The organism is Pseudomonas sp. o96-267 (genome assembly GCF_003935465.1).
GTDB classification, from domain to species: domain Bacteria; phylum Pseudomonadota; class Gammaproteobacteria; order Pseudomonadales; family Pseudomonadaceae; genus Aquipseudomonas; species Aquipseudomonas sediminis.
The window spans coordinates 55,712-111,009 of the sequence record NZ_RHQP01000007.1; the positions used below are offsets into that span (position 1 = coordinate 55,712).

Sequence of the window (55,298 nt, forward strand, 5' to 3'; positions counted from 1 at the left end):
GGATGAAGCGCACGCTGTCGAGGCCGTAGTTCACTGCCATCTTCAGGCCCTGCGGCATGATCATGATCTTTTCCATCAGCATCGGCACCAGCGACAGCGACAGGAAACCGTGGGCGATGGTGGTGCCGAAGGGGGTGAGCTTGGCCTTTTCCGGGTCGACGTGGATGAACTGGTGGTCGCCGGTGCACTCGGCGAACTGGTTGATGCGCTGCTGGTCGATGGTCAGCCACTCGGACTTGCCGAGTTCCTTGCCAACATAGTCCTTGAGCTCTGTTACGGGTACTAACGGCATAGTTCCTCCTTGAGGACGCGGGTGTTTTTCTTGTGTGCGTGAAACCGTTGCGGCCTAGATCATCATGGGGGCGGCATCGGGTCAAGCCTGCCCTGGCGTGATGAATGACGCTGCATAGGCCCGCTCGACGAAGCAATACAGAGGCCAGCGAGATGGCATCACGCCTATAATGGCCGACATGCCTTAATAGATGCCCGGAATCCCCTCCAGTAGGTCGCTGAAAAACTACCTACGTTGCCATTGCTGCGTTAAAAACAGGCTCGGAATGCTCATTTACAACTCGTAAACTGCGCTTCCTCGCCTGTTTTTGTCTTGCACTGGCCGCCTCGCCTACGTTTTTCAGCGGCCTACTCGTAAGCGGCGCTCACGGCCATCGCTCGTTTTTTGGAGACTTCAAACATGCTGCTTCGCGGCCTTTCCTGGCTGGTGCTGTGCCAGTTACTGGGTACCGTTCTCAACGTTCTGCTGCTGCCGATGTTGCCTGGCCCGATCATCGGCATGTTGTTGTTGTTCGTCTTTCTCATGCTGCGTGGCGAGGTGGGGGAGCCGCTCAGCGTTGCGTCCAGCAGCCTGCTCAAATACCTGCCACTGATACTGGTGCCGCCGGCAGTGGGCGTGATGGCTTATGCCAGCGATATCGCCGCCGATTTCTGGGCTGTGGTCGGCGCGCTGGTACTGTCGTTGCTGGTGTCGCTGGCGTTCGCTGGCTGGCTGATGCAGAAATTGATCGAGCGTCAGCAGCGCCAGGAGGACGTATGAGTCCGGATTGGCAGGGCGCCTGGCAGGCGCTGACCCATCACCCGCTGTTCGGCATCGGCATCACCCTGGGCGCCTACCAACTGGCCATGGCCGCCTACGAGCGAACCCGCTGGGTATTCCTGCAACCGGTACTGGTGTCGATGCTCACGGTGATCGGCATTCTGCTGCTGTGCGGCCTGAGTTTTGCCGAGTACCGCAACAGCGTCGCGGCGCTGACTCTGCTGCTCGGCCCGGCCACGGTGGCTCTGGCCGTGCCGCTGTACCTCAACCTGCGGCGGATTCGCCAGCTGTTCTGGCCGATCATCCTGACGTTGCTGATTGCCGGCACCTTCGCCACTGTACTCGGCGCGGGGCTGGCCTGGCTGTTCGGCGCCGAGCGCATCATGCTGATGAGCATGGCGCCGAAATCGGTAACTTCGCCGATCGCCATGCTGGTGGCCGATCAGATTGGCGGCATCGCGGCACTGGCGGCGGTGTTCGTGATGATCACCGGGGTCATCGGCGCCATCGTCGGACCGTCCATTCTGCGTCTGTGCCGGGTTCATCATCCGGCGGCGCAGGGTATGGCGCTGGGCATCACCGCGCATGCCGTGGGTACGGCGCGCGCCCTGCAGGAGAGCGACGAGTGCGGCGCCTTCGCCGCGCTGGCGATGAGCCTGATGGGGGTGATCACCGCCGTGCTGTTGCCGCTGGCGATTGTCATGCTCCTGTGAGAGCCTGCCTGACCATCCCTGATGCTCCGGCAGTCTTGCGTAGATAACAGGCCGTAAACCATGAAGCTCCCGCTGTTCCCGCTCAACACCGTTCTGTTTCCCGGTTGTGTGCTCGACCTGCAGATATTCGAGGCACGCTACCTGGACATGATCAGCCGCTGCATGAAACAGGGCACGGGGTTCGGCGTGGTGTGCATCGTCGAGGGCGAAGAAGTGGGAGAAGCCGCCAGCCGTTTCGCCGCTATTGGCTGCGAGGCGTTGGTACGCGACTTTCAGCAGCGTACCAATGGTCTGCTGGGTATTCGCGTCGAGGGCGGTCGGCGTTTTCATGTCGAGCGCGCCCAGGTTCTGCCGGACCAACTGGCCGTCGCCGACGTGCAGTGGCTGGAGGAGCAACCCAACAGCCCGCTGCAGGCCGAGCATGCTGATCTGGCCGCCCTGCACGCGGCCCTGGCCGAGCATCCGCTGGTGGCTGGCCTGGATATGACCGGCGTGGTCGCCGGTCAGCAGCAACTGGCCAATCAGCTGGCCTATCTATTGCCGCTGGAGCCGGCGCAGAAACTGCAGCTACTTCAGCTCGATGATCCTGCCCTGCGCCTGGAGCAACTGCACGCCATGCTCGAGGTGCTCCAGGGCGATGTCTGAGGCGACGCCTTAGGGTTTGTACGAAAAGTCGTCGAGCGAAGGTCAGGCGAGGCAAAAGCGGGTGAGGAACGGTCGGAGTCGCGGTCGAGTTTACGAGCTGTAAATGAGCATTCCGAACCCGTTTTTAACGAAGCATCACCGAGCGCAGGCACTTTTCGTACAGAGCCTAATAGGAATAGCGCAGTAGTGCGGTGGACAACTGCCAGGTCGCCATGGCGCCCAGCACCGATAGGCAGGCGGGTAAGATGATCCACCACAGGCGCGCCGGCAGCGGCGGCAGCGCTTCCTGGCGCTGACACAGGGCCAGGCTCAGGCCGCATACCGCTGAGGCCAACAGAGCGCCGGCGATAATGTCGCTGGGCCAGTGCACCCCCAGATAGACCCGCGACAAGGCGATCGCCAAGGCAGGCAGGCACGCCACTACCAGCCAGGCCAGGCGCAGGCGTGCCGATTGACCACGGCCGGCCAGCACCCCCAGCACCAGGAAAAAGGCAAAGGCTGCCGAGCTATGACCGCTGGGGAAACTGTACGTCGTTAGCGGTTCGCTCAGCACATCGGGGCGGGCCCGGGCAAACCCATGCTTGAGCGTGGTGTTGCCTAGCGCCGTGACCAGCAGGGTCGAGCCGGCGAAGAGCAGGTGACGCCATTGCCGCGCCAGGAACAGCAAGGCGCACAGCACTGCAGCCGCGGCAAACTGGATATGGAAGTCGCCCAGCCGGGTCAGGGTGCCGATCCATTGATCCAGGTGCGGCTGGCGCTGTTCCTGGACCAAAGACATCAGGCCCTGATCCAGCGCATCGAGGTGCGGCCAGCCGATGATGATGGCCAACAGCAGTAACAGGCTGAGGCCGCCACCGAGCAGGCTGGCCCGCGGCTTTTCCGCCAGGCTGGCTTGAATGGTCAGCAGCAGGATCACGCCAATACCGGCCAACAGTACCGCTGCTTCCGTCCAGAAACCTTCTGCCATCGGCAGGCGCAGAGCCGCGCCGGTCGCCCAGCCCGGCAACAGGTAAGCCACCGCCCAGCCGGCTGCCGCCACCAGGCTGACCAGCATGAAACGCAGCAGTGGCATGTTCAGCATGCCGGCTACCAGCGGCAGCATTGGGCGCAGCGGGCCGATGAAGCGACCGACCAACAGGCTGGCCACGCCGTAATGACGGAAATAGAGTTCGGCACTCAGAATCCACTGCGGATGGTGACGCAACACCGGTAGGCGCCCGATGTTGTGCTTGAAGCGTCTGCCTAGGGCGTAGGAAATCATGTCCCCGCACAGCGCGCCGGTGTAGGCCAGCAATAGCGTCTGCCACAGCGTCAGTATCCCACTGCCGGCCAGCAGCGCGACGCTGAACAGCAGTACCACGCCGGGCAGCACGATGCCCACCAGGGCCAGGCACTCGAGCAGGGCGATAATGAAGATCGCCACCCCCAGCCATTGCGGGTTGCCACTCAGCCAGGTGGTCAGGTTATCCAGCCAGACGCTCATCGTTCTGCTCCTGAAACCCTCAACAATCGATAATCACGCCCTTCGACCTGTCCACGACGCAAAGGGTTGCGTGTGCAGTGACGTGCGTAGGCGGCATCAACGAAACGGTAGGGCAGGTCCTCGTCGCGGCCCTTGGGAATACCCAGGCGCGCGCACTGGATGATCACATGCGGTCGTTCGCCGACATCCTCGACGAACAAGCGCAGCAAATCGAAGCGACGCGCATCCCAGTCCGGCACTTTCAGACCCAGCGCCTTGCAGAGCAGCGTCTGCCCGGCGCACAAGCGCTCGATGGCGCGGGGTTGGTCGAGGCTGCCCAGGTTGTTGCGTTGCATCGCCGCCAGGGCATCGGGGCCGCTGATGGCATCGACCCAGGGATGTGCGGATTTGATCAGCACCGCATTACCAGGCCCGTGAGCACTGAAGTTCAGCGAATCGCCGCCGCGCGCGTAGTACATGTAGATATGCCCGCCATCGGCGAACAGCGCCTTGCGCTTCTCTGTGTAGCCGAGCGATGCATGGCTGCCCTTGTCGACCAGGTAGTAGGCCTCGGTCTCGATGATCCGTGCACTCAGCCACAGCGCACCGACGCGATGGCGGATGACCTTGCCAAGCAATTCGCGGGCGAGCAGCTGTGCATCGCGGTCGAAGAAGGTGTCGGGCAATGGATTGGCATCAGGCCAGGGCAAGCTGAGAGTGGGGTCGGCAGGCTTCATCTGTCGCACGGGGGCTAAGTCTCGGGCGGCGAGCATAGCAACAAGAAGCTTAAAAATGCCTGAACGTTCCAGTGCCCATGATGGCCGCGGTTGCCCACGGCGCGTTACATCGGCTACGTCTGGCATTGCCTGGCATTCATCACCCGGCGGATGGGTTGCCTACCGCTTGCCAGACGCCGCTGGGCGCGGCCTTGCGAGCCCGCTATAATCAGCCCCTTTTTCCAACTGCCAGACCTCCGCCGCCATGACCGAGTCCGTGCACGACTATATGACCCGCCTGGGCCAAGCCGCCCGCCAGGCATCAAAGGTGCTCGCCCGCGCCAGCACCGCGCAGAAGAATCGCGCGCTGCAGGCTGCTGCCAATGCCCTCGACGCCGCTCGCGCCGAGCTGACTGCCGCTAATGAGCTGGACCTGGCAGCTGCCCGCGCCAGCGGTCTGGAGCCGGCCATGGTCGACCGCCTGGCGCTGACGCCGGCGGTGATCGACAGCATGATCGAAGGCTTGCGCCAGGTGGCGACCCTGCCCGACCCGATTGGCGAGATCCAGGGCATGCGCTACCTGCCGTCCGGTATTCAGGTCGGCAAGATGCGTGTGCCGCTGGGCGTGATCGGCATCATCTACGAGTCGCGTCCCAACGTGACCATCGATGCCGCCAGCCTGTGCCTGAAGTCCGGCAATGCCACCATTCTGCGTGGTGGCTCCGAGGCCATTCATTCCAACCAGGCGATTGCCCGCTGCATCCAGCAGGGCCTGGCCGAGGCTGACCTGCCGGCCGCTGCCGTGCAGGTGGTGGAAACCACTGATCGCGCTGCCGTCGGTGAGCTGATCGCCATGCCGAAGTTTGTCGACGTGATCGTGCCGCGCGGTGGCAAGGGCCTGATCGAGCGCATCAGCCGCGATGCCAAGGTGCCGGTGATCAAGCATCTGGACGGCGTTTGCCACGTCTATATCGACGTCGCCGCTGATCTGGACAAGGCGATTCGCGTTGCCGACAACGCCAAGACCCAGCGTTATTCGCCGTGCAACGCCATGGAAACCCTGCTGGTGCACGCTGCCGTGGCGGGCAAGGTGCTGCCGCCGCTGGCCGCCATCTACCGCGACAAAGGTGTTGAGCTGCGTGGCGATGCCGCCACCCGCGAGCTGCTGGGCGGCGATGTGCTGGAAGCGAGCGAGGACGACTGGTTCGCCGAGTACAACGCGCCGATCCTGGCGATTCGCATCGTCGACTCGCTGGATGCGGCCATCGAACACATCAATCATTACGGCTCGCAGCACACCGATTCGATCATTACCGAGAACTTCAGCGATGCGCGGCGTTTCCTCACCGAGGTGGATTCCGCTTCGGTGATGGTCAATGCCTCGACTCGCTTCGCCGATGGCTTCGAGTACGGCCTGGGTGCGGAGATCGGCATCTCCACCGACAAGCTGCATGCACGCGGCCCGGTCGGCCTGGACGGCCTGACCAGCGAGAAGTACGTGGTCTTTGGCGATGGACACATTCGCACATAAATGAACGGACTCGGCGCCCGACGCATCGGCCTGCTCGGCGGTACCTTCAACCCGGTGCATATCGGGCATCTGCGTGCCGCGCTGGAAGTGGCGGAATTCATGGCGCTGGACGAGCTGCGGTTGATCCCCAGCGCCAGGCCGCCGCACCGTGATACGCCGCAGGCAACAGCCGAGCAGCGCCTGGCCATGGTCGAACTGGCGGTGTCTGGCGAGGCGCGGTTGACGGTCGATGACCGCGAGCTTCTTCGCGACAAGCCGTCGTACACGGTGGACACGCTGGAGTCGGTGCGCGCCGAGTTGGCGGTGGACGATCAGTTGTTTCTGCTGCTTGGCTGGGACGCTTTTTGCGGCCTGCCGAGTTGGCATCGTTGGCAGGAGTTGCTGCAACACTGCCATCTGCTGGTACTGCAGCGGCCGGATGCCGACAGCGAGGCGCCGGAGGCGCTGCGCGATCTGCTGGCTGCACGCAGTGTCAGTGACCCGCTGAGCCTGCAGGGTGCAGGCGGGCAAATCAGTTTCATATGGCAGACTCCGCTGGCGATTTCCGCCACGCAGATTCGCCACTTGTTGGCAACCGGCCGCTCGGCGCGATATCTGCTGCCCGATGCGGTACTGGCCTATATCCAGGCGCACGATCTGTACCGTGCGCCCAATGCTTGAAACGCTGCGCATGTGCGCTGGCGTCCATTACACGAGGCAAATGAGTCATTTATGAGCAAGCAGAACATGCCCAGCGAAGAGCTGGTCAAGATCGCCGTGGCGGCGCTGGAAGAGATCAAGGCGACCGATATCACCGTGATCGACGTCAAGGACAAGACCAGCATCACCGACTTCATGGTGATCGCCAGCGGTAGCTCCAGCCGTCAGGTCAAATCGCTGGTGGAAAATGTGCTGGAAAAGGTCAAGGAGCAGGGCGTGCGCCCGATCGGTAGCGAAGGTCTGGACAGCGGCGAATGGGCCCTGCTCGACCTGGGCGACATCGTCGTTCACGTGATGCTGCCGACCGCGCGTCAGTTCTACGACCTCGAGCGCCTGTGGCAGGGCGCCGAGCAGAGCCGCGCGCAACATTCGGCCGAGTAAGCGTAAACCGTGCGGATCAAACTGATCGCCGTCGGTTCGCGCATGCCGCGTTGGGTCGAAGAGGGCTGGCAGGAGTACGTCAAGCGTCTGCCTGCCGAATTGCCGCTGGAGCTGGTGGAAATTCCCCTCAATACCCGCGGCAAGAATGCCGACGTCGCCCGCCTGATCCGTCAGGAGGGTGAGGCCATGCTGAGCAAGGTGCAGCCCGGCGAACGTATCGTCACGCTGGAGGTCCATGGCAAGCCATGGAGCACCGAGCAACTGGCAGCGGAGCTTGATCGCTGGCGCCTCGATGCACGCAACGTCAACCTCATGGTCGGTGGCCCGGAAGGGCTGGCACCGGAGGTCTGCGCGCGTAGCGAGCAGCGCTGGTCTCTGTCGCCTCTGACGTTGCCGCATCCGCTGGTGCGTATCCTGCTCGGCGAGCAGATCTACCGAGCCTGGACCGTATTGTCCGGCCACCCGTACCACAAGTGATCAAGTAGTCATGCCGCAGCCGATTCGCCTCAAGGATCACGAAAAGGACGCTCGCCTGGTCAAGCGCCGGGTGCTCGTCGGCGGCGTGGTGATTATCCTGCTGACCTGCGTGCTGGTCATGCGCATGTACTACCTGCAGGTGATCCAGTACGAGCATCACAGCACCCTGGCAGAGAACAACCGTATCCACGTGCAGCCGCTGCCGCCGACCCGTGGGCTGATCTACGATCGCAACGGCGTGATCATCGCCGACAACCGCCCCAGCTTCAGCCTGACCGTGACCCGAGAGCGTGCCGGTGACTGGCTTAGCGTGCTCGATACAGTGGTCGAGGTACTGGAGCTTAGCGAGGACGAGCGCGCGCTGTTCGAACGCCGCGTGCGCCAGGGGCGGCGTCCGTTCGAACCGGTACCGATCCTGTTCGAGCTGAGCGAGGAGCAGATTGCCCGCATCGCGGTCAACCAGTTCCGTCTGCCGGGCGTCGAGGTGGCTGCGCAGCTGGTGCGGCATTACCCGCAGCAGGAGCACTTCGCTCATTCGGTCGGCTATGTCGGGCGCATCAACGAGCAGGAGCTCAAGCGCCTCGACCCTACCGACTATGCCGGCACGCATCATATCGGCAAGACCGGTATCGAACGTTTCTACGAGGACGAGCTGCACGGCGAGGTCGGCTATGAGGAGGTCGAGACCAATGCCCGTGGCCGCGTATTGCGCGTACTAAACCGCGTCGATCCAAAGCCGGGCAAGGACATCGTGCTCAGTCTCGACGTACACCTGCAGGAGGCGGCCGAGAACGCCCTGGGCGGCCGACGTGGCGCCGTGGTGGCCATCGATCCGAACAATGGCGAAGTGCTGGCGATGGTCAGCCAGCCCAGCTTCGACCCCAACCCCTTCGTCACCGGTATCAGCTTCAAGGCCTATGGTGAGCTGCGCGACTCCATCGATCAGCCGCTCTACAACCGGGTGCTGCGCGGCCTCTATCCGCCGGGCTCGACGATCAAACCGATGGTTGCTGTGGCCGGTCTCGATGCCGGTGTGGTCACGCCTACTTCGCGGGTGTTCGACCCAGGCTTCTATCAGTTGCCCAACCACAGCCACAAATACCGTAACTGGAACCGTACTGGTGACGGTTGGGTCGATCTCAATCTGGCCATCGCTCGCTCCAACGACACCTATTTCTACGATCTGGCGCACAAGATGGGCGTCGATCGCATGCACGATTACATGAGCCGCTTCGGCCTTGGGCAGCGTGTTTCCCTGGATATGTTCGAGGAGACCGCCGGCCTGATGCCTTCGCGCGACTGGAAACGGGCACGTTATCGTCAACCCTGGTATCCGGGCGAGACGCTGATTCTCGGTATCGGTCAGGGCTACATGCAGACCACGCCGCTGCAACTGGCGCAGGCCACCGCATTGATGGCCACGCGCGGCAAGTGGATTCGTCCGCACCTGGCCAAGAGCGTCGATGGCCGCCTGCCGTCAGACCCCAATCCGATTGCGGATATCGTCCTGCGTGATCCCAAGTTCTGGGATTACGGCATTCGCGGCATGGAAGAGGTGTTGCACGGCCCTCGCGGTACCGCGCGCAAGGTTGGTGACAGTTCGGTCTATCGCATCGCTGGCAAGAGCGGTACGGCGCAGGTGGTGGCGATCAAGCAGGGTGAGAAGTACGACCGTAACAAGGTACAGGAGCGCCACCGCGACCACGCGCTGTTCATCGGTTTTGCACCGGCGAACAACCCGCAGATCGCCGTCGCGGTCATGGTGGAAAACGGTGAGTCCGGCTCCGGTGTTGCCGCGCCCGTGGTCAAGCAGGTGATGGATGCCTGGCTGCTGGATAAGGAAACCGGCCAGCTCAAGGCCAAGTTCGCGTTGCCCAAGCCTGCCGAGGTCAGTCAGCGATGATCAGCAATTTCGACCGTACCCTGTCCGACGAGGACGTGCTGCGTCGTCGCGCCAGTCTGCTGCAGCGCATGCACATCGATGGCTGGTTGCTGCTGCTGTTGCTGATTCTCGGCACTGGCAGCCTGTTCATTCTGTATTCGGCCAGTGGCAAGAACATCGACCTGCTGCTCAAGCAGGCGTCGTCCTTTGGCATTGGCATGCTCGCGGTGGTGGTGATTGCCCAGTTCGACCCGCGCTTCATGGCGCGCTGGGTGCCCCTTGCCTACGTGATAGGCGTCGCGCTGCTGATGGTGGTGGAAGTGATGGGCCATACCGCGATGGGCGCCACACGCTGGATCAATATCCCCGGGGTGATACGCTTCCAGCCGTCGGAGCTGATGAAGATCATCATGCCGATGACCATCGCCTGGTACCTGTCGCGGCATAACCTGCCGCCGCGCTTCAAGCACATCGTCATCAGTCTGGCGATGATCGGTGTGCCCTTCGTGCTGATCGTCAAGCAGCCGGACCTGGGCACCTCGCTGCTGATCCTCGCCTCGGGTGCGTTCGTGGTGTTCATGGCCGGCCTGCAATGGCGCTGGATCATCGGCGCCGCCGCTGCCGTGGTGCCGGTTGCGGTGGGCATGTGGTACTTCGTCATGCATGACTACCAGAAACGCCGCGTGCTGACCTTCCTCAATCCGGAGAGCGACCCGCTGGGGGCGGGCTGGAACATTATCCAGTCCAAGGCCGCCATCGGTTCCGGCGGTGTATTGGGCAAGGGCTGGTTGCTGGGTACTCAGTCGCACCTGGATTTTTTGCCGGAAAGCCACACGGACTTTATCATTGCCGTGCTCGCGGAGGAGTTCGGCCTGGTCGGCGTCTGCCTGTTGTTGCTGCTCTATCTACTGCTGTTGGCGCGTGGCCTGGTGATCACCGCTCAGGCGCAGACGCTGTTCGGCAAGCTGCTGGCCGGGGCGCTGACCATGACCTTCTTCGTCTACGTATTCGTCAACATCGGCATGGTCAGCGGGCTGCTGCCGGTGGTTGGGGTTCCGCTGCCCTTCATTAGTTACGGCGGAACCCATCTGGTCACGCTGTTGTCAGGCTTCGGGATATTGATGGCGATCCACACCCACAGAAAGTGGATCGCTCAGGTTTGATTTGGGGGTTATGGGTTAATGCATTCTCTGCGTAGTTGGGCTGCTCGTACGTTGATGGGAGTCGGTATCGCCGGCGTGTTCGGCACTGGCGCTCAGGCGCTGGCGGCCGATTACGACGGCTCGCCGCAGGTGGCCGAGTTCATCGAGGAAATGACCCGCGACTATGGCTTTGCCAGTGAGCAACTGGTCAGTCTGTTCACCGAGGTCGAGCGTAAGCAGGCGATCCTCGATGCCATTTCGCGTCCGGCCGAGAAGGTCAAACCCTGGAAGGACTATCGCCCGATTTTCATCACCGACAAGCGCATCGCTCAGGGTGTGGAATTCTGGAACAAGAACCAGGCTGCGCTGGAAAAGGCCGAGGCCGAGTACGGTGTGCCGCCGCAGTTCATCGTCGCCATCATCGGCGTGGAAACCTTCTACGGCGGCAATACCGGCAGCTGGCGGGTAATGGATGCGCTGTCGACCCTGGCCTTCGACTACCCGCCGCGCGCACCGTTCTTCCGCAAGGAATTGCGCGAATTTCTGCTGCTGACTCGTGAGGAGCAGGTCGATCCGATCAGCCTCAAGGGCTCTTACGCCGGTGCCATGGGCTTGCCGCAGTTCATGCCGAGCAGCTTCCGTGCTTACGCCGTGGACTTCGACGGCGACGGCCATATCAACATCTGGAGCAACCCGACCGATGCCATCGGCAGTGTTGCCAGCTATTTCAAACGTCACGGCTGGCAGGCCGGCGGCCAGGTCGCCAGTCGCGTCGAGGCCAGCGGTGCTCGCGTCGACGAAGGCCTGACCCAGGGCCTGGACCCGGTGAAGAGCGTCGCCGAACTGCGTGCGCTGGGCTGGAAGAGCCAGGACAAACTGGCAGAAGACCTGCCGGTGACCGCATTCCGTCTGGAAGGCGCGCAAGGCGACGAATACTGGTTCGGTTTGCCCAACTTCTACACCATCACCCGCTACAATCGCAGCGTGATGTATGCCATGGCAGTCAACCAACTGGCCGAACTGCTGGTCGAAACGCGGGGTAATCGATGAGTGCGTCCAAACTGCTGCCGCTGGCAGCCTGCGTAACGGCAGCGCTGTTGCTGGCGAGCTGCTCCTCCAATCGGGCACCGCAGCCCGCGGTGGTGCCCGGTCAGTCGGCCGGTATCTCTGGCCCGGATGATTTCAACCGTCCACACAGGGATGGCGCACCCTGGTGGGACGTCGATGTCTCGAAGATTCAGGACGCCATCCCCATGCCACATTACGGGCCGGTCAAAGCCAGCCCCTATGTGGTATTCGGCAAGCAGTACTACCCGATTCAGGACGCCCGTCGCTACCAGGCGACAGGGCCTGCTTCCTGGTACGGCACCAAATTTCATGGCCAGGCCACTGCCAACGGCGAAACCTACGATCTGTACGGCATGACCGCAGCGCATAAGACATTGCCACTGCCCAGTTACGTGCGCGTGACCAACCTGGAGAACGGCAAGGTCGTGATCCTGCGGGTCAATGACCGTGGGCCGTTCTACTCCGACCGCATCATCGATCTGTCCTTCGCTGCCGCGAAGAAGCTCGGCTATGCCGAGAAGGGCACTGCGCGGGTCAAGGTCGAAGGCATCGACCCGCACGAGTGGTGGGCGCAGCAGGGTCGTCCGGTGCCATTGGTGCTGGCCAACAATCAGCCGGCCAAGGCAGCTGTGGCTCAACCCGTCGCGCAGCCCGTGCCGCAGGTCGTCGAGCAGTACGCGCCGCCGCCCGCACAGCACGCCGCTGCGGTGGTGCCCGTGCAGATCGACGCAAAAAAAAACGATTCACTCGGAGCCTCTGGCCTGTATCTCCAGGTGGGAGCCTTCGCCAATCCGGACGCTGCGGAGCTGCTCAAGTCCAAGCTGAGCCAGACCAGCAGTGTGCCGGTGTTCATCAGCTCAGTGGTGCGCGACCAGCAGATTCTGCATCGGGTGCGCATGGGGCCGATCAGCAACCAGGGCGAGGCTGAGCAACTGCAGAGCAGTGTGCGCCTGGCCAACCTGGGGCAGCCCACGCTAGTGCGTGCCGACTGATGGCAACTTAACCGGTGTTTGCCGGACTAAATCCGAGGCTCGCCTATTGGCGAGTCGAAAGATGGCCCTACGGGGCCGTACAACCCATGCAACGATTTTCGAGAGACGGATGAACATCACCAGCTTCGTGCAACGTGCTTCACTGGTTCTTACCCTTCTGGCCGCGCCACTCGCCATGGCCAACCAGCAGGTGGTGCCTGCGGCGCCGCAACTGGCCGCCAAATCCTATGTTCTGATGGACGCCGCCAGCGGCAACGTCCTGGTCGAGAACAACGCTGACCAGCGCCTGCCGCCGGCCAGTCTGACCAAGCTGATGACCGCCTACATCGCCACCCTGGAAATCCGCAACGGCAAGATCGGCGAACAGGATCTGGTGACCATCAGCGAGCATGCCTGGCGCACCGGTGGCGCCGCGTCCGGTGGTTCCACCATGTTCCTGCCGCTGAACAGCCAGGCCACGGTCGACGATCTGCTGCACGGCATCATCATCCAGTCCGGCAACGACGCCAGCATCGCCATCGCCGAATACATCGCCGGCAGCGAAGACGCCTTCGCCGACATGATGAACACTACCGCCGAGCGCCTGGGCATGAAGAACAGCCACTTCATGAACGCCACCGGCCTGCCGCACCCGGAGCACTACTCCAGTGCCCATGACATGGCGATCCTGGCGCGCGCGATCATCGACGAAGACGCTGAGCACTATGCGATCTACTCGCAGAAAGAGTTCCTCTGGAACAACATCAAGCAGCCCAACCGTAACCTGCTGCTGTGGCGCGACCGTACCGTCGATGGCCTGAAAACCGGTCACACCTCGGAGGCCGGCTACTGCCTGGTGGCCTCGGCCGTACGTGATGGTGCGCGCATGATCACCTCGGTATTCGGTACCGACAGCGAGCAGGCCCGTGCGGCGGAAACCCAGAAGCTGCTGACCTATGGCTTCCGCTTCTTCGAAAGCCGCACCTTCTACCAGAAAGGCGCAGAGCTGGCTCAGGCCACCGTCTGGAAGGGCGCTACACACCAGGTCAAGGCGGGGCTGGCAGAGAACCTGACCATCACCATGCCCAAGGGCCAGTTGGAAAAACTGCAGGCCAGCATGATCATCAACCCGCAGCTGATCGCACCGATCCAGCAGGGCGATGTGATCGGCAAGGTCGAAGTCAAACTGGGTGACGACGTGGTGCGCAGCACCGATCTGGTGGCGCTGGAGCCGGTAGAAGAGGGCGGCCTGCTGCGTCGTCTGTGGGACAGCATTCGACTGTTCTTCTTCGGCCTGTTCAACTGACAGTCACCGCTGAAAGCGACCTGCGTTGTCGTCATGGCATTGAAACCGGCTGAAGCAGTGCCCATTTACGTGCTGTAAGCCATGCCTCTTTTAGCCCGCCGCTCCAACCCGGAGCGGCCCTTTCTGGACGGGCCACAAGCCCGCTGATGCCATGACCGATAGCGACGTGCAACCGCCAAAAATCGAATTTCCCTGTGAGCGTTACCCGATCAAGGTCATTGGTACCGCTGGCGAGGGTTTCTCCGACCTGGTAATCGAAGTGATCCAGCGCCACGCCCCCGACCTGGATACCTCCACGTTGGTGATGCGTGACAGCCGCAACGGTAACTTCCTTTCCGTTCAGGTGCTGATCACTGCCACCGGTGTCGAGCAGCTGCAGGCGATTCACGTCGACCTGCGTGCAACCGGCCGCGTGCATATGGTGCTGTGATACCCATGCCCGAGCTTGTCGTCCGTCACCTCGGGCTGGTCGACTACCAGCCCACGCTGGAGGCCATGCGCCAACTGACCCGTGAGCGCGATGCGCAGACTCCGGACGAAATCTGGTTGCTACAACATCCCAAGGTGTTCACTCAGGGGCAGGCCGGCAAGGCCGAGCATGTGCTCGCTGCGGGCGATATCCCGGTGATCCAGGTCGAGCGTGGCGGGCAGGTGACCTATCACGGTCCGGGGCAGTTGGTAGCCTATCTGATGCTCGATCTACGTCGCCTCGATCTCGGCGTGCGTGAGCTGGTTACCGCCATGGAGCAGAGCCTGGTCGAGCTATTGGCCGGCTATGGCATCGAGGCGGCGCCCAAGGCGGATGCGCCCGGTGTATACGTGGCAGGTGACAAGATCGCCTCCCTGGGGCTGCGCGTCAGCCGTGGCTGCTCGTTCCACGGCCTGGCGCTGAACGTCGATATGGACATGACGCCTTTCCTGCGTATCAACCCCTGTGGCTACGCCGGGTTGAAGATGGTTCAACTTAGGGATCTGGTCGATGCACCGCCGTCAATCGACGAGGTGGCGCAGCGGCTGGAGCAGGCGCTACGCGGCAGATTGGGCTACAGCACAGCAGAGGGCGGTTCCAGGGCGTAGGGCGGACTCAGGAGCGAAGCGAACAGTCCGCCAGGGTCATGTTAAGGCAGGCAGCGCGCGGGCCCTTAAACAGCAGAAACGTAAAAGGGGCGCCATGGCGCCCCTTTCGTTTATCCAGTGATAGCCGTCAGTTCAGATTCAGCGCCGGAATGAGGCTGGCGTTGACCTCCTGGCCAGGCACCGGAACCGGGGCAGCGAGGCCCAGGTTGTTCTTCTCGAACACGCGGTCGGCGCGATAGCTGGAACGTACCAGCGGGCCGGCGGCGACTTCCATGAAGCCTTTCTCCAGGCCGATGTCACGGAAGCGATTGAACTCTTCAGGGCTGACCCAGCGTTGCACCTTGAGGTGGTTGCGCGTGGGTTGCAGGTACTGGCCGAGGGTGAGGATGTCGACACCGATGGCGCGCAGGTCATCCATGGTTTCCAGGATTTCCTCGTCGGTTTCACCCAGGCCGAGCATCAGGCTGGTCTTGGTCAGTACGTCCGGACGGTGTTTCTTGGCGTGCTCGAGCACCTTGAGGGTCTTCTCGTAGCCAGCGCGCGGGTCGCGAACTACATAGGTGAGGCGTTTGACCGTCTCGACGTTCTGCGCGAACACTTCCAGGCCGGAGTCGACCACGCGCTCGATGGCCTGGTGATCGCCATCGAAGTCTGGAGTCAGGGCCTCGACGACCACCTGCGGGGTGTTTTCCTTGATAGCTCGCACGCAGGCTGCATAGTGGCCGGCGCCGCCGTCTTCGAGGTCGTCACGATCCACCGAGGTCAGCACGATATAACGCAGGGCCATCAGTTCCACCGACTTGGCGGTGTTCTGTGGCTCTTCCAGATCCAGCCAGCCATTGGGGTTGCCGGTGTCCACGGCGCAGAAGCGGCAGGCACGGGTGCACACCGAGCCCATCAGCATGATCGTGGCCGTGCCGTTGGACCAGCACTCGCCCATGTTCGGGCAGTGCGATTCCTGGCAAACGGTGCTCAGGCGGTGTTCGCCGACGTTGCGCTTGACGGCCTCGAAACGGCTGCCGCCAGGGGCCTTGACCCGCAGCCACTTGGGCTTGGGTTCGAAAACCTGGGGCTCGGCCGAGGCGCGGCGCTTCTGGCCATCCTTGATCGCGGTGATGCCTTGGGCGGTGCGAAACTTTTCGCCGCTGGCGACGGATTTGGGCGAGGAGGTGTCGGACATCGGAAATCTGGGCTCCGGTAGAGGCTCCGTGGGCAGGTGGCTTTTGGCCGCCGGCCAGTCTACCACAGAAGGTGTATGCAGACGTTGAGGCCGCCTGTCGACAAAGCACCGGCAAGGTGCTTCCTGGGCGCCGCTGCGACAGCTCGGAAAGGGCTCGCATGGCAAGCCCTTGCCGGGATAGGCCTGGATTCAGCGCGTGCGCAGCTGTTCCAGCAGCTGGGTATTGGGGTAGCCATCGGCTGGCCAGTTCAACTGCAGTTGCAGGGCGCGAATGGCCTTGCGCGTATTGGCGCCGATGATGCCGTCGGCCGGGCCTGGGTCGAATCCTGCCTTGGTCAGCAGCTCCTGCAGTTCGACGCGTTCGCTACGACCCAGTTGGCGCTCGCCGCGCGGCCACTGTCCTTTGACTTCGCTTGGACGCAGCAGGTTGTCGGCGAGCAGGCCGATGGCCAGCGCGTAGGAGGTGGAGTTGTTGTACTTGAGGATGCTGCGGAAGTTATCCAGCAACAGGAAAGCCGGGCCTTTGTGGCCGGCAGGCAATTGCAGGCTGGCGCGGGCACTGGCTGCTGCGCCGGTCGGTGCCAGCGGGCGGACGCCAAGCTCCGCCCATTCGGCCAGCGTGCGGCGCTGATCGGGATCGGCCAGGGCGTAGTCGAAGCCGTTCGGTAGATTCACCTCGAAGCCCCAAGGTTGACCACGCTGCCAGCCAGAGGCTTGTAGATAATGTGCGGCGGATGCCAGCGCGTCGGTCGAGGAACCCCACAGGTCGCGCTTGCCGTCGCCGTCGAAGTCGACGGCATGCTGGTTGTAGGTCGTCGGCATGAACTGGGTCTGCCCCATGGCACCGGCCCAGGAGCCGATCATGCGCTCGCTGGACACATCGCCGTTCTGCAGGATTTGCAGGGCGGCCAGCAATTGAGCACGCCAGAAGCCCTGGCGGCGACCGTCATAGGCCAGGGTGGCGAGGGAGCGAATGACGCTATTGCTGCCGATGTTGTTGCCGAAGTTGCTCTCCAGGCCCCAGATGGCTACCAGGATCGGAGCTTCGACGCCGTACTGCTGCTCGATGCGTTGCAGCACCAGGCTGTGTTGCGCTAGCAGTACCCGGCCGCGGCCGATGCGGCTGGAAGAGACAGCACCGTCCAGGTACTCCCACACCGGGCGAGTGAACTCGGGCTGACTGCTGTCTGCCTTGAGCACCGCAGGGTCGGGGGTGACGCCGGCGAATACGCGATCGAACAGCGCTGCGTCGATGCCGGCGGCAATCGCTTCGCTACGCATCGTCTGGCGCCAGTCGGCAAAACTGGGCAAGGGCGTTTCGGCTGTAGTCTGGACCGCTGCCGGGGGGGCAGTGGTGGTAGGCAGATTTTCCGCTGGGGCCTGGGCGCAGGCCGCCAGCAGCAGGAGAGGAAGCAGAGCCAGGGCGCGACGTGGAAGCTGGTGTGGCATGTCTATCTCAAGGCGTTTAAGCAGGCGGTTACCTTAGCACGCTCGACGGGGATTCTGGGCTATCAGCGAAGCGAAGAGGCCCATAAAGCAAGAAGCCTCCCAATTGTGGGAGGCTTCGCGGCGGTAGCTGCCTTTACCTTTCTGTGGTCGTTCCTGGCGGGAGCGAAACAGTGGCTGGGCGACGATGGACTTGGCCTTGTTCGGCCGTTTGCCGGCTTTCTTGCTCATGGCGTTTCCTCATGCAGACTGGCCTGCGCCAATGCAGGCAGCGAAGAACTATGCGCCGCTGTACAGAAAATGTCCAGATTTGGGGAGCCTGCACTACGGGGCGAGACGCAGCCGTTGTCCGGACAGTTGCAGAGTTAGCATGGCCAGCTCGCTCCACGGATCACCGGGCGCCTGGCCCTTGATCTGTGCGTCGATCAACTGCGCCTGCTGCAGCAACTGGCCCCAGCGTTTGCTGCTGTGACGCTGCAAGGCTTTGGAAACCAGGGGGCGACGTTTATCCCAGACTGGCGGGCGGGCGCTGGAGAAGGCTTTATCCAAGGGAATACCCTGGCTCTGCTGGTGGGCGATGCCGGCCAGTAGACGAATCTCGCGTGCCAGCGCCCAGAGAATCACCGGGGTTTCCACACCTTCGCCACGCAGCCCTTCGAGGACGCGCAAGGCGTGTGCGGCATCGCCACCGAGGGCGCAGTCGATCAGGCCGAAGACGTCAAAACGCGCACTGTCGGCCACGGCGGCCTGGACTGTTTCGGCATCGACTTGGTTGCCGTCGGCGAGCAGCTTGAGCTTTTCCACTTCCTGAGCGGCGGCCAGCAGGTTGCCTTCCACCCGCGCGGCGATCATGTCCACCGCATCGGCGCTGGCACTCAGACCGGCCTGCGCGAGGCGTTGGCGAATCCACTGCGGCAGCTGATTGGCATCCACCGGCCAGATCTGGATGAATTGGCTCGCCTGACCGTCGATCAGCGCTTTGGCCCATTTGGATTTTTGCGTGCTGCCATCGAGCTTGGGCAGGCTCAGCAGCAGGACGGTGTCCTCGGGCGGGCGGGCCAGGTACTCGAGCAGGGCGGCGGTGCCCTTGTCGCCTGGTTTGCCGGACGGTAGGCGCAGTTCCAGCAGGCGCTTTTCGGCGAACAGCGAGAGGCTGGCACCCGCCTGCAGCAGGTTGCCCCAGTCGAAGTTGGCTTCGGCATTGAACACTTGGCGTTCGCCGAACCCCTGCTGGCGACAGGCATTACGGATGGCGTCAGCGGTTTCCTGGCACAGCAGTGGCTCGTCGCCGCTGATTGCATAGACAGGTGCGAGCGCACCTTGCAGGTGTTTGCCGAGTTGCGCGGGGGCAAGCTTCATCGAGTCGATGTCATCAGGCAGGCGGGGCGTCGGGCCGCAGGTGCGGCCCTTGAGCCTTTAGCGGGACGGCAGTTCGATTGGCGACTGCTGCGGGGCGACCTGGCTCGCGCGCGCCCGGCGCTCAGCTTCCAGTGCTTCGGCTTCGGCTTCGGCCTTGGCACGGGCTTCGGCGGTCTGCTGCAGTTGATCCAGTCGCTCTGGGCTGATCTGTTGCAGGCTGAACATCAGTTGCTGGATCATTTCACGGCGCAGCTCGCTGCGCAGCTGAGCAGCTTCCTGGTCGGAGCCAGCGAGGTTGTTGTCGTCCTGCTGGTAGTAGTTCTGTACTTCCACCTTGTTGCCGGTCAGCAGCAGGTTCTGTGCGCCGCGGATCTCGTATTCCAGGCCCATGGTCAGCTCGTACTCGGCGGTACGCGCACCGCTGCTGTAGCTGGCACTGCGACGATTCTCGGTCTCGCGGGCGATCACCAGCTTGTAGGGCGCACCGGGGTAGACGCGAACATCGTTGTTCTCCAGCACTTCACGCACTTGCTGCACGGTGTCGCCGTAGGCGTCGCGCGCGCTGACGTCGAGTTCCTTGAGGGCGAACTGCATGTCGCCGGTGCCACGCAGCTGGAAGCCGCACGCGCTGAGCAGGCCAGTCAGGCCGATGATCAGCAGATTCCGTTTCATCATTCTCATATCCCCTTGGCGGATCACGGCGCCACACATGTGTGGCGCCGAGCTTAATCAGTTGGCGACTATGTTGACCAGCTTGCCTGGCACCACGATGACCTTGCGAATGCTCAGGCCTTCGGTGAAGCGCAGCACGTTTTCGTTGGCACGGGCGGCGGCCTCGACGTCTTCACGGCTGGCGCTGGCTGCCACGATGATCTCGCCACGCAATTTGCCGTTGACCTGTACCACCAGGGTCAGGCTGTCTTGCACCAGGGCCGACTCGTCGACCTGTGGCCACTGCGTATCGATCACCGCATCGGTATGACCCAGGTGCTGCCACAGCTCATGGCTGATGTGCGGGGTGATCGGCGCGAGCAGCAGGGTGACGATTTCCAGGCCTTCCTGCAGCAGTGCGCGATCCTGTTCGGTCGCAGTGGCGGCCTTTTCCAGCACGTTCATCAGGGTCATCACCTGGGCGATGGCGGTGTTGAACTTGTGGTGCTGGCCGATATCGTTGCTGGCCTGCTTGATCGCCAGGTGAATTGCGCGGCGCACGGCCTTCTGCTCGTCGGTGAGAGTGTTCACGTCCAGCTTGTCCGGCAGGCCGGCGCTGATGTGACTCTGAGCCAGACGCCAGACGCGACGCAGGAAGCGGTTGGCGCCCTCGACACCTGCATCCGACCACTCGCAGCTCATGTCGGGCGGCGAGGCGAACATCATGAACAGGCGGCAGGTGTCGGCGCCGTAAGCGTCGATCATGTCCTGCGGGTCGACACCGTTGTTCTTCGACTTGGACATCTTCTCGGTGCCGCCGATTTCCACCGGCAGGCCGTCGCTCTTGAGCTTGGCGCCGATGACCTTGGCCTTGGCATCACGCTCGACCTCGACGTCGGCCGGGTTGAACCAGTCCTTGCCGCCGTTTTCCAGGGTGCGATAGTAGGTCTCGGCGACCACCATGCCCTGGGTCAGCAGGTTCTTGAAAGGCTCATTGGACGACACCAGGCCTTCGTCGCGCATCAGCTTGTGGAAGAAGCGCGCGTAGAGCAGGTGCAGGATGGCGTGCTCGATGCCGCCGATGTACTGATCTACCGGCAGCCAGTGGTTGGCTGCAGCCGGGTCGACCATGCCGCCGGTGTATTGCGGCGAGGCGTAGCGCGCGTAGTACCAGGACGACTCGACGAAGGTGTCCATGGTGTCGGTTTCGCGCTTGGCCGGGGCGCCGCATTTCGGGCAGCTGCACTCGTAGAACTCGGGCATCTTGGCCAGCGGCGAGCCTGCACCGTCCGGCACCACGTCTTCGGGCAGCACTACCGGCAACTGGTCTTCCGGCACCGGCACGTCGCCGCAGGTGTCGCAGTGGATGATCGGGATCGGGCAGCCCCAGTAGCGCTGGCGGCTGATGCCCCAGTCGCGCAGGCGGAACTGGGTCTTGCGCGCGCCGTGCTCGCTGGCTTCCAGGTCGCCGACGATGGCGTCGAAGGCGGCGCTGAAGTCCAGGCCGTCGTACTTGCCGGAGTTGATGGTGGTCAGGCCGGCCTTGTCGCCGTACCAGTCCTGCCAGGTGCTGGCGTCGTAGTCCTTGCCTTCACCGGCGTAGACCTGCGTGATCGGCAGGTCGTACTTGTTGGCGAATTCGAAGTCGCGCTCGTCATGCGCTGGCACGGCCATGACTGCGCCTTCGCCGTAGCCCCACAGCACGTAGTTGGCGACGAATACCGGCAGCTTGTCGCCGGTCAGCGGATGAATGACGAACTGGCCGGTGGCCAGGCCCTTTTTCTCCATGGTGGCCATGTCGGCCTCGGCCACGGAGCCGGCCTTGCATTCGGCGATGAAGGCGGAGATGGCCGGGTTGCCCTCGGCGGCGCGCTGGGCCAGCGGATGCTCGGCGGCCACGGCGACATAAGTGGCGCCCATCAGGGTGTCGGGGCGGGTCGAGTAGACCTTCAGTTGGCCGTCGATGCCGATGCTGGCGACGTCGTAGTCGAACACGATGTCGGCACCAAAGCTCTTGCCGATCCAGTTGCGCTGCATGGTCTTGACCTGCTCGGGCCAGCCATCCAGTTCATCCAGGCTGCTCAGCAGCTCTTCGGCATAAGCGGTGATCTTGAAGTAGTACATCGGGATTTCGCGCTTCTCGATCAGCGCGCCCGAACGCCAGCCACGGCCGTCGATGACTTGCTCGTTGGCCAGTACGGTCTGGTCCACCGGGTCCCAGTTGACGGTGCCGTTCTTGCGGTAGATCACGCCCTTCTCGAACAGGCGGGTGAACAGCCACTGCTCCCAGCGGTAGTAGTCCGGCTTGCAGGTGGTGACTTCGCGCGTCCAGTCGATGGCCAGGCCCAGCGATTTCAGCTGGGACTTCATGTAGGCGATGTTCTCGTACGTCCATTTGGCCGGCGCCACCTGATTCTTCATCGCGGCGTTTTCCGCCGGCATGCCGAAGGCGTCCCAGCCCATCGGCTGCAGCACGTTCTTGCCCTGCATGCGCTGGTAGCGGGCGATCACGTCACCGATGGTGTAGTTGCGCACGTGCCCCATGTGTAGCTTGCCGCTGGGGTAGGGGAACATCGACAGGCAGTAGAAGGTGTCCTTGCCGGGTTGTTCGCTGACGACGAAGGATTGTTGCGCGTCCCAGTGGGACTGCGCGGCGGCTTCTATTTCACGGGGCGAGTACTGTTCGTGCATGGCTCTGGCGCTGAAGGAATGGGGCTTGCGGGAAACGTCGTAGCATACATGAGCGCCGTCTATCGAGGGAAACCCAGATTATGCCGAGCCCGCCGTTGGTCGCGGCGCCAGGCTGCACGCAGGGCCTTCGCTAAGCTTTACTCAAGGCCGCGGTTGTCGGGGCTCGCGAGGTGGTTAGATGGTGGATGCACGGCAGGCGGAACGAGGGGGTGGCCTTTACGAGCGACTGCTGCAAAGGCTTGCCCTGGCGCTGGAAGAGGCCGATACCGCGAGTCGCCTGCATGCCGAGCCGCTGCGTGAGCTGGAGCTTGATGGGCTGAGCCCGGCGGAGCTGGAGCTGATCCGCGCCTACCTCAATCGTGACCTGCACTGGCTGCGCGGCTGGCACGCGGCGGCTGAAGAGTTGGCGCTGATACAGCGTCAGCCACTGCGCGGTGCCAAGTCCGTTGGCGGCAAGCCGATGGGCAGGGTCAAATCCGTGATGAAGCGGCGTCAGGCGCTTTGTTGCGCACTCTGCGGTGCGCCCGTCAGCTGGCATCGAGGGCAGGATGCACGAGCTTGCCAGGCCTGTGGCTCCAGGCTGTTTCGCAGCGGCAATCCGCGTTAGCGGCTAGTTGAAAACCAACCTGCTAGGCTTGGGCGCCCCGGAGGTGCCTGATGCCGATTCGCTTCATCCTTAAACAACTGTTGATGCCGCCAGGCGTTCTTCTCCTGCTGATCGCGCTGGGCTGGTGGCTGCGTCGCCGCTTTCCCCGGCTCGCGTTTGCCTGCTTTGCCGTGGGTTTCGGTGGGCTGTGGTTGATGAGCCTGCCTGCGGTGACGCAGTGGAGTGCTGCCTGGTTGGAGCGTGAGCCGGTGCTGGAGCAGGCGCAGTGGGCGACGCTGGCGCAGCGTGCCGACGCCATCGTGATTCTCGGTGCCGGGCGCGAGCAGAATGATCCGGGCTGGGGGCGTACCGATCAGCCTGGGCTGATGGCGTTGGAGCGCCTGCGCTACGCCGCGCGCCTGGCACGCGCCTCCGGCCTGCCACTTGCTGCCACTGGCGGCCTGCACTACGGCCAGCCGCCCAGTGAGGCGGCGTTGATGGCCGATGCCATGCGCCTCGACTACGGGCTGGAGATTCGCTGGCTGGAGGAGCAAAGCCGCACCACCTGGGAGAATGCCGTGCGTAGCGCTGAATTGTTGCAGCCCCAGGGAGTGCGGCGCGTGGTGCTGGTCACCCAGGCCTGGCATATGCAGCGTGCACGCTGGAGTTTCGAGCAGGCCGGCTTCGAGGTGATCACCGCGCCGATGGGCTATCTCAGCGCGGGTTACGAGCGCCCGCTGGGGGGCTGGCTACCGGAGTCGAGGGCTATCTGGCAGAGCAGTCAGCTGCTCAACGAGGCCATTGGGTTGTTGGCGTATCCCATTGTCTACGGTAAGCAGTAGGGCTTACTCGCCACAGGCAGTACGCCTGCGGGTTCTACCCTCCGAGGGCTGGCGGGCTGCTCGCTTCGCTCGCGAGACCGCCCTACAGCGTCTTGGCCATGCGGCTGGCCAGCAGCGCCCAGCCCAGCAGCAGGGCGCAGAGAATCGCCAGCGGCCAGATGCGCCATTGCAGGTAGGGCGTGAGCCCCTGCATGGGCACCACTTCGCCGTAGAGCACGCCGCGTTCGAACTGCGGCAAGCCGAACTGGATGCGCCCTTGTGGGTCGATGATCACCGTCATGCCGTTGTTGGTCGCGCGGATCATCCAGCGCCCGGCCTCCAGTGCACGCATCTGCGCCATCTGCAGGTGCTGTAGGGGGCCGATGGAGGTGCCGAACCAGGCATCGTTGCTCACCGTCAGCAGGATGTCGCTGTCCGCCGCAAGTGCCGCCGCGAACTCCGGGTAGACCACTTCGTAGCAGATGAACGGCGCGATGCGATGTCCCTTGGCCAGCAGCGGTGATTGGTCATTCGGGCCGCGGGCGAAGTCGGACATCGGCAGGTCGAAGAAAGCGATCAAGCCGCGCAGCAGGTCCTGCAGGGGCACGTATTCACCGAACGGCACCAGCTTCTGCTTGAGGTAGGTGCCCTGGCCTTCGCCAAAACTGGTGATCGCATTGTAATAGCGAATCTCCCCGCGCTCGTTGGACTGCCGTACCGGTACGCCGGTGATCAGCGCACTGTTGCGGTCACGGGCGAAGCGATCCATCACGCCGATATAGCCTTGCGCCATGTCCTTGAGTACCGGGATCGCCGTTTCCGGCCAGACCAGTATGTCGACCTGCTTGGCGCTGAAGCTGAGATCGCGGTATAGCGCGAGCTGCGCGTTGAGCTGGGCCGGGTCCCATTTCAGGTTCTGCTCGACGTTGCCCTGCACGGCGGCGACGGTGAGGCTGTTGCCGGCGGCGCGTGTCCAATTGTGGTCCTTCAGTGCCAGGCCTGCGAGCCAGGGGCTCAGCAGCAGGAGCAGGGCGCAGAGGTAGCGCGGTTTGTGCTTGCGCAGTTGCTCCAGGTTGATGATCAGCGCGGCCGACAGGGCGATGACGAAGGACGACAGCCAGACTCCGCCAATTGGCACCAGGCCGGCCAGCGGTCCTTCGAGCTGGCTGTAGCCGGCGTAGAGCCAGGGGAAGCCGGTGAGGAACCAGCTGCGAAACACTTCCTGGGCGACCCATAGCGCGGCGAATGCCAGGGCGTCGGCCAGTGGCGCTTCGTTGCGGCGTATCCAGCGCGCCCAGAGGGCGGCCGTCAGGGAGAAGAGCAGGCCCAGGCCGGCTACGAAACCCAGGGTGAGAAAGCCGGCCAGTGCCGGTGATGCCGCGCCATAGTCATGGATGCTGACATACACCCAACTGGTGCCAGCGGCGAACAGGCCGAAGCCGTAGCTCCAGCCGCGCAGCGCTGCCTGGCCGGGGCGCAGATGGCGTAGGCCGAAATAGAACAGGGCAATGGACAGCACGGCCAATGGCCAGAGATCGAACGGGGCGAGCGCCAGGGTGGTCAGGGCGCCTGCGCCGCAGGCAAGCAGGTGGCCGGGCCAGCCTGGACGAGTGATCCATTGCAGCATGGTTAGATCCTTGGAATCAGGGTGGCGCAAGGGTAGAGCGGAAATGGCGCAGGGGGAAGCGGCCGCCCTCGCTGGGCAAGGGCGGCTGAGACTCAGCGGCTAACCGGCGTCAGGCGCAGCAGGTGGATGCGGCGGCTGTCAGCATTGAGCACGCGGAAGCGGAATTCGCCGATCTCGGTGACTTCATTGCGCTTGGGCAGGTGGCCAAAGGCGCTCATCACCAGACCACCGACGGTGTCGTACTCGTCGTCGGAGAACTCGCTGTCGAAGGTTTCGTTGAAACTGTCGATGGGCGTCAGCGCCTTGATCAGGTAGTCGCCGGATGGCAGCGGCTTGATGTAGCCGTCTTCCTCGACATCGTGCTCATCCTCGATGTCGCCGACGATCTGCTCGAGCACGTCCTCGATGGTCACCAGGCCGGCGACGCCGCCGTATTCATCGATGACCACGGCCATGTGATTGTGGTTGGCGCGGAACTCACGCAGCAGCACGTTCAGGCGCTTGGACTCGGGCACGAAGGTGGCCGGGCGCAGCAGGTCCTTGATGTTGAAGTTGGGCTGTTCGCCCTGCAGGATCAGCGGCAGCAGATCCTTGGCCAGGAGGATGCCGATCACGTCGTCGAGGCTCTCGCCGACCACCGGATAGCGCGAGTGCGCGGCATCGATGATGGCGGGCAGGAACTCGCGGGGCGTCTGGCTGGCCTTGATGCTGATCACTTGCGAGCGCGGCACCATGATGTCGCGTACCTGCAGGTCGGCGACCTGAATGGCGCCTTCGACGATGGCCAGTGCTTCGCTGTCGAGCAGCTTGTTCTGGTGGGCTTCGCGCAGGACTTCCAGCAGTTCCTGGCGGTTTCTCGGCTCATGAGCAAAAGCCTGGGTCAGCTTGTTGAACCAGGACTTCTGCTCGTTGCTCGATCGGTCTTCGCTCATGGCGTTTTACTCGGGGTCCTTTTCATTAGGAGATTCGTCACCGGCATACGGGTCGGGATGACCCAATTCGGCGAGCAATTGTCGTTCCAGATCTTCCATCTCGAGGGCTTCGTCTTCCTCGATGTGGTCATAGCCCAGCAGGTGCAGGCAGCCGTGGATTACCAGATGCGCCCAGTGCGCCTCCAGCGCCTTGCCTTGCTCAGCCGCCTCGCGCTCGACCACCGGCACGCAAATCACCAGGTCGCCCAGCAGCGGGATGTCGAGAATCCCATCGGGAATCTCGGCAGGGAAGGACAGGACGTTGGTGGCGTAGTCCTTGTGTCGCCAGGTGTGGTTCAGCTCGCGACCTTCGGCCTCGTCGACCAGGCGGATGGTCAGCTCCGAATCGGCCGTGCGTTGGCGCAGGGCCAGCTCGCACCACTGGCGCAGTTGCGCCTCGTCCGGGTGCTGGCCGTCAGTGGCCAGTTGCAGGTCCAGTTCAAGCATCGTGGCCGTCGCCCTTGCCGTTCAGGCGTGCGTCGTGGCGCTCGTAGGCTTCGACGATGCGCTGCACCAACGGGTGGCGCACCACGTCTTTGGGCTTGAAGTGGGTGAAGCTGATGCCGGGTACGTCACGCAGTACCTCGATGACGTGGGCCAGACCGCTCTTGGTGCCGCGCGGCAGGTCGACCTGGGTGATGTCGCCGGTGATCACAGCGGTGGAGCCGAAACCGATACGGGTGAGGAACATCTTCATCTGCTCGACGGTGGTGTTCTGACTTTCGTCGAGAATGATGAAGCTGTTGTTAAGCGTGCGGCCGCGCATGTAGGCCAGCGGCGCGATCTCGATCACCTGCTTCTCGATCAGCTTGGCCACGTATTCGAAGCCGAGCATCTCGTATAGCGCGTCGTACAGGGGGCGCAGGTAAGGATCGATCTTCTGTGCCAGGTCGCCAGGCAGGAAACCGAGCTTCTCGCCGGCCTCGACCGCCGGGCGCACCAGCAGGATGCGCCGCACTTGCTCGCGCTCCAGCGCGTCCACCGCGCAGGCCACGGCCAGGTAGGTCTTGCCAGTACCGGCCGGGCCGATGCCGAAGTTGATGTCGTTGTCGAGGATCGCCTTGACGTAGCGCTGCTGGTTGGCGCCGCGCGGCTTGATCACGCCCTTTTTGGTGCGCAACGTCACCTGCGGCAGGTTGCTGGGGTTGACCAGCTCCTCGACGCCGGACTCCTGCAGATACAGGTGCACCAGGTCGGGCGACAGCTCGGTGGCTTTGGTTTCGCGGTACAGCTTGCGCAGCAGTTGCTCGGCGGCCTGGGTCTTGTCGGCGCTGCCAAGCATTTCGAACTGGTTGCCACGGTTGCGGATTTCCAGGCCTAGGCGCTCTTCGATCAGGCGCAGGTGCTCGTCGAACTGGCCGCAGAGGTTGGCGAAACGGCGGGCCTCGAAGGGTTCGAGGGTGAAACGATGAGGTTCTAGAGAGGCGTTCAAGGTGATGGAGTGATCGTCACTTGTCTGGGTATGAAAAGGCAGCATAACGCTGGTCGCCCACAACGCAAAGTGTGGACGACCGCTACGTTAGTGGAGGGTCTCGGCATCCAGCAGGGTGCCGCGCAGCGAGTGCGGCAGGGCGTCGTCGATGTGCACGTCGACGAACTGGCCGATCAGGCGCGGGTTATCGCAGCGGAAGTTGACGATGCGGTTCTGCTCGGTGCGGCCCTGGAGCATGCCCGGGTCCTTCTTCGAGTAGTCGCTGACCAGGATGCGCTGCACCGTGCCGACCATGCGCCGGCTGTTCTCGAAGCCGTTCTGGTTGATGCGATGCTGCAGCAGGGCCAGGCGCTGTTTCTTCACCTCATCCGGGGTGTCGTCGACCAGGTCGGCGGCCGGGGTGCCGGGGCGCGAGCTGTAGATGAAGGAGAAGGAGAAGTCGAAGCCGACGTCTTCGATCAACTTCATGGTCTGCTCGAAATCCTTCTCGGTCTCGCCGGGGAAGCCGACGATGAAGTCCGAGCTGATCAGGATGTCCGGTACCGCCGCACGCAGTTTGCGGATGCGCGACTTGTATTCCAGCGCGGTGTGGTTACGCTTCATCGCCGCGAGGATGCGGTCGGAGCCGGACTGCACCGGCAGGTGCAGGTATTTGACCAGCTGCGGAATCTCGGCGTGGGCCTGGATGATCGCGTCGGAGAACTCCAGCGGGTGGCTGGTGGTATAGCGGATGCGCTCGACGCCATCGAGGGCTGCCACGGCATGCAGCAGTTCGGCGAAGTCGGCGATATGGCCGTCCGGGGCTTCCCCGCGATAGCCGTTGACGTTCTGCCCGAGCAGGGTGATTTCCTTCACGCCCTTCTCGGTCAGGGAGGTGATTTCCATCAACACGTCGACCAGCGGGCGGCTGACTTCCTCGCCACGGGTGTAGGGCACCACGCAGAAGGTGCAGTACTTGCTGCAGCCTTCCATCACCGAGACGAAGGCGCTGGGGCCGTCGACGCGTGGCTCGGGCAGGCGGTCGAATTTCTCGATCTCGGGGAAGCTGATGTCCACCTGGGCGGTCTTGGTCACGCGCGCGGCATCGATCATTTCCGGCAGGCGGTGCAGGGTCTGCGGGCCGAATACCACGTCGACATAGGGCGCGCGGTCGCGGATCGCCGCACCTTCCTGGCTGGCCACGCAGCCGCCGACACCGATCACCAGATCCGGGTTGGCCTGCTTCAGCTCGCGCCAACGGCCGAGCTGGGAGAACACCTTGTCCTGCGCCTTCTCACGGATCGAGCAGGTATTTAGCAGGATCACGTCGGCTTCTTCGGGTTTTTCCGTGACCTCCAGGGCCTGATGCTCGCCCAGCAGGTCGACCATGCGCGAGCTGTCGTACTCGTTCATCTGGCAACCGTGGGTTTCGATATAGAGCTTCTTGGTCATGGCACTGTCTGAGGTGGTTAAAAAATGACCGCGCATTATAGGCGTGTGCCAAGAGCGATGCCACCGCTCAGTTCCTGTAGCCCGGATTGCATCCGGGCTACGCATGCGGCGCTGTGATATTCTGCGCGCCCCGTTTTTCCTGACTTCGAGTCTTCATGAGCAAGCGCGATCCCATCTACAAGGTGATTTTTCTCAACCAGGGCCAGGTGTACGAGATGTACGCCAAGCAGATCTATCAGAGCGATCTGTGGGGCTTTCTGGAAGTGGAGGAGTTCGTCTTCGGCGAGCGCAGCCAGCTGGTGGTCGACCCCAGCGAGGAGAAGCTCAAGGCGCAGTTCGAGGGGGTGGTACGCAGCTTCGTACCGATGCACGCGATCATCCGCATCGACGAGGTAGAGCGTCTGGGAACGGCGAAGATCAGCGAAGCCAAGGGCGGCGGCAACGTCATGCCATTCCCCATGCCGATGCCGGATAAATAAGCTCAGAGTCGTAGGGTGCGCCGCGCGCACCAGTGTTTTTAAGGCAGCGGCGAGAAGGGCGAGCGGCCTTCGGCGGTCTGCAGTTCCAGCAGATAGCTACGGAATATCTGCCCCAGTACCTGGCTGGCGATTTCCAGTTCATCGCGACGCATCTGTGCCGACACCAGGTCGGCGCTGTCCATGGCTTCGTCCGAGCCGTTGACCGATGCCATCTTCAACACGATATAGGCCTGCACGTTGTTGGCCGGTACGCCTTCGCCACGGAAGAACATGGTGCCCAGGCGCAACTGTGCTTCGGCGTGGCCTTGCAGCGAGGCGCGTTCGAACCAGGTCAGGGCCTGCTTGAGATCACGTGGTGTGCGTTTGCCGTCGTAGTAGTACTCACCCAGCTCATAGGCCGCCTGCATGTTGCCGGCGCGCGCCATCTCCTGGCAGCTGGCCAGGGCGTCGGGCATCTCTTCGGGGGAGGCGTTCAGGGCACAGCTGCCGCTAGCGGGGATCAGCAGGGAATTGCCGCCTGCAAACGCAAACAGCGGGAGGAAAAGCAACAGGCAGCCCAGGGACAGGGTGCGGCCGGTGCGGTTCATCTGGATAACGGGACCTCGGCAATTCAGGGCGGGTGACGTGCCCGGTCGGCGCAAAACGTGCCGACCGTCGCATTATGGAATAAACCGGGCGGTTGTTACAAAGCCTGTTTCTTCGCACTTCCCGGCAGGCTCAGCAGTAGCCAGGCCAGCAGCGGGTACGCCGGCGTCAGCAGCACGTGGAACAGGTCAATGCGGCGTAGCGGCCCGATCACGCCGTCGGTACCGACCGCCACGCCGGCCAGCAGGAACAGGCCCACGACCACAGCTGCGCTGATTGCCGGTGCGCGGCGTGGCCATTGGACTGCGCCGGCATAGAGGATCAGCACCAGCGTGGCCAGATTCAGCGCCAAGCGGTAGTCCTCCATATAACCAAGTTGGCGGAACAGCTCGAAGAAGGCGCAAAGCCCGAGCAGGATGCGCCCCCAGTTCGGTCGGCTCCAGGCCCAGCCGCGACCTAGCGCCAATGCAGCGGCACCGAGCAGGGGCAGGCCGAGAAAGCTGCTGGCCTGCGAGAGCCACAGGTGTGCGGGCTGCCAGGTTGGGTCGAAGCCGTAGCGAATCACGCCGACGCTGGCAGCTGCAGCCGGCAGCAGAAAACCGAGCAGGGCGCAGAATAGCGCCGGCTGGTCACCTTCGCCGTAGCGCCCGCGTGCCCGGCCGATCAGCCAGACACAGGCAGCGCAGGCCAGTGCCAGCAACGCATCGCTGAAGGCAGTGCTGTACTGCATCAAGCTTTTTTCAGCTCGGCGAAGGCGCGTTCTGCGGCAGCGAAGGTGATGTCCAGCTCCTTGTCGCCATGGGCGATGGAGGTGAAGCCCGCTTCGAAGGCGCTCGGCGCCAGGTACACGCCGCCATCCAGCATCAGGTGGAAGAAGCGGTTGAAGCGTGCGCTGTCGCTGGCCATCACGTCGGCGAAGGTGACGATGTCGTCCGCGCCACTGAAGTACAGACCGAACATGGCGCCCGCCTGGGTGGTGACGAAGGGGATGCCGGCAGCATCGGCGCGTTCCTGCAGGCCGGCGAGCATGCGCGAGGTGTAGTCGGTCAGCTCGCTATGGAAGCCCGGACGGCTGATCAGCTTGAGGGGGGTCAGGCCGGCAGCCATCGCCAGCGGGTTACCCGACAGGGTGCCAGCCTGGTAGACCGGGCCGAGCGGGGCGATGCATTCCATGATCGCGCGCTTGCCGCCGAAGCAGCCCACCGGCATGCCGCCGCCGATGATCTTGCCGAAGGTGGTCAGGTCCGGGTTCACGCCGTAGTGCGCTTGCGCACCGCCGAGGGCGACGCGGAAACCGGTCATCACTTCGTCGAATATCAGCACCACGCCATGCTTGTCGCACTGCTCGCGCAGGCCTTCGAGAAAACCTGGGGCCGGCGGCACGCAGTTCATGTTGCCGGCCACTGGCTCGACGATGATGCACGCCACTTCCTGGCCAACTTGCGCCAGGCACTCGGCCACGGCATCGATGTCGTTGAACGGCAGGGTCAGGGTGTGCTTGGCGAAGGCCGCCGGCACGCCTGCGGAGTTCGGCACGCCCTGGGTCAGGGCGCCGGAGCCGGCCTTGACCAGCAGGCTGTCGGAGTGGCCGTGGTAGCAGCCTTCGAACTTGATGATGCTGTCGCGGCCGGTGTAGCCACGGGCCAGGCGGATGGCACTCATGGTCGCCTCGGTGCCGGAGCTGACCATGCGCACCATCTCCATCGACGGCACCAGGCCGCACACCAGCTCGGCCATTTCGGTTTCCAGGGCGGTCGGCGCGCCGTAGGACAGGCCGTGTTCCAGCTGGCGACGCACCGAGTCGAGCACGTCCGGGTGGCTGTGGCCGAGGATCATCGGGCCCCAGGAACCGACATAGTCGACGTAGCGCTTGTCGTCTTCGTCCACCACGTAAGCGCCTTCGGCATGCTTGAAGAACAGCGGGGTGCCGCCGACGCTGCGGAAGGCGCGCACCGGCGAGTTGCCGCCGCCGGGGATGTGTTTCTGGGCGTTGGCGAAGAGAATTTCGGAACGGGACATGGCAGGTCTCTCTGGAAGCGAGTCAGTCGAACAGCGCGGCGAAGGCGCGGGCGCGGTCTTCCACCTCGTGGGCGGAGTCGGCAGCGAACAGGGCGTGGATCACGGCGACCATGCTGGCGCCGCGGGCGATCAGGCTGGGTGCGGTTTCCAGGGTCACGCCGCCGATGGCGACGATGGGCTGGGCAAAGCGCGTGCGCGCCTGATCCAGCAGCTCCACGGTGGCAGCCGGAGCGCCGGGTTTGGTGTTGGAATTGAAGAAACGGCCAAAGGCGATATAGCTGGCGCCCTCGGCTACGGCGCGCTCGGCCAGCTCCAGCTGGGCATGGCAGGTACCGCCAATTACGGCATCCGTACCGAGACGGGCGCGGGCGTTGGCCAGCGAGCCATCGGTCTGACCCAGGTGTAGGCCGACGCCCAGGCGCGCAGCCAGTTCCAGGTCGTCGTTGATGATCAACGTAGCGCCGTGGCTTTGGCAGAGCTCGGCCAGTGCCTGCGCTTCATCGAAACGGCGTATGGCATCGCCTGATTTGTCGCGGTACTGCAGCAGGCGCGCACCGCCAGCCAGCGCCGCTTCGGCGTAGGGCAACAGCTTGCCACCCGCCAGCAGAGGGGTATCGGTGATGGCGTAGAGGCCGCGCAGACTCATTGGCCGTAATCCAGCGGCAGACGGCGTGGCACGTACTGGCCGTGGCCGGGTTGTTCGGCGTCGCGCAGGGTACGCCAGGTGTAGTCCAGGGCGCTTTTCACCGCGCTGACCAGTTCTTCACCCAGCGCCAGGCGACCGGCCAAGGTGCTGGCCAGGGTGCAGCCGGAGCCGTGGTAGCTGCCGGGCAGGCGTGCGCAGGTAAAGGTGTGGCGACTTCCATTGCGGCTGTACAGGCGGTTGTGCACTTCGGCTTCGTCGCCGTGGCCGCCGGTGATCAGCAGGTTCTTGATGAAGGGCAGCAGTTTCTCGGCGCACTCGTCGGCGCTGCCTTCCGGCAGTTCGGCGAGGATGCGCGCTTCCGGTAGGTTCGGCGTGGCGATGGTGGACACGGCGAACAGGCGTTCGCGCATGGCATAGCCGACGTCATCCTTGCCCAGCGAGCCGCCGCCGCCGGCGCGCAGCACCGGGTCGCAGACCAGCGGTATGCCAGGCAGCTGGCTCATCACTTCGAGCACATTCTCTACCATCTCTACCGAGCCGAGCATGCCCAGCTTGACGGCGGCCACCGGCATGTCGGCGATCACTGCGCGGGCCTGGGCCAGTACCCAGTCGCGGTCGAGCACACGGAAGTCGGAGACGTTGACGGTATCCTGCACGGTCAGGGCGGTCACCGTCGGGGCGGCGTGGCAGCCTTGAGCCAGCAGGGCTTCGATATCAGCCTGCAGGCCGGCACCACCACTGGGGTCGTGACCGGACATGCAGAGCACTACGGGGCGGGAGTTTGGCGTTTTCATGGTGCGCGAGCTTATCACTAACAGGCCTGAAGTCGCTGCACGCCATGCCAGTTGCTAGCCTTTCTGATTCTCGTCTGTATTGGCATTAGCTGGTCTGGAAGTGGCATCATGCGCGCCCCTGCCGCCTTGCCCGAATGCCTCCAATGACGCTGCGTACCTGCCTGATCATGATGACCGCCCTGGCGGTGATCACCGATAACCTGATCATTCCTTTTTACCCGCAGTATTTCGCCGAGCGTTTCGATAACCCGCCGGAGCAGCATGTCGGCCTCTATCTGGCGGTGGTCAGCCTGGTAGTCATGTCGGTGTTCCCGCTCTGGGCGCGCCTGGCCAAGCGCGTGCACCCGGTGCGCATTCTGATCAGCGCGCAGCTGATGGCCGGCAGCCTGACCGCGGCCTGCTATTTCATCGACTCGCTGCCGCTGTTCTGGGTGGTGTCGCTGCTGATGGTGGTGTTCAAGGGCAGCTACCTGCTGATGTATCCCTACGTGATGAGCCTGCAGCAGCAGGACAACCACACCCAGACCATCGGCACGTTGTCGGTGGTGGTGCACTTCGGCGCCATTCTCGGTGCCGCGCTGGGCGGCCTGATTCTACAGATCATGAACATTGGCGACGTGTTCTTGGTAATGGCTGCTGGCGACTTCATCCAGATGGCCATCTGCATGCACCTGGTGCGTGGCTACCTGCCGGCACCAGGCGAGCAGCCGGCAAGCGACGAGGCGCCGGTGAAGAACGAGTCGCGCAGCCTGCCGGCGATCTACCGCCTGTGCCTGGTGATGCTGCTGTTCTATTTCGTGGGTTACGTGACCCGGCCGTTCTTTGCCGTCTATTGGCAGCAGGTGGCGCACTGGAACAGCGAGATGGCGGCCGGCTTCGTCTATGCGCTGCCCGGCGCCGTGGCCGTGTTGGCGTTGTGGTGGGGGCGCCGCGCGACCCAGAAAGGCAACACCCGTGATGGCATTCTTGCCGGTCTGCTGCTGGGCGCGGCAGCCACTTTCATTCAGGGGTTTGGTGATCAGTGGCTGATCCTGCTCGGCCGAGTGCTGTTCGGTTGGGCGCTGTATCAAGTCACCGTGCGCCTGGATGCCTTGCTGTTCGAACTCAGCTCGCCAGAGCACTACGCGGTGGACTTCAGCAAGATCAACATCTTCCAGTGCCTGGGCAATATGGGCTCGGCCTACGGTGCGGGGCTGCTGGTCAGCCACTACGGGCAGGCCATGCCGTTCTGGGTCGGTGCTGTCGGCTTGCTGCTGACTGCTGCGCTGTTCCCGTTGCTGGTGCAAAAAACCAAGGCTGCGTGAGTCTTGAGTGGCGAATGATAATTTGATGCAGATGCGTATCAATGATTAAATTCGCCCCTCGCACTGCTTCCATCGTCCGGGTTCGCCGCGATGCACGACCTTCACCACTTGCTCGACGTGATTTCCCGCAGTCTGCCTGGGCTGCAGGGCCGTATCGGTCATGCCGAGGCTGATCTGCTGGTTTGCGGCAGCGATGGCAACACACAGCGTATCGCTACGCTTTATCAGCACTGGCGCCAGGCTCACCCCGAGGCCGGGCCGCATTACTGGACGGTGCGCAGCTGGACCTACCTGGTCTGGCAACCCATCTACCTGACCTTGCTCGGCGTGCATCTGACGCAGCGTATGCCCTGTCTGTCGACGCTTGGGCAGGATGTTCAAAGTGGTGTGGTGTTGGGCTTCTGTCTTTCCGATCACTGCCCGCAACGGGCTGCAGAGGGCGAGCTGATCAACCTTGCTGGCAGCCAACTGGCCGACCTGCTGCGCCGCCAGCACGCCGAGTTCTGTCAGGTGCAGAGCATCCACGGCAAGCTGGCTCAGCGGCTGGCAGCCGACTATGTGCTGGCAGCGTTGCTGCTGGTGCAGCGTCAACTGAACCTGGACAACCAGCAACTGCGAGGGTTGTCGGCGCTCTGGCTGGAGGCATTGGGGCTGCGCGGTGGCAGCGACCTGCTGGAGGTGCGCCTGGAGGATGGACGTGACTGCCTGACCCTGGAGCGCAAGGCCTGTTGCCAGCATTTTCGGCGTTGCGACGGCGAGCTGTGCAGCACCTGCCCGAAATTGCGTCGTGACGAGCGCCTGGTGCGCCTGCGTGAGGAGCTGGCTCAGGCATGCTGAATCTGCGTGATATAGAAGTGCGTCGTGGCGAGCGGGTGACGCTGGCAGTGAACGAACTGCACCTCGAAGGTGATCGCTTCACCGTGATCCTCGGCCACAACGGCTCGGGCAAGTCGACCCTGATGAACCTGCTGGCGCGGCAGTTGCAGCCGACCCGAGGCTCGCTGCAGCTCGACGAGCGCGACCTGGCCGGTTTTTCCGCCCGTGACTTCGCCCAGCGCGTGGCCTTCCTGCCGCAGCACCTGCCCGACGTCGCCGGCCTGACCGTGCGCGAGCTGGTGCGTCTGGGGCGCTTCCCCTGGCGTGGATTGCTCGGCCGCGGGCGCGCCGAGGACCATGCGGCGGTAGATCAGGCGCTGGCCCAGACCGATGTCGCCCATTACGCCGATCACCTGGCCGACAGCCTCTCCGGTGGCGAGCGCCAGCGTGCCTGGATCGCCATGCTGCTGGCCCAGCAGTCGCCGCTGTTGCTGCTCGACGAGCCCACCTCGGCGCTGGACCTGGCGCACCAGTACGAGCTGATGGGCCTGCTGCGCCAGCTCAATCGCGACAGCGGACGCGGCATCGTCGCCATCCTCCACGACATCAACCTCACCGCGCGGCATGCCGACCGGGTGATCGCCCTCAAGCAGGGACGGATCTTCTTCGACGGCAGCCCGGACAAGTTGCTCAGCGGGCCGTTGCTCAGCCAGCTCTACGACATCGATATCGAACTGATCGAACAACCCGGCAGCGCCCGCAAGATTGCCGTGGTGGCTTGAGCATGGCGGCAGTCTCGGCGTCGTCACGCCACCTTCTGACACTGCTTGCGCTGCTGCCGCTGGCATTCCTGCACCTGTGGCTGGCGGCCGATCTCGCTCCATTCGAACTGTGGGCGATGCTTGCTTCTGCCGAGCACAGCTTCGAGTTTCTGCAGCTGCAACTGTCGGCTCTACCCAGGTTGAGCATGGCGCTGCTGACGGGCGCTGCGCTGGGCTTGTCCGGCAGCCTGCTGCAGCAGATCACACAAAATCGCCTGGTGTCGCCGATGACCATCGGCGCTTCGTCCGGGGCCTGGCTCGGGCTGGTGCTGGCCACCTTGCTGGTGCCGACCTTCGCGGCCGATCATGGGCAGTGGGCGGCACTGCTCGGTGCGCTGCTGGCAGTCGGCCTGGTGCTGCTGATTGCCGGGCGCAGTGGTATTGGCGGGCTGCCGCTGGTGCTGGGTGGCATGGCCATCAATCTGTTGCTCGGCGCCCTGGCTGCCGGGCTGGTCCTGATCAACAACCAGTACACCCAGGGGCTGTTCGTCTGGGGTGCGGGTGATCTGGCGCAGATCGACTGGCACTGGGTGCAGTGGCTGTGGCCCAAGTTGTTGCTGGCGCTGCCGCTGCTGATCCTGGCGCCGCGGCCGTTGAGCCTGCTGCAGCTTGGCGGCGATGCTGCCCAGGGCCGTGGCCTGGCGTTGTGGCCGGTGATGCTGTTGCTGTTTCTGGCGGCGCTGTGGCTATGTTCGGTGTCGATCACAGCGGTCGGCCTGATCGGTTTCATCGGCCTGCTCACACCGAACATGGCGAAGATGCTCGGCGCCCGCACCGCGCGAGACGAGCTTCTCTACAGCGCGCTGCTTGGCGCCTTGCTCTTGCTCAGCACCGACGCCCTGGCACTGCTGGCCAATCGGCTTAGTGGCCAAATGGTGCCCAGTGGCGCCGCCGCCGCGTTGATCGGTGCGCCGGTAATGTTGTGGCTGGCGCGCCGCCACCTGGCTGCGGAAGATCCACGTGGTCTGCAACTGCCGCGCGGCGCCGAACGCTTCGGTTGGCGCAGTGCGCTTTGGGTGGCGGTCTTCGCACTGCTGGCGCTTACCGTGGCGCTCGGGCTGGCGCGCGGTATCGATGGCTGGCGTTTTGAGTGGCCGTCGGCGTTGGTCTGGTCGCTGCGCTGGCCGCGTGTGCTCACGGCTGCTTCGGCCGGCGCCGGCCTGGCGATTTCCGGCCTGCTGCTGCAGCGTCTGCTGCGTAACCCGCTGGCCAGCCCGGATATCCTCGGGCTCTCCGCGGGGGCCACGCTGGCGGTGATGCTGGCGCTGATCATCTTCGGTGGTGCGTTGCTAGGCGCGGTCGCCCCGATGGCGGCCTTCGTCGGCAGTCTGGCGGTGCTGGCGGTGTTGATGCTGCTGGGGCGGCGTCATCGCTACTCACCAGCGCTGATGGCGCTGCTGGGGATTTCCCTGGGCGCGCTGCTCAACGCGGCGCTGCAGTTCGTGCTGGCCAAGGGCAGTGGCGACTCGTTCGCGTTGCTCGGTTGGCTGGCTGGCTCCACCTACCGCGCCACACCGGCGCAGGCCTTGGGGTTGACGCTGGGCGTGCTGTTGTTCGGTACGCTGGCGCTGCTGTTTCATCGCGCGCTGACACTGATCGGCATCGGCGACGGGGTAGCCGCCAGCCGTGGCCTGAACGTGCCGCGCTTGCGTCTGGCGTTGCTGGTGCTGGTGGCGCTGCTGTGCGCGCTGGTCACCAGCCTGCTCGGGCCTGTGGCGTTTCTGGGGCTTTTGGCCCCGCATATCGCGGTGATGCTCGGCGCGCGCCGGGTACTGCCGCAACTGCTGCTTGCGGCCTCGCTGGGCGCAGTGCTGATGCTGCTGGCGGACTGGGTTGGCCGCACCCTGATCTTCCCGCTGCAGATTCCGGTGGGCATTGTCGCCTCGGTGCTGTGTGGCGGTTACTTCGTCTTCTTGTTGATCCGTGGGAGGTTGACGTGAAGCGTTGGTTGCTCGGCTTGCTGCTGCTGTGGCTGACGCCTGCCTGGGCGAGTGATGCGCCACGGGTCGCTGCACTGAGTTGGGAGGCCACCGAGCATCTGCTGATGCTCGATGTGACGCCACTGACCGTGGCCGATGCCGGTGACTACCGCGCCTGGGTGGTCAGGCCGACGCTGCCTGAGGGCGTGCCGTCGAGCGGTTCGCGCCTGGAGCCCAACCTCGAGTTGCTGGCCGAGTTACAGCCTGAGCTGATCGTCATTCCACCGGTGCTGGAAGACATTCGCCCGTTGCTTGAACGTATCGCGCCGGTGCAGGTGTATCAGGGCTTCAGCCAGCAGCATGACAATCAGCAGGTGCAGCGCGAGGCGTTTCTCGACCTGGCGCGCTCCTTGGGGCGCGAGGCGTTGGCCGAGCAGCGGCTGCAGGCGATGGACGCCGAGTTGGCGCAATGGCGTGAGCGGCTGCAGGCCCATTACGCAGAGCACTTGCCGGCCGTCACGGTGATTCGCTTCTCGTCGCCGACCGCCGCCTTCATCAACGGCCCCAACTCCATGCCGCAACATGCGCTGGCGCTGCTCGGCCTGCAGCCGGCACTGGACCTGCCGCCGAGCCCCTGGGGCATCACTCAGGTGCCGATCACCACCCTGGGGCGTATCGAGCAGGACGTGGTGCTGCATATCGAACCCTTCCCCCAAGAGGCGCAGTTGTTCGCCTCACCGCTGTGGCAGGCCATGCCGTTCGTGCGCGAGCAGCGCTTCGCCGCGATGCCCTCGACCTGGACCTACGGCGGGGTGTTTTCCCTGCAGTACCTGGCTGAGGCGATAGGTGAGGCGCTGCTTAAACTGCCGTCTGAATCTGGAAAAGCGCCCCAACAGCCCCTAGAGTAGAGCGATTAGAATATAAGTCTGCCGTGCGTGGCGGCGCCATCTGATGGGCTAATGGGGGCCTGGGCGTCGTTCGACAGGGTTCTGGAGTTGTATGTACCGGCTGCTCCTGCTCATCGTGAGCATCTTTCTTCCTTCGCTCGTGGGCGCTGTTACCTTCGACGAGCAGACTCGCGCCCTGCCGCTGGGGCAGAGCATGTACGTGTTCGAAGACGTGCGTGGCGATGCCAGCATCGACGATATCGCCTCGCCGGCTGTACAAGGCAGCTTCCGCCTGCATGACAAGCCTGTGCTCAATGCCGGCTATTCGCGTTCGGTATTCTGGCTGCGGCTGGATTTGCACTACTTGCCGCAGCAGGCACCGGGTGCGCGCAACTGGCTGCTGGAACTGGCCTACCCACCGCTCGATCACCTGGAACTGTACCTGCCGGATGAAGCGGGCGGCTTCGCGTTGGCTCAACGCACTGGCGATGCCTTGCCCTTCGATAGTCGGCAGATCCGCCAGAACAACTACCTCTTCGAGTTGAACCTCGAGCCAAACCAGGAAAAGCGCATTTATCTGCGCCTGGAAAGCCAGGGCTCGATCCAGGCGCCGCTGACCCTGTGGGCACCCAATGCCTATCTGGAGGAGCAGCCGGGGCGCATCTACGTGCTCGGTATCATCTACGGCGTACTGCTGGTGATGCTGGTCTACAACCTGTTCATCTTCCTCAGCGTCCGCGACCCCAGTTACCTCTATTACATCCTCTACATCGCCTCGTTCGGCCTTTACCAGATATCGGTGAACGGTGCCGGCATCGAGTACTTCTGGCCCAACAGCCCCTGGTGGGCCAACGCCGCCACGCCCTTCATGATCGGCTCGGCCGCCTTGTTCGGCTGCCAGTTCGCGCGCAGCTTCCTGCATACCTCGGAACACAGTCCCTGGGTCGACCGTCTGTTGCTGCTGCTGATGGCCTGCGGCGCCGTGGTGATGGTCCTGGCGTTGTGCATCAGTTACGCGACCGCGCTGCGCCTGGCCACCTACCTGGCCCTGCTGTTCACCGTGGTGATCTTCGCCGCCGGCATCCTCGCCTGGCTGCGCGGCATGCGCGTGGCGCGCTATTTCATCTTCGCCTGGACGGCCTTCCTCGTCGGCGGCATCGTCAATACGTTGATGGTGCTGGGGCACCTGCCTAATGTCTTTCTCACCATGTACGCCAGCCAGATCGGCTCGGCCCTGGAAGTGGGCCTGCTGTCGCTGGCTCTGGCTGATCGCATCAACGCGATGAAGGAAGAGCGCACGCGCATCCTCCAGGAAGCCGGACGCAAGCTCGAAGCGTTGAACCAGGAGTTGGCCGACAGCAACCGCTTCAAGGACGAGTTCCTCGCCACCGTCACCCACGAACTGCGCACGCCGATGAATGGCGTGATCGGCTCGCTGGAGCTGATGCAGACGGTGAAGATGGACATCGAGCTGGAGCAGTACCAGAAGACCGCCGCGACCTCCGCGCGCGACATGATGCGCATGGTCAACGATATCCTCGCCCTCACCGAACTGCAGGCCGGCAAGCTTTATCCGCGGCGTGAGGCGTTCAGCCTGCGTGGATTGTTCGATGGCCTGCGTGCCCAGTACGCGCCGCGCGCTGAGGACAAGGGGCTGACCTTCGCCCTGGAACTGGACGACAACCTGCCCGATACCCTGGAGGGTGACGCCGCCAAGCTGGCTCAGGCACTGGGCTACCTGCTGGACAATGCCATCAAGTTCACCAGCGAGGGCGGTGTGACCCTGCAGGTCGGCCGTGCCGATAGTGTGGGTGGCAACCTGCCGCTGAGCGTGCTGGTCTGCGACAGCGGTATTGGCTTCGCTCATGAGGGCGATCTGTATCAGCGCTTCCATCAGCTCGACGGGTCCATGACCCGCAAATATGGCGGCCTGGGCATTGGCCTGGCGATCTGCCGGCAACTGGTCGACCTGCTCGGTGGCAGCCTCAGTCATGAGTCGCAGCCCGGATTCGGCAGCCGTTTTCGTCTCAACGTACCGCTGACGTTGCCGCAGCAGCAGGCGGCGCCGATCGTGCGTCCGCCGCGTGCGCAGAGCGGCACGGTACAGCGCCAGGCGCAGCAGTGCACGGTGCTGATCGTCGAGGACAATGCGATCAACCAGTTGGTGACCCGCGGCATGCTGCTCAAGCTGGGCTACCGTGTGCGAACCGCCGACAACGGTGCCGAAGCGCTGGAGCTGCTACGCAATGAAAGCGTCGATGCCGTGCTGCTGGATTGCCAGATGCCGGTGATGGATGGCTTCGCCACTTGCCGCGCACTGCGTGCCCTGCCGGGGTGCACCGAACTGCCGGTGCTGGCGATCACCGCCCATAGCCACAGCGGTGATCGCGAACGCTGCCTGGCCGCAGGGATGAGCGATTACCTGGCCAAACCGGTGAAGTTCGAGGAGCTGCGCGTGCTGCTGCACGACTGGGTGCTGTGCCGTCCAGCCACGGTTTCCGGCGGCGCTGCTCCGCTCTGACACCCCGCAGCCTCATTCTTGGGATAGGCCGCAGATTTGGCCGGATCGTCCCTTTAGCCATGGTCTGAATCCTGATTCACTGCATGCAAGTGAATCAGGGTTCAGACCATGGCTTATCGCATCACCGAAGCTCGACTCGACCGCGATCAGGCGCAGCGCCAGCGCATCCTCGACTGCGCCTTGCTGCGAGTGGCAGAGGGCGGTTTCGCCGCCCTGACCATGCAGGCGCTGGCCGATGATGTCGGTATCGCCACGGGCAGTCTGTACCGCCACTTTCGTAGCAAGGGTGAACTGGCCGCCGAGGTCTTCGCCGCTGCCAGTCAGCGTGAGGTGGATGCCCTGGCCGCCGCCCTGCGCGGGCCGGGCAGCGCCAGTGAGCGCTTGCGCATCGGTCTTGAGCAGTTCGCCGCCCGCGCCTGGCACAGCCGCCGCATGGCTTTTGCGCTGATCGCCGAACCGGTCGATCCGGAGGTCGATGAGCAGCGCCTGCTCTACCGCGAAGCCTACGCCGAACTGTTCATCGATCTGTTGGAGGAGGGCGCCGGGGCCGGTGAATTTCGCGTCGAGCAGATCGGCCTGATGGCGGCCTGCCTGGTCGGCGCGATTGCCGAAGCGCTGGTCGGCCCTCTGTCGCCACCTGCTCGCGCCGCGCGCGAAGCCGGTCAACCCACCCTGGAGCTGGCGCAGGTCAGCGCCAGTCTTGCCACCTTTTGCCTGCGCGCCGTCGGCGCCGAGGAGCCCACGCGATGAGACCCAGCCTGCATGCCGAAACCCACGAGGTGTTCAACCAGGTGCCGAGCCTGGATGGCGCCAACCTCTATCGCCTCGATCTGCCATTGCAGGAATGGACTCGTCGTTATGACGGCGCCTGGGCAGACGAGCGCCTGAGCGCCTATGGTGCGCTTGCCGGTGGAGCGCTGATGCAGGCCGGCTTTCTCGCCAACGAGAACAAGCCAGTGTTCAAGAGTCATGACCGCTACGGTAATCGTATCGATCTGGTGGAGTTTCACCCGGCCTACCACGAGCTGATGCGCACGGCGGTCGAGCACGGTCTGCCGTCGCTGCCCTGGACCGACCCGCGCGCCGGCGCCCATGTCGCCCGCGCCGGACTGACCTATATGCACAGCCAGGCCGAAGCGGCCAGTGGCTGCCCGCTGACAATGACCTTTGCCGCGGTGCCCGCCATTCGCCTGCAGCCCAACGTGGCCGAGCAATGGCTGCCGAAGATCCTCGCCACCGAGTACGACCCGCGCAACCTGCCGATGGAGCAGAAGACCGGCGTCACCATCGGCATGGCCATGACCGAGAAGCAGGGCGGCACCGACGTGCGCGCCAACACCACCCGCGCCTATCCCATCGGCCTCGGTGGGCCGGGGCAGGGCTACGAGCTGGTTGGCCATAAATGGTTCTGCTCGGCGCCGATGTGCGACGCCTTCCTTACCCTGGCTTACACCGACAAGGGCCTGTCGTGTTTCCTGCTGCCGCGTCATCGCCCGGACGGCTCACGCAACGCGTTTTACATCCAGCGCCTGAAGAACAAACTGGGTAACTGGGCCAACGCTTCCAGCGAGGTGGAGTATCGCGGCGCCTTCGCCTGGATGCTCGGTGAGGAAGGGCGCGGCGTGCCGACCATCATCGAGATGGTGGCCATGACCCGCTTCGATTGCATGGTCGGCTCCAGCAGTCTGATGCGCCAGGCGCTGACCCAGGCCGCTCACCACTGCGCGCATCGTCAGGTGGGCGGCAAGCTGCTCGCCGACCAGCCGTTGATGCAGAACGTGCTGGCCGACCTGGCGCTGGAGAGCGAAGCTGCGCTGGCGCTGTGCATGCGCATGGGCCGCGCGCTCGACCACCAGCATGACGCGCAGGAAGACAAATTCGCTCGTCTGGTCACAGCCGTGGGCAAGTACTGGATCTGCAAGCGCGCGCCGGAAATGATCTACGAGGCCAGCGAGTGCATGGGGGGCGCCGGTTACGTCGAGGAAACCATCCTGCCGCGTCTGTACCGCGAAGCGCCGGTCAACTCGATCTGGGAAGGCTCCGGCAACGTGCAATGCCTGGACGTGCTGCGCGCATTGTCCAAGGAGCCCGGCGTACTCGATGCGTTGTTCGCCGAGCTGGGCGATGGCCATGGCGATGCCCGTCTGAAGGCACATATTCAGCGTCTGAAAGCCGATTTTGCCGATACCGCCGATATCCAGTACCGCGCGCGCCAGCTCACCGAAGACATGGCCGTGGCGCTGCAGGCCAAGCTGCTGCTGGAGGCGGGCAACGCCACCGTCTCCGATGCCTTTATCGCCAGCCGGCTGGAAGGCCGTGGCCGGGTCTATGGCACTCTGCCGCGAGGTGTCGATGTCGAGGCGTTGCTGGCGCGTAGCACGCCGAATCTGCTTTGATTCTTGAGCGATCTTTAACAAGGAAAAGTTGGTAGATTTTTAGCGGCTGATTTTTCCCTTTGGGAACAATTGGTTACGCTAAGTGTGTTCCCCGCGTGAGCGGGGATGAACCGGCAAACCCCTGTTTTTACAGGCCTCCTCTCAAGTGTTCCCCGCGTGAGCGGGGATGAACCGGAGCTTCTCGACCGTCACGGGCGCTATTTGATGTGTTCCCCGCGTGAGCGGGGATGAACCGGCGCCTTTTTCATGCCCGTGCTACATGCACATGTGTTCCCCGCGTGAGCGGGGATGAACCGCTGGGCCGGTTCAAGAAGGCGGGCGAGTTCGAGTGTTCCCCGCGTGAGCGGGGATGAACCGCGAAACCGCATTTGACCTCGCACCAGCTCGAGGTGTTCCCCGCGTGAGCGGGGATGAACCGGCAAGTGCCGGCGCATCCAGCACCGCATCGATGTGTTCCCCGCGTGAGCGGGGATGAACCGTCGGTGGGCTTGCGGCCACCCGGCTTGCCGATGTGTTCCCCGCGTGAGCGGGGATGAACCGGCATCGTCATTCGCCCCTGACCGCCAACCGGAGTGTTCCCCGCGTGAGCGGGGATGAACCGGCCGACGAGGTCGCCTGCGAGTTCGAGGAGACGTGTTCCCCGCGTGAGCGGGGATGAACCGACCCAGCAGACCTCGACACCACCATCCTGCTCGTGTTCCCCGCGTGAGCGGGGATGAACCGTCGCCCTTGAGGCCCTGCAGGCGCGCGATCTGGTGTTCCCCGCGTGAGCGGGGATGAACCGTACAGGGCTTCGAAGTAGCAGTTGGCGATTTCGTGTTCCCCGCGTGAGCGGGGATGAACCGCGGATCCGCGCGCGCGTGGTGGTCGACGGCGTGTGTTCCCCGCGTGAGCGGGGATGAACCGAGATGAAACGCCGGTCGATCCTGTCGCCAGAGGTGTTCCCCGCGTGAGCGGGGATGAACCGGTGGACGAGCTGGAGCACAGCGGCGCGCCCGACGTGTTCCCCGCGTGAGCGGGGATGAACCGCGCCTGATCGTCGCCATGACGCCCGACATCAAGTGTTCCCCGCGTGAGCGGGGATGAACCGTCGATCACTGACGCCAAAAAGCAGGGCCACGAGTGTTCCCCGCGTGAGCGGGGATGAACCGGCGAAGGCGCGCAGTTCGGCGCTCATGGCGTTGTGTTCCCCGCGTGAGCGGGGATGAACCGTTCACTCCGGCGCGTACGGGGCAGAAGGTGTGGTGTTCCCCGCGTGAGCGGGGATGAACCGTCTGATGGCCACCGTACAGCAGCCCGTCGATAGTGTTCCCCGCGTGAGCGGGGATGAACCGCGCGCATTCATGGCGTCTGTCGTGGATCTCCAGTGTTCCCCGCGTGAGCGGGGATGAACCGGTCCTGCCACCACTCCATCATCGCCTTACGCTCGTGTTCCCCGCGTGAGCGGGGATGAACCGAGATCCCCAGTGAGGAGATCGAGGGCGAAGACGTGTTCCCCGCGTGAGCGGGGATGAACCGTGGCATTGGGTGTAGGGCTTGAGGTCAGCGGGGGATGAAGAAATAAGCCTTGCCCCTGCCCTAACGTCCGAAGCACTTCGTGCTATGAGCGCGGCAGTCTGATGCACAAGGTCGTGGTCAATCCTGTGCCAGTGCTGCTTGTATAGAAATCGGCATGATTGTCGGGTGCTAGCTATGCTGGCACTTTGTTTCAGGTCGAGTCTCACGATGCCAAGGAGTGCCAGATGAAAGGATTCGCCGATCTCAGCGAGCAGGCCCGTCGTCTTTGGGCCAAGAGTGGCGATGGCTTCGGCCATGGTGTGCTGGCGCATTTGCTGGATGTGGCGGCGGTGGCCGAGCGGATGCTTGCCCATGAGCCTGCGAGCACGCTGGACTGGGCCGCTCAAGCGCTGGGGTTGGAGCGCGAGCATGTCGCCCGCTGGGTTGCCTGCCTGGTAGGCCTGCATGACTTCGGCAAGGCCATCCCCGGCTTTCAGGACAAATGGCTCGAAGGGCGACAAGCTGATGAGGCGCTTGGGCTGGCCTTTCCCGACCGTGCCCTGGGCGTTACCGACCATGCTTGCGCCAGCGCAGCGTTGCTCTGGGAGCACTTGCCAGGGCAGGGCATCGGCCATCTGCTTTGGATCCGTCATGTCTTGCAAGCCATCAGCGCCCACCATGGCTACAACTTCAACCAAAGCGAATTCAATCGGGCCAAACCGGCGTTCGAACCGCCTGCCTGGGGTGAGGCGCGTCGGCAGATATTCATGGCTTACTGGGCGGTATTGGCGCCACAGGGCGTGCCGCAAATCGAAGCCTTGTCACAGCCGGCGGTGCAGTGGCTGGCGGGTCTTACCAGCGTGGCTGACTGGGTCGGCTCCAACCCGGAATGGTTTCCCCTGGGCGAGCGCCATGCGCTATTGGTCGAGCATCATGCCGATGCCTGCGTGCGCGCCGATCAGGCCTTGCGGCAGATCGGATGGCGAGCCTTTCAACCTCTGCTGACTGTGCCGGCCACGGCAGATCATCTGATCGCCCGGATCGTACAGCGCCCCGAGCTGACAGCGCGTCCGCTGCAAGCGCAAGCCGATCGCCTGCTCGATGGTGTGCAAGGCCCGGCGCTGCTGTTGGTCGAGGCACCGATGGGCGAGGGCAAGACCGAGCTGGCCTTTCTCGCTCACCTGCGCCTGCAGGCGGCCAACCAGCATCGCGGTCTCTACGTCGCGCTGCCAACACAGGCCACGGGCAATGCATTGTTCAACCGTGCCTTGACCTTTCTCCACAGTTTCTCGGGTGATACGGCGCTGGATGTGCAACTGGTGCATGGCGGCGCCGGGCTCAACGAACAGGTGCTGGCGTTACGTGGCATTTATGGTGCCGAGGGCGAGAGCGTGTCTTCGTCGGCCTGGTTCTCTCAGCGCCGCCGTCCGTTGCTGTCGCCTTATGGCGTCGGCACCGTGGATCAGGCGTTGTTCGCCACACTCAACGTCAAACACCATTTCGTGCGCTTATGGGGTTTGAGCAACCGCGTGGTGGTTCTCGATGAAGTACATGCCTACGACACCTATACCAGCGGCCTGATCGAAGCCTTGCTGCGTTGGCTCAAGGCGATGGGCAGTTCGGTGGTGCTGATGAGCGCTACCTTGCCGGCGCCGCGTCGCGATGCCTTGCTACGTGCCTGGGGCGTTGCCCCGGAGAACGCGCCCGAGCTGAGCTATCCGCGCCTGTTGTTGGCCGATGATCGTGGCCTCAAGGGCGACACCTGCGAGTCACGGCCGTTACCGCCGATTCACCTGCAGGCCGTGGCGGAAGATATTGACAGCCTGGTCGCCAAGGCCTGTGAGCTTGTGCAGCAAGGTGGATGTGGTGCGCTGATCGTCAATACCGTGGACCGCGCGCAAAACCTTTATCTAAAACTAAAGACCGAGTTGGCTGATGAGGTGCCGCTGCTGCTCTTTCATGCGCGCTTCCCGGCCAATCAGCGCAGCGAGCAGGAGCAGGCTGTGCTGGCGCGTTTTGGCGAGGTCGGTGCGCGACCAACAAAGGCTTTGCTGATCGCCACTCAGGTGGCCGAGCAGAGCCTGGATATCGACTTCGATTTCATGCTTACCGACCTGGCCCCGGTGGATCTGATCCTGCAGCGCGCTGGTCGTTTGCATCGCCACAAACCTGAGCGCCCCGAGGCGCATCGCCAGGCGACCTTGTATGTGGCGGGGCTGGCGCCTGAAACCTTGCCCGATCTCAAGAGCACGGCTTGGGAATATGTCTACGAGCCCTACATTCTTGGGCGCACCTGGGCATTGCTGTCGCGCGAGCAGGCGCTGCATCTGCCGCAGGACATCGACCGGTTGGTGCAGGCGGTGTATGACAGCGAGGATTTACCGGCTGATCTGGCCGAAGTGGATCGTGCCTTTATCGAGGATGAGGCCTACGGCAGTCACTTGGGCAAACGACAGACCGAGCGCATGATGGCACTCAATGTCGCCATCGATCCCGAGGCCGAACCGCAAAACGCCTACACCCAGAAGAATCGCGGCTATGAAGAGGGCGAGGAAGGCTTGGGGTTGCCCAACTACACTCGCCTTGGCGACGACTCCGTGACGCTGATTCCCGTGCATCAGGTGCCCGGCGGCTGGAGCTTGGCCCTGAATGGCGAGGTCTTCGACCCCGATCAGCTTTTGTCCAATGCTCTGGCCAAACAGCTCCATGCCCGCCAGCTAAAAACCTCACGCGCTGCGTTGGTCAAGCATGCCCAAGCGCTGGAGTCGCGGCGGTCGTTCAGCGAGCATCCGCTGCTACGTCATCTCAAGCCGCTGGTACTGATCGATGGCTGCCTGCAGATCGGGCGTTTGACGGTGCGTCTGGATGATGAGCTCGGGCTGGTCTATCAGCGCACGAGCTAAGTTCAGTCAGCACTTGGCCACTGGCGGGCCGTATGCAACACCCGGAGTATCCGAACCTGGTCATCGGCCAGGTCGTAGATCATCAGATAGTGCTGATGCACGACCAGCTCGCGAGTGCCACTTACCCGGCCCGGCCGCCCCAAGCTGGGATGATCGGCCAGGCGGCTGGTTTTCTCCATGAACAACTCATCCAGCGCCAGGGCGGCAATGGGATTGTCCTGAGCGATATAACTGCGGATGGCTTGGCGGTCGTTAAGCGCAAGGCGCGTCCAGGCCAGCTTCACGACGCGGCGTTGTCCAGCTTGCGACGCATTTCAGCACGCCATGCGGCGGCTTCGGCTTCGACCTCTTCGCTGCTGAGCAACTCACCGGCATTGGCCGAATCCAGCCCCATCTGTACCTGGCGGCGCAGCCAGGCATCGTGCTCGGCAGCCTCTTGCTGCTGCCGGACGAAGTCGCGCATGAAGTCGCGCAGCAATTGCGCGCCAGTGCGGTCGCGAGCTTTGGCGGCCTGGGCAAATTCGCTTTTCAGGGCGTCGTCTACGCGAAAGGTAAAGGTGGCTTCACTCATGCTGAGCACCTCGATGTGTTACAGGGTTGGTGCATCGTAGCATGCAGCTGGAGAAACCAAGCGGCAGGAGGACAGGTGGCATGGGCTGATTTGGCTCATTCCATAGTGGCACTTTGTCTGCTTTACTGCAGGCCTGTCGGATTCAGGGAAAAGGATATGGAATCGTGGCAACAGGGAATGGGGGATAGGCATGAGTGAGTCTTTCAATCTGCTCGACGAGCCATGGCTGGCGGTACGGATGCATGATGGGCAGGTGCGTGACCTGGGCTTGCTGGCGCTTTTCGAGCAGGCCGGCGAGATCAGCGCCTTGGCGGAGACTTCACCGCCGAGTCTGATCGCTCAATACCGGTTGTTGCTGGCCATTACCCACCGCGCCATCAGTCAGGCACAAGGGCGCTGGACGGATGCCGAACGCCTGCGCTGGTATCAGGGTAGATTGCCGCTGACGGCTATCCGCGATTACCTGCAGCGCTGGCGCGAACGCTTCTGGCTGGTCCATCCGCAGTATCCCTTCATGCAAGTGGCGGTGCTGGCCGACGCCGAAGAAACCCGCGACAAGCTCAAGCCCTGGACGCAAATTTCCCTGGCCAGCGCCAACGGCAATGCGCCGGTGGTGTTCGATCACTCCTGTGACCTGGCGCCGCGCAGCATCAGTGCTGCCGATGCGTTGCGCACCTTGCTGGGCTTTCTGCAGTTCACCCCTGGCGGTCTGGTCAAGACGTTGCGCGATTCCGACAAAGCCGGTGCGTTGGCCAATACAGCAGCGGTAATGCCTGTGGGCGATTCGCTGTCGCAAAGCTTGTGCCTGGCCCTGCATCCACCGACTCAGGCGGGGCATGAAGACCTGCCCGCCTGGGAACGCAACGCGCTGAGCATTACCCAACTGCGTGGCGACCCTGAGATGGCGAGCGGCCCCAATGATCGCTACACCCGGCAGAGCCGTGCCGTGCTGCTATTGGCGGACGATGAGCAGCGTGTGCAGTGGATTCGCTTCGCCGCTGGTTTGGCACTGGGCGATGACGTGCAGGCCCCCGACCCCATGGCCAGCTATCGGGCCGGCAGCAATAGCATGGTGCGCCTGAGTTTCAGCGAAGGCCGTGCCCTGTGGCGTGATCTTCCTGCTCTGTTGCCGGACGCTGAAGGTAAAGCCTCGCTGCCTGCCGCCGTGCTGGAGTGGGCGGCCAATCTGCAGTTCTACCTGGGCGGTGGCGTGCAGCCGCTACTGATCGCCGGTCTGGCCAGTGATCAGGCCAAACTGCTGCGCTGGCGCTCCGAGCGCATCGCGCTACCGGCCAAACTGCTTGCCTCAGCCGATCACGCCAACGAGCTACGCCGCTATGTGCGTGATGCCGAAGAGTTGTTCACCGCCTTGCGCAAGCTGGCCACCGGCATGCTCGCCGAAACCCTGCCCGACCCAGGCAGCAAGGACACCTGGGCGCGAGCGCGCAGCGTGATCGATGCCGGTTCGGCGGGGGCTTTGTACTTCGCCAGCGCCGAGCGTCATCTCGGGCGCGTCATGGTGCTGCTGGGCAACGACGAGCTGGACGAGGCCGAAGCACTCTGGCGGCAAAGCCTGCATGACGCCGCCCGTGATGCCTGGCAGGCCGTGCTGGCCGGATTGGGCCGAGGCGCCAAAGCCCTACGTGCCGAAGCACGTCACCATCCACGCCTGCTGGGGCTGCTTGCTCCGTTGCGGGTAACTCCCACAACCGACAAGGAGGTTCGCGTATGAGTGAGTTCGCGCAGAGCTTTATCGCGCATTTGCAGCGCTTGCAGGAGCGTGACCGGGGCGCCATGGCCACCCTGCGTCGCAGCCTGACCTTCGAACCAGGCAGCTATCCGCCGGTTTATCCGTATGTGGAGCGCTTCGTCGCGGTCGAGCGGCATGCCCAGGATGCATCACGCCTGGCGCTGTACCTGACGGCTGGCCTATACGCCGCTCATCCGCATCACGGCGCCAGAAGCCTGGCTGCAAGCCTTGGCGAGCTCATGCGCAAGCGTGAAAGCGCTAGCATCGAACAACGTTTCATCGCCTTGCTTGGCGCCGATGCGGAAAACCTGGCGGTGTATCTGCGCCAGATCATCAGCCTGCTGGCCGCCGATGACCGGGCTCTGGACTACGGCGTGCTGCTACGCGACCTGAGTGTCTGGCTCAACCCACATATCGATGCCGAGCGCCGCGACAACGTGCGCCAGCGCTGGGCGCGCGACTTCTATCGCGCCCTGGCTGCGCCTGCTGCTGAACCCACCGAACAAGCTGCCAACGACTGAGAGGGATATCATGAGTCTGTTTGTCGAGTTTCACCTGATCCAGAACTTCGCCCCATCCAACCTCAACCGTGACGACACCGGCGCGCCCAAGGATGCCCTGTTCGGTGGCCATCGCCGCGCGCGGGTCAGCAGCCAGTGCTTCAAGCGCGCCATTCGCCTGGCGGCGCAAGAGCATGAACTGGTCGCCCCGGAGCATCGCGGCGTACGTACCAAGAAGCTTAAGGCGCTGTTGCTGGAGCGTCTGGCCGGGCGTGACCCGCTCGAAGCCGAAGGCAAGATCGAAGTGGCGCTGGCCGCTGCCGGCCTCAAGCTCAAGGATGACGGCAAGACCGAGTACCTGCTGTTTCTCGGCGAGGCCGAAATCGCCGGTTTCGCCAACCTCATTGAGCAACACTGGGACGAACTCGCCGGTGCTCCGGCCGGTGGCGAGAAGAAGGGCAAGAAGGAAGCCAAGGCCAGCGCCCCGGCGGATGTGGTGAAAAAGGCCAAGGCCCTGCTCGACGGTGGCAAGGCCGTGGACGTGGCGCTGTTTGGGCGCATGCTCGCCGATATGCCGGAGGTCAACCAGGACGCCGCCTGCCAGGTGGCTCATGCCATCAGTACGCACCGTGTGGAACGTGAGTTCGACTACTTCACCGCCGTCGACGACAAGGGCGGGCCGGACGAAACCGGCGCCGGCATGATCGGCCAGGTGGAGTTCAACTCCGCCACCTTGTACCGTTATGCAGTGGTCGATGCCGGCAAACTGCTCGGCAACCTGCAGCAGGATCGCGAGCTGACCCTGTCCGCCCTGGAAGCCTTCACCCAGGCCGTGGTGCGCGCCATCCCGACGGGCAAGCAGAACACCTTCGCCGCGCACAACCTGCCGAGCTTCGTCGGCGTTTGTCTGCGCCATGCCGGCCCGCTGAACCTGGCCAATGCCTTCGAGAAGCCCATCGCTGCCCGTCAGGATGCATCGTTGACCGGGCTGTCGGTCAGCGAGCTGGCCAAACACGAGAGCAAGCTGGCGGCGGTCTATGCCGATGCCCGCGATCAGTGGGCGTACCTCGATCTGAGCGACGCCTGGCCGGCGCAGAAGGGCGCGCAAGTACAGAACCTGGGCGAGCTGGCGGCCTGGGTACGTACGCAGATCGCCGCGCAACTGGAGGGCTGAACATGGCCACCCTGTTGCTGCGTTTGCAGGGGCCGATGCAATCCTGGGGCACCACCAGTCGTTTCGATGAGCGTGATACCCAGTTGGAGCCTTCCAAGTCGGGCGTGCTCGGCCTGGTCTGTGCGGCGCTGGGGCGTGATCGCCTGGAGCCGGTGGATGACCTAGCTGCCCTGCGTATGGGCGTGCGTGTCGACCACGAAGGCGTGCCGATGCGCGATTACCAGACCGCTACCGGCGTGTTGATCGCCACTGGTAAGTCGGACTTGCGCCGTACCGTGGTCAGCCCGCGCTATTACCTCTGCGATGCGGCCTTTCTGGTCGGCCTGGAGGGCACGGACGAAGCCTTGCTCGCGCTCATTCACACTGCCTTGCGTGCTCCGCATTGGCCGCTGGCATTGGGGCGCAAGAGCTTCGTACCGGGCATGCCTGTCTGGCTGCCGGATGGCCTCTCGCCCCTGCCGCTGGAGGCGGCGTTGGCGCAGTACCCACGGCTGGTCAGTGCGCGCCGAGGTGACCTGCAGCCGACCCTGCGCTGCCTGCTGGAAGATGATCAGGAAGGCGCCATCCGCCTGGATCAGCCGGTCGCACCTTTTGCCGAGCGTCGTTTCGGCCCACGTTTCGTGAAATCGGGAGTGCTGCATGTACCTGACCAGACTGACGCTTGACCCGCGCAGCACGCAGGCGCGGCGTGATTTGTCCGATGCCTACGAGATGCACCGTACGTTGGCCCGTGCCTTCGTGACCGATGAGCAGAGTGCTCCGGCGCGTTTTCTCTGGCGTCTGGAAGCGGGCAGTAATGCCTGGGCAAGCCCAGTGGTGCTGGTGCAATCGGCGCAGTCTGGCAACTGGTCGGCCTTGCAGATGTTGCCCAACTACCTGCAACGTGAGATCGAAAGCAAACCACTCGATCTCCTGACGTGGGTCGAGGGCGGGGCGCGTTATCGCTTTCGTCTGCTGGCCAATCCAACCGTGACGCGCCGGGGCAAACGCTATGGTCTGGTGGGCGAGCAGGAGCAGCTTGCCTGGCTGAATCGTCAGGGCGAGCGCCATGGTTTTATGGTCGAAGCGGCCCTGGTCACGGCCAGTGATGTGTTGGCCAGCCGCAAGGGCGATAGCCGCATCAGCCTGCAACGGGTGTGTTTCGAGGGGCGTTTGCAGGTGCACGAACTGGCGACCTTCAGTCGAGCGCTTGAACAAGGCATCGGCCCGGGCAAGGCGTTCGGTTGTGGGCTGCTCAGCGTGGGGCGCGGCTGATTCTGGAGCAGATATGGAGGGCAGCATGAAAGCCAAGCTGCAGGTGCTGGAGCAGGACATCAATACGCATATCAAGGATGGGGTTGAGTACATCTCCATAACGGATATCGCGCGATATAAGAGCCCTGATCGTACGGACATTCTGATCGGTAACTGGTTGCGAAACCGTAATACCGTAGAGTTTCTGGGGATCTGGGAGCAACTCAATAACCCAGATTTTAAACCCATCGAATTCGATGGGTTTAAAAAGCAGGCAGGGCTTAATAGCTTCACCCTGACCCCAAAACAGTGGATCGAGCGAACCGGCGCCATCGGCTTGGTCTCCAAGGCTGGGCGTTACGGCGGCACCTTTGCCCAGAAGGATATTGCCTTCGAGTTCGCCAGTTGGATTTCGGTGGAGTTCAAGCTCTACCTGATCAAGGAGTTTCAGCGGCTCAAGGAGCAAGAGTTTCAGCAGTTGGGTTGGGATATTCGCCGCAACCTGGCCAAGGTCAATTACCTGATCCATACCGATGCCATCCGCGAGAATCTGATTCCCGAAACCTTGAGCGCACAGCAGATCAGCTTCGTTTATGCCAGTGAGGCCGACCTGTTGAACGTGGCATTGTTCGGCGTCACCGCTCGACAATGGCGTGATGCCAACCCAGGGCTGAAAGGCAATCTTCGCGATCATGCCGACATCCATCAATTGGTCTGTCTGGCCAACTTGGAATCGATGAACGCGCACTTCATCAGTGAAGGGCTGCCCCAGTCCGAGCGCCTGCAGAAATTGAACGAACTGGCTATTCGGCAAATGCGCGTATTGGTCGAAGCTACTCGGCAGCCATTGCTCGATGAGGGCGTCTGAACATGGCCGGTAACCTGCTGCCTCCGCTCAAACCCCTTCCGATGAAGGATCGGGTGTCGATGATCTTCGTCCAGTACGGGCAGATCGACGTGCAGGATGGCGCCTTCGTGGTGATCGACAAGACCGGCGTGCGCATGCACATCCCGGTTGGTTCGGTGGCTTGCATCATGCTCGAACCCGGTACGCGTGTTTCGCATGCCGCCGTGCATCTGGCTTCCACTGTCGGCACTTTGCTGGTGTGGGTGGGCGAGTCCGGCGTGCGCCTGTATGCCAGTGGTCAGCCGGGCGGGGCGCGGGCG

The 55,298-nt window shown here is 63.6% G+C and carries 53 protein-coding genes, 1 pseudogene and 1 CRISPR repeat array (2 of these 55 running past the window's edge); of the genes and pseudogenes, 33 read left to right on the plus strand and 21 right to left on the minus strand.

The features are described from left to right. A protein-coding gene (locus EGJ86_RS06365) for a MaoC family dehydratase (protein ID WP_125834461.1) crosses the window boundary here: on the minus strand, nt 1–292 show its 5' portion. 164 nt of this gene lie to the left of the window's left edge; the window shows 292 of its 456 coding nt (coding positions 1–292); its start codon is at nt 290–292; its stop codon lies off the left edge, out of view. A 399-nt stretch (nt 293–691) separates the two neighbouring features. On the opposite strand from EGJ86_RS06365, the gene EGJ86_RS06370 reads away from it, so the two are divergent. The 3 genes from EGJ86_RS06370 to EGJ86_RS06380 are packed head-to-tail and all read left to right on the plus strand — an operon-like array spanning nt 692 to nt 2,409. Next, nucleotides 692–1,051, plus strand: a complete 360-nt coding sequence (locus tag EGJ86_RS06370) for a CidA/LrgA family protein (protein ID WP_099526355.1) — start codon at nt 692–694, stop codon at nt 1,049–1,051. Next, nucleotides 1,048–1,764: an LrgB family protein gene (locus EGJ86_RS06375; protein ID WP_125834462.1), complete on the plus strand. Its 717-nt coding sequence runs from the start codon at nt 1,048–1,050 to the stop codon at nt 1,762–1,764. The genes EGJ86_RS06370 and EGJ86_RS06375 overlap by 4 nt, the downstream gene beginning before the upstream one ends. A 60-nt stretch (nt 1,765–1,824) precedes the next feature. Continuing rightward, nucleotides 1,825–2,409: an LON peptidase substrate-binding domain-containing protein gene (locus EGJ86_RS06380; RefSeq protein WP_125834463.1), complete on the plus strand. Its 585-nt coding sequence runs from the start codon at nt 1,825–1,827 to the stop codon at nt 2,407–2,409. A 166-nt stretch (nt 2,410–2,575) separates the two neighbouring features. On the opposite strand, the gene EGJ86_RS06385 is transcribed toward EGJ86_RS06380, so the two are convergent. Both EGJ86_RS06385 and EGJ86_RS06390 read right to left on the minus strand, forming a co-directional pair. Then, nucleotides 2,576–3,892 carry a bifunctional DedA family/phosphatase PAP2 family protein gene (locus EGJ86_RS06385; protein ID WP_125834464.1) on the minus strand — a complete coding sequence of 439 codons (1,317 nt, stop codon included), beginning with the start codon at nt 3,890–3,892 and terminating at the stop codon, nt 2,576–2,578. Further along, complete coding sequence (locus EGJ86_RS06390) at nt 3,889–4,608, minus strand: DNA-3-methyladenine glycosylase (protein WP_125834465.1); 720 nt, start codon at nt 4,606–4,608, stop codon at nt 3,889–3,891. The genes EGJ86_RS06385 and EGJ86_RS06390 overlap by 4 nt, the downstream gene beginning before the upstream one ends. A 244-nt stretch (nt 4,609–4,852) precedes the next feature. Here EGJ86_RS06390 and EGJ86_RS06395 point away from each other — a divergent pair, with 244 nt between their 5' ends. From EGJ86_RS06395 to lipB, 11 genes are all read left to right on the plus strand, one after another. After that, the gene (locus EGJ86_RS06395; protein ID WP_125834466.1) at nt 4,853–6,118 is read left to right on the plus strand and encodes a glutamate-5-semialdehyde dehydrogenase; all 1,266 of its coding nucleotides are present in this window, start codon (nt 4,853–4,855) and stop codon (nt 6,116–6,118) included. After that, nucleotides 6,119–6,778 (plus strand): nicotinate-nucleotide adenylyltransferase, encoded by a 660-nt coding sequence (gene nadD, locus EGJ86_RS06400; RefSeq protein ID WP_125834467.1) that lies wholly within the window; start codon nt 6,119–6,121, stop codon nt 6,776–6,778. It abuts the gene before it with no gap. Nucleotides 6,779–6,844: 66 nt separating this feature from the next. Further along, nucleotides 6,845–7,198: a ribosome silencing factor gene (rsfS, locus tag EGJ86_RS06405; protein ID WP_003240193.1), complete on the plus strand. Its 354-nt coding sequence runs from the start codon at nt 6,845–6,847 to the stop codon at nt 7,196–7,198. A 9-nt stretch (nt 7,199–7,207) separates the two neighbouring features. Next, the gene (gene rlmH, locus EGJ86_RS06410) at nt 7,208–7,675 is read left to right on the plus strand and encodes a 23S rRNA (pseudouridine(1915)-N(3))-methyltransferase RlmH (RefSeq protein ID WP_013717179.1); all 468 of its coding nucleotides are present in this window, start codon (nt 7,208–7,210) and stop codon (nt 7,673–7,675) included. Between the two features lie 10 nt (nt 7,676–7,685). Next, nucleotides 7,686–9,578: a penicillin-binding protein 2 gene (gene mrdA / locus EGJ86_RS06415; RefSeq protein ID WP_106733488.1), complete on the plus strand. Its 1,893-nt coding sequence runs from the start codon at nt 7,686–7,688 to the stop codon at nt 9,576–9,578. Between the two features lie 38 nt (nt 9,579–9,616). Then, on the plus strand, nt 9,617–10,720 hold the full coding sequence (gene rodA, locus EGJ86_RS06420) for a rod shape-determining protein RodA (protein ID WP_177429648.1): 1,104 nt from the start codon (nt 9,617–9,619) through the stop codon (nt 10,718–10,720). Nucleotides 10,721–10,738: 18 nt separating this feature from the next. Next, nucleotides 10,739–11,749 (plus strand): lytic murein transglycosylase B, encoded by a 1,011-nt coding sequence (mltB, locus tag EGJ86_RS06425; RefSeq protein WP_099526364.1) that lies wholly within the window; start codon nt 10,739–10,741, stop codon nt 11,747–11,749. Beyond that, nucleotides 11,746–12,759, plus strand: coding sequence for a septal ring lytic transglycosylase RlpA family protein (locus tag EGJ86_RS06430; protein WP_106733489.1), 1,014 nt, complete (start codon nt 11,746–11,748; stop codon nt 12,757–12,759). The genes mltB and EGJ86_RS06430 overlap by 4 nt, the downstream gene beginning before the upstream one ends. Before the next feature lie 109 nt (nt 12,760–12,868). Next, nucleotides 12,869–14,044, plus strand: coding sequence for a D-alanyl-D-alanine carboxypeptidase family protein (locus tag EGJ86_RS06435; protein WP_099526366.1), 1,176 nt, complete (start codon nt 12,869–12,871; stop codon nt 14,042–14,044). A gap of 151 nt (nt 14,045–14,195) precedes the next feature. Further along, nucleotides 14,196–14,474, plus strand: coding sequence for a DUF493 domain-containing protein (locus EGJ86_RS06440; RefSeq protein WP_017675504.1), 279 nt, complete (start codon nt 14,196–14,198; stop codon nt 14,472–14,474). A 5-nt stretch (nt 14,475–14,479) separates the two neighbouring features. Continuing rightward, nucleotides 14,480–15,121: a lipoyl(octanoyl) transferase LipB gene (gene lipB / locus EGJ86_RS06445; protein WP_125834468.1), complete on the plus strand. Its 642-nt coding sequence runs from the start codon at nt 14,480–14,482 to the stop codon at nt 15,119–15,121. A gap of 127 nt (nt 15,122–15,248) precedes the next feature. On the opposite strand, the gene lipA is transcribed toward lipB, so the two are convergent. The 6 genes and pseudogenes from lipA to leuS form a co-directional block, all read right to left on the minus strand. Next, on the minus strand, nt 15,249–16,301 hold the full coding sequence (gene lipA / locus EGJ86_RS06450; protein ID WP_099526368.1) for a lipoyl synthase: 1,053 nt from the start codon (nt 16,299–16,301) through the stop codon (nt 15,249–15,251). A 189-nt stretch (nt 16,302–16,490) separates the two neighbouring features. Then, nucleotides 16,491–17,750: a lytic murein transglycosylase gene (locus EGJ86_RS06455; protein WP_125834469.1), complete on the minus strand. Its 1,260-nt coding sequence runs from the start codon at nt 17,748–17,750 to the stop codon at nt 16,491–16,493. A gap of 81 nt (nt 17,751–17,831) precedes the next feature. Next, a pseudogene (arfA, locus tag EGJ86_RS06460) lies at nt 17,832–17,978 on the minus strand (alternative ribosome rescue factor ArfA); the annotation flags it as partial. A gap of 93 nt (nt 17,979–18,071) precedes the next feature. Continuing rightward, nucleotides 18,072–19,106 (minus strand): DNA polymerase III subunit delta, encoded by a 1,035-nt coding sequence (holA, locus tag EGJ86_RS06465; protein WP_099526371.1) that lies wholly within the window; start codon nt 19,104–19,106, stop codon nt 18,072–18,074. Between the two features lie 57 nt (nt 19,107–19,163). Next, a complete protein-coding gene (lptE, locus tag EGJ86_RS06470; protein WP_177432784.1) occupies nt 19,164–19,781 on the minus strand; it encodes an LPS assembly lipoprotein LptE in 618 nt (205 codons plus the stop codon). A 54-nt stretch (nt 19,782–19,835) separates the two neighbouring features. Then, complete coding sequence (leuS, locus tag EGJ86_RS06475) at nt 19,836–22,448, minus strand: leucine--tRNA ligase (RefSeq protein ID WP_125834470.1); 2,613 nt, start codon at nt 22,446–22,448, stop codon at nt 19,836–19,838. A 178-nt stretch (nt 22,449–22,626) separates the two neighbouring features. Between leuS and EGJ86_RS06480 the strand changes: the two genes are divergently transcribed. Together EGJ86_RS06480 and EGJ86_RS06485 are read left to right on the plus strand one after the other, a co-directional pair. Beyond that, on the plus strand, nt 22,627–23,055 hold the full coding sequence (locus EGJ86_RS06480; RefSeq protein ID WP_125834471.1) for a hypothetical protein: 429 nt from the start codon (nt 22,627–22,629) through the stop codon (nt 23,053–23,055). Nucleotides 23,056–23,105: 50 nt separating this feature from the next. Further along, entirely contained in the window at nt 23,106–23,876 is a 771-nt protein-coding gene (locus EGJ86_RS06485) for a YdcF family protein (RefSeq protein WP_125834472.1), read from the plus strand. An 82-nt stretch (nt 23,877–23,958) separates the two neighbouring features. On the opposite strand, the gene lnt is transcribed toward EGJ86_RS06485, so the two are convergent. The 5 genes from lnt to miaB form a co-directional block, all read right to left on the minus strand. Beyond that, complete coding sequence (gene lnt / locus EGJ86_RS06490; protein WP_125834473.1) at nt 23,959–25,482, minus strand: apolipoprotein N-acyltransferase; 1,524 nt, start codon at nt 25,480–25,482, stop codon at nt 23,959–23,961. Nucleotides 25,483–25,574: 92 nt separating this feature from the next. Next, the gene (locus EGJ86_RS06495; RefSeq protein ID WP_099526377.1) at nt 25,575–26,414 is read right to left on the minus strand and encodes an HlyC/CorC family transporter; all 840 of its coding nucleotides are present in this window, start codon (nt 26,412–26,414) and stop codon (nt 25,575–25,577) included. A 6-nt stretch (nt 26,415–26,420) separates the two neighbouring features. After that, a complete protein-coding gene (gene ybeY, locus EGJ86_RS06500; protein WP_125834474.1) occupies nt 26,421–26,900 on the minus strand; it encodes an rRNA maturation RNase YbeY in 480 nt (159 codons plus the stop codon). After that, nucleotides 26,893–27,885, minus strand: coding sequence for a PhoH family protein (locus tag EGJ86_RS06505; protein WP_099526385.1), 993 nt, complete (start codon nt 27,883–27,885; stop codon nt 26,893–26,895). Before EGJ86_RS06505 ends, ybeY begins: the two co-directional genes overlap by 8 nt. Before the next feature lie 87 nt (nt 27,886–27,972). Further along, a complete protein-coding gene (gene miaB, locus EGJ86_RS06510) occupies nt 27,973–29,316 on the minus strand; it encodes a tRNA (N6-isopentenyl adenosine(37)-C2)-methylthiotransferase MiaB (RefSeq protein ID WP_039965056.1) in 1,344 nt (447 codons plus the stop codon). A 155-nt stretch (nt 29,317–29,471) separates the two neighbouring features. Between miaB and EGJ86_RS06515 the strand changes: the two genes are divergently transcribed. After that, nucleotides 29,472–29,795, plus strand: coding sequence for a DUF1820 family protein (locus EGJ86_RS06515; RefSeq protein ID WP_013717157.1), 324 nt, complete (start codon nt 29,472–29,474; stop codon nt 29,793–29,795). Between the two features lie 38 nt (nt 29,796–29,833). Here the strand turns inward: EGJ86_RS06515 and EGJ86_RS06520 are convergent, their stop codons facing one another. The 5 genes from EGJ86_RS06520 to EGJ86_RS06540 all read right to left on the minus strand — a co-directional run bounded on the left by EGJ86_RS06520 (nt 29,834) and on the right by EGJ86_RS06540 (nt 33,839). After that, nucleotides 29,834–30,382, minus strand: coding sequence for a tetratricopeptide repeat protein (locus EGJ86_RS06520; protein WP_064494964.1), 549 nt, complete (start codon nt 30,380–30,382; stop codon nt 29,834–29,836). A 95-nt stretch (nt 30,383–30,477) separates the two neighbouring features. Further along, a complete protein-coding gene (locus EGJ86_RS06525; RefSeq protein WP_125834475.1) occupies nt 30,478–31,110 on the minus strand; it encodes a hypothetical protein in 633 nt (210 codons plus the stop codon). Next, a complete protein-coding gene (hemL, locus tag EGJ86_RS06530; RefSeq protein WP_125834476.1) occupies nt 31,110–32,399 on the minus strand; it encodes a glutamate-1-semialdehyde 2,1-aminomutase in 1,290 nt (429 codons plus the stop codon). The genes EGJ86_RS06525 and hemL overlap by 1 nt, the downstream gene beginning before the upstream one ends. A 22-nt stretch (nt 32,400–32,421) precedes the next feature. Further along, complete coding sequence (thiE, locus tag EGJ86_RS06535) at nt 32,422–33,045, minus strand: thiamine phosphate synthase (RefSeq protein ID WP_125834477.1); 624 nt, start codon at nt 33,043–33,045, stop codon at nt 32,422–32,424. After that, nucleotides 33,042–33,839, minus strand: a complete 798-nt coding sequence (locus EGJ86_RS06540; RefSeq protein WP_177432786.1) for a hydroxymethylpyrimidine/phosphomethylpyrimidine kinase — start codon at nt 33,837–33,839, stop codon at nt 33,042–33,044. The genes thiE and EGJ86_RS06540 overlap by 4 nt, the downstream gene beginning before the upstream one ends. Nucleotides 33,840–33,982: 143 nt before the next feature. Between EGJ86_RS06540 and EGJ86_RS06545 the strand changes: the two genes are divergently transcribed. The 9 genes from EGJ86_RS06545 to cas3 all read left to right on the plus strand — a co-directional run bounded on the left by EGJ86_RS06545 (nt 33,983) and on the right by cas3 (nt 48,903). Continuing rightward, nucleotides 33,983–35,143 (plus strand): MFS transporter, encoded by a 1,161-nt coding sequence (locus EGJ86_RS06545; RefSeq protein WP_125834479.1) that lies wholly within the window; start codon nt 33,983–33,985, stop codon nt 35,141–35,143. A gap of 90 nt (nt 35,144–35,233) precedes the next feature. Continuing rightward, the gene (locus tag EGJ86_RS06550; RefSeq protein ID WP_125834480.1) at nt 35,234–35,980 is read left to right on the plus strand and encodes a siderophore ferric iron reductase; all 747 of its coding nucleotides are present in this window, start codon (nt 35,234–35,236) and stop codon (nt 35,978–35,980) included. Then, nucleotides 35,974–36,741: an ABC transporter ATP-binding protein gene (locus tag EGJ86_RS06555; RefSeq protein WP_125834481.1), complete on the plus strand. Its 768-nt coding sequence runs from the start codon at nt 35,974–35,976 to the stop codon at nt 36,739–36,741. The genes EGJ86_RS06550 and EGJ86_RS06555 overlap by 7 nt, the downstream gene beginning before the upstream one ends. Before the next feature lie 2 nt (nt 36,742–36,743). Then, the gene (gene fhuB / locus EGJ86_RS06560) at nt 36,744–38,720 is read left to right on the plus strand and encodes a Fe(3+)-hydroxamate ABC transporter permease FhuB (RefSeq protein ID WP_125834482.1); all 1,977 of its coding nucleotides are present in this window, start codon (nt 36,744–36,746) and stop codon (nt 38,718–38,720) included. Beyond that, complete coding sequence (locus tag EGJ86_RS06565) at nt 38,717–39,607, plus strand: ABC transporter substrate-binding protein (protein WP_125834483.1); 891 nt, start codon at nt 38,717–38,719, stop codon at nt 39,605–39,607. Before fhuB ends, EGJ86_RS06565 begins: the two co-directional genes overlap by 4 nt. A 91-nt stretch (nt 39,608–39,698) precedes the next feature. Beyond that, nucleotides 39,699–42,107, plus strand: a complete 2,409-nt coding sequence (locus tag EGJ86_RS06570; RefSeq protein WP_125834484.1) for a hybrid sensor histidine kinase/response regulator — start codon at nt 39,699–39,701, stop codon at nt 42,105–42,107. 108 nt (nt 42,108–42,215) lie between these two features. Next, nucleotides 42,216–42,857 carry a TetR/AcrR family transcriptional regulator gene (locus EGJ86_RS06575; protein WP_125834485.1) on the plus strand — a complete coding sequence of 214 codons (642 nt, stop codon included), beginning with the start codon at nt 42,216–42,218 and terminating at the stop codon, nt 42,855–42,857. Further along, nucleotides 42,854–44,503: an acyl-CoA dehydrogenase family protein gene (locus EGJ86_RS06580; RefSeq protein ID WP_125834486.1), complete on the plus strand. Its 1,650-nt coding sequence runs from the start codon at nt 42,854–42,856 to the stop codon at nt 44,501–44,503. The genes EGJ86_RS06575 and EGJ86_RS06580 overlap by 4 nt, the downstream gene beginning before the upstream one ends. Nucleotides 44,504–44,587: 84 nt before the next feature. Then, nucleotides 44,588–46,021: a CRISPR direct-repeat array (repeat unit 29 nt; unit sequence GTGTTCCCCGCGTGAGCGGGGATGAACCG). Between the two features lie 224 nt (nt 46,022–46,245). Beyond that, nucleotides 46,246–48,903, plus strand: a complete 2,658-nt coding sequence (gene cas3, locus EGJ86_RS06585) for a CRISPR-associated helicase Cas3' (protein WP_125834487.1) — start codon at nt 46,246–46,248, stop codon at nt 48,901–48,903. 2 nt (nt 48,904–48,905) lie between these two features. Here cas3 and EGJ86_RS06590 read toward each other — a convergent pair whose 3' ends face one another. Both EGJ86_RS06590 and EGJ86_RS06595 read right to left on the minus strand, forming a co-directional pair. After that, nucleotides 48,906–49,187: a type II toxin-antitoxin system RelE/ParE family toxin gene (locus tag EGJ86_RS06590; protein WP_125834488.1), complete on the minus strand. Its 282-nt coding sequence runs from the start codon at nt 49,185–49,187 to the stop codon at nt 48,906–48,908. Then, a complete protein-coding gene (locus EGJ86_RS06595; protein WP_125834489.1) occupies nt 49,184–49,474 on the minus strand; it encodes a CopG family ribbon-helix-helix protein in 291 nt (96 codons plus the stop codon). Before EGJ86_RS06595 ends, EGJ86_RS06590 begins: the two co-directional genes overlap by 4 nt. A gap of 190 nt (nt 49,475–49,664) precedes the next feature. On the opposite strand from EGJ86_RS06595, the gene casA reads away from it, so the two are divergent. The 7 genes in view from casA to cas1e are tightly spaced (at most 25 nt apart) and all read left to right on the plus strand, a layout consistent with a single transcriptional unit that may run on beyond the window. After that, nucleotides 49,665–51,206 (plus strand): type I-E CRISPR-associated protein Cse1/CasA, encoded by a 1,542-nt coding sequence (casA, locus tag EGJ86_RS06600; RefSeq protein WP_125834490.1) that lies wholly within the window; start codon nt 49,665–49,667, stop codon nt 51,204–51,206. Next, complete coding sequence (gene casB, locus EGJ86_RS06605; RefSeq protein WP_125834491.1) at nt 51,203–51,745, plus strand: type I-E CRISPR-associated protein Cse2/CasB; 543 nt, start codon at nt 51,203–51,205, stop codon at nt 51,743–51,745. The genes casA and casB overlap by 4 nt, the downstream gene beginning before the upstream one ends. 10 nt (nt 51,746–51,755) lie before the next feature. Beyond that, on the plus strand, nt 51,756–52,898 hold the full coding sequence (gene cas7e, locus EGJ86_RS06610) for a type I-E CRISPR-associated protein Cas7/Cse4/CasC (RefSeq protein ID WP_125834492.1): 1,143 nt from the start codon (nt 51,756–51,758) through the stop codon (nt 52,896–52,898). 2 nt (nt 52,899–52,900) lie between these two features. Beyond that, on the plus strand, nt 52,901–53,563 hold the full coding sequence (cas5e, locus tag EGJ86_RS06615) for a type I-E CRISPR-associated protein Cas5/CasD (RefSeq protein ID WP_125834493.1): 663 nt from the start codon (nt 52,901–52,903) through the stop codon (nt 53,561–53,563). Then, nucleotides 53,538–54,152 (plus strand): type I-E CRISPR-associated protein Cas6/Cse3/CasE, encoded by a 615-nt coding sequence (gene cas6e, locus EGJ86_RS06620; RefSeq protein ID WP_125834494.1) that lies wholly within the window; start codon nt 53,538–53,540, stop codon nt 54,150–54,152. Before cas5e ends, cas6e begins: the two co-directional genes overlap by 26 nt. A gap of 25 nt (nt 54,153–54,177) precedes the next feature. Then, complete coding sequence (locus EGJ86_RS06625) at nt 54,178–54,999, plus strand: KilA-N domain-containing protein (protein ID WP_125834495.1); 822 nt, start codon at nt 54,178–54,180, stop codon at nt 54,997–54,999. A gap of 2 nt (nt 55,000–55,001) precedes the next feature. After that, nucleotides 55,002–55,298, plus strand: partial view of a type I-E CRISPR-associated endonuclease Cas1e gene (gene cas1e / locus EGJ86_RS06630; RefSeq protein WP_218565875.1) — the start only. It continues 630 nt past the right edge of the window; 297 of the gene's 927 nt are visible here — the first part of the coding sequence; the start codon lies at nt 55,002–55,004; its stop codon lies beyond the right edge, outside the window.

What these genes read in the sequence shown, in the direction of transcription:
- rsfS (WP_003240193.1), top strand. Translation starts at nt 6,845, where the DNA reads ATGCCCAGCGAAGAGCTGGTCAAGATCGCCGTGGCGGCGCTGGAAGAG.
- EGJ86_RS06390 (WP_125834465.1), bottom strand. Translation starts at nt 4,608, where the DNA reads ATGAAGCCTGCCGACCCCACTCTCAGCTTGCCCTGGCCTGATGCCAAT.
- ybeY (WP_125834474.1), bottom strand. Translation starts at nt 26,900, where the DNA reads ATGCTTGAACTGGACCTGCAACTGGCCACTGACGGCCAGCACCCGGAC.
- EGJ86_RS06375 (WP_125834462.1), top strand. Translation starts at nt 1,048, where the DNA reads ATGAGTCCGGATTGGCAGGGCGCCTGGCAGGCGCTGACCCATCACCCG.
- EGJ86_RS06540 (WP_177432786.1), bottom strand. Translation starts at nt 33,839, where the DNA reads ATGAAAACGCCAAACTCCCGCCCCGTAGTGCTCTGCATGTCCGGTCAC.
- nadD (WP_125834467.1), top strand. Translation starts at nt 6,119, where the DNA reads ATGAACGGACTCGGCGCCCGACGCATCGGCCTGCTCGGCGGTACCTTC.
- casB (WP_125834491.1), top strand. Translation starts at nt 51,203, where the DNA reads ATGAGTGAGTTCGCGCAGAGCTTTATCGCGCATTTGCAGCGCTTGCAG.
- EGJ86_RS06440 (WP_017675504.1), top strand. Translation starts at nt 14,196, where the DNA reads ATGACCGATAGCGACGTGCAACCGCCAAAAATCGAATTTCCCTGTGAG.
- thiE (WP_125834477.1), bottom strand. Translation starts at nt 33,045, where the DNA reads ATGAGTCTGCGCGGCCTCTACGCCATCACCGATACCCCTCTGCTGGCG.
- EGJ86_RS06525 (WP_125834475.1), bottom strand. Translation starts at nt 31,110, where the DNA reads ATGCAGTACAGCACTGCCTTCAGCGATGCGTTGCTGGCACTGGCCTGC.
- EGJ86_RS06385 (WP_125834464.1), bottom strand. Translation starts at nt 3,892, where the DNA reads ATGAGCGTCTGGCTGGATAACCTGACCACCTGGCTGAGTGGCAACCCG.
- EGJ86_RS06370 (WP_099526355.1), top strand. Translation starts at nt 692, where the DNA reads ATGCTGCTTCGCGGCCTTTCCTGGCTGGTGCTGTGCCAGTTACTGGGT.
- cas6e (WP_125834494.1), top strand. Translation starts at nt 53,538, where the DNA reads ATGTACCTGACCAGACTGACGCTTGACCCGCGCAGCACGCAGGCGCGG.
- leuS (WP_125834470.1), bottom strand. Translation starts at nt 22,448, where the DNA reads ATGCACGAACAGTACTCGCCCCGTGAAATAGAAGCCGCCGCGCAGTCC.
- casA (WP_125834490.1), top strand. Translation starts at nt 49,665, where the DNA reads ATGAGTGAGTCTTTCAATCTGCTCGACGAGCCATGGCTGGCGGTACGG.
- EGJ86_RS06575 (WP_125834485.1), top strand. Translation starts at nt 42,216, where the DNA reads ATGGCTTATCGCATCACCGAAGCTCGACTCGACCGCGATCAGGCGCAG.
- EGJ86_RS06380 (WP_125834463.1), top strand. Translation starts at nt 1,825, where the DNA reads ATGAAGCTCCCGCTGTTCCCGCTCAACACCGTTCTGTTTCCCGGTTGT.
- EGJ86_RS06625 (WP_125834495.1), top strand. Translation starts at nt 54,178, where the DNA reads ATGAAAGCCAAGCTGCAGGTGCTGGAGCAGGACATCAATACGCATATC.
- lipB (WP_125834468.1), top strand. Translation starts at nt 14,480, where the DNA reads ATGCCCGAGCTTGTCGTCCGTCACCTCGGGCTGGTCGACTACCAGCCC.
- lptE (WP_177432784.1), bottom strand. Translation starts at nt 19,781, where the DNA reads ATGATGAAACGGAATCTGCTGATCATCGGCCTGACTGGCCTGCTCAGC.
- EGJ86_RS06395 (WP_125834466.1), top strand. Translation starts at nt 4,853, where the DNA reads ATGACCGAGTCCGTGCACGACTATATGACCCGCCTGGGCCAAGCCGCC.
- EGJ86_RS06550 (WP_125834480.1), top strand. Translation starts at nt 35,234, where the DNA reads ATGCACGACCTTCACCACTTGCTCGACGTGATTTCCCGCAGTCTGCCT.
- EGJ86_RS06430 (WP_106733489.1), top strand. Translation starts at nt 11,746, where the DNA reads ATGAGTGCGTCCAAACTGCTGCCGCTGGCAGCCTGCGTAACGGCAGCG.
- lnt (WP_125834473.1), bottom strand. Translation starts at nt 25,482, where the DNA reads ATGCTGCAATGGATCACTCGTCCAGGCTGGCCCGGCCACCTGCTTGCC.
- EGJ86_RS06580 (WP_125834486.1), top strand. Translation starts at nt 42,854, where the DNA reads ATGAGACCCAGCCTGCATGCCGAAACCCACGAGGTGTTCAACCAGGTG.
- EGJ86_RS06520 (WP_064494964.1), bottom strand. Translation starts at nt 30,382, where the DNA reads ATGAACCGCACCGGCCGCACCCTGTCCCTGGGCTGCCTGTTGCTTTTC.
- EGJ86_RS06555 (WP_125834481.1), top strand. Translation starts at nt 35,974, where the DNA reads ATGCTGAATCTGCGTGATATAGAAGTGCGTCGTGGCGAGCGGGTGACG.
- EGJ86_RS06570 (WP_125834484.1), top strand. Translation starts at nt 39,699, where the DNA reads ATGTACCGGCTGCTCCTGCTCATCGTGAGCATCTTTCTTCCTTCGCTC.
- EGJ86_RS06485 (WP_125834472.1), top strand. Translation starts at nt 23,106, where the DNA reads ATGCCGATTCGCTTCATCCTTAAACAACTGTTGATGCCGCCAGGCGTT.
- cas5e (WP_125834493.1), top strand. Translation starts at nt 52,901, where the DNA reads ATGGCCACCCTGTTGCTGCGTTTGCAGGGGCCGATGCAATCCTGGGGC.
- fhuB (WP_125834482.1), top strand. Translation starts at nt 36,744, where the DNA reads ATGGCGGCAGTCTCGGCGTCGTCACGCCACCTTCTGACACTGCTTGCG.
- cas3 (WP_125834487.1), top strand. Translation starts at nt 46,246, where the DNA reads ATGAAAGGATTCGCCGATCTCAGCGAGCAGGCCCGTCGTCTTTGGGCC.
- EGJ86_RS06515 (WP_013717157.1), top strand. Translation starts at nt 29,472, where the DNA reads ATGAGCAAGCGCGATCCCATCTACAAGGTGATTTTTCTCAACCAGGGC.
- EGJ86_RS06595 (WP_125834489.1), bottom strand. Translation starts at nt 49,474, where the DNA reads ATGAGTGAAGCCACCTTTACCTTTCGCGTAGACGACGCCCTGAAAAGC.
- lipA (WP_099526368.1), bottom strand. Translation starts at nt 16,301, where the DNA reads ATGTCCGACACCTCCTCGCCCAAATCCGTCGCCAGCGGCGAAAAGTTT.
- mltB (WP_099526364.1), top strand. Translation starts at nt 10,739, where the DNA reads ATGCATTCTCTGCGTAGTTGGGCTGCTCGTACGTTGATGGGAGTCGGT.
- miaB (WP_039965056.1), bottom strand. Translation starts at nt 29,316, where the DNA reads ATGACCAAGAAGCTCTATATCGAAACCCACGGTTGCCAGATGAACGAG.
- EGJ86_RS06495 (WP_099526377.1), bottom strand. Translation starts at nt 26,414, where the DNA reads ATGAGCGAAGACCGATCGAGCAACGAGCAGAAGTCCTGGTTCAACAAG.
- EGJ86_RS06545 (WP_125834479.1), top strand. Translation starts at nt 33,983, where the DNA reads ATGACGCTGCGTACCTGCCTGATCATGATGACCGCCCTGGCGGTGATC.
- holA (WP_099526371.1), bottom strand. Translation starts at nt 19,106, where the DNA reads ATGAAGCTTGCCCCCGCGCAACTCGGCAAACACCTGCAAGGTGCGCTC.
- EGJ86_RS06455 (WP_125834469.1), bottom strand. Translation starts at nt 17,750, where the DNA reads ATGCCACACCAGCTTCCACGTCGCGCCCTGGCTCTGCTTCCTCTCCTG.
- hemL (WP_125834476.1), bottom strand. Translation starts at nt 32,399, where the DNA reads ATGTCCCGTTCCGAAATTCTCTTCGCCAACGCCCAGAAACACATCCCC.
- EGJ86_RS06435 (WP_099526366.1), top strand. Translation starts at nt 12,869, where the DNA reads ATGAACATCACCAGCTTCGTGCAACGTGCTTCACTGGTTCTTACCCTT.
- mrdA (WP_106733488.1), top strand. Translation starts at nt 7,686, where the DNA reads ATGCCGCAGCCGATTCGCCTCAAGGATCACGAAAAGGACGCTCGCCTG.
- EGJ86_RS06480 (WP_125834471.1), top strand. Translation starts at nt 22,627, where the DNA reads ATGGTGGATGCACGGCAGGCGGAACGAGGGGGTGGCCTTTACGAGCGA.
- cas7e (WP_125834492.1), top strand. Translation starts at nt 51,756, where the DNA reads ATGAGTCTGTTTGTCGAGTTTCACCTGATCCAGAACTTCGCCCCATCC.